The organism is Nocardioides sp., from assembly GCF_964229035.1.
Classification (GTDB): Bacteria; Actinomycetota; Actinomycetes; order Propionibacteriales; family Nocardioidaceae; genus Nocardioides.
On the sequence record NZ_CAXRAZ010000014.1, the window covers coordinates 1 to 46,137 of the forward strand.

A 46,137-nucleotide genomic window follows, 5' to 3' on the forward strand; every position below is an offset into this window, starting at 1 on the left:
CCCCGGGGCCCGGCCCGCGGGGGGGGCGGCCCGGCCCCTGCGGGTCATCACTCGCGATCAGGTGGGTCTCGCTGACCTGTGGAGTCAGGTCACAGAGCGCGAGCGAGGGCGAGACGAGCCTGCTGCGCTGCCCGCTCGGCCTTGCGGCTCAAGCGGCGGGCGCGGGCCAGGTTGCCGGCCACGCGCAGCTGCTGCGCCTCTCCCAGGCGCGCGGCCATCTGCGCGCGCGCCAGGTCCTCGTTCATCAGGTGGGACATCGTTCTCTTCTCTCTGGTCGGTGGGTTCTCAGGTCCCCGGGCGCTCGGCCCGGGGACGCATCACTCTGGAAGGTCGGTCGGATGGATCGGGTCGGGATCGCTGCTAGGCCGCGGCGTCCTTGCGCGGGCGGCCCCGCGGCCGCTTGCGCGGGATCACCACGCCGGCCAGGAACAGCTGCCCGCCCCACACGCCCCACGGCTCACGCCGCTCGAGTGCGCCCTCGAGGCACAGCTGCACCATCGGGCACTCCAGGCACATCGCCTTGGCGGACTCCACGTCGGCCGGCGTCTCCCCGAACCACAGGTCGGGGTCGTTGCGCCGGCACGGCAGCATCTCGTCCAGTGTCGGCTCCAGAACACTGGTCGTCATCTGCTCTCACCTCCTCCTCTCTCACCTGATCGCTCGGTCGTCTTCTCGGTGGGTCCCGCGACGTCCGTGCGCTCAGGTCATGAGAAGCACGAAGGCCGCGGATCCCGGTCTGTGTCGGGTTCCGCGGCCTGGAGGCTGCTGGTCTGAGTTCGTCTCAGACGGGCGGACTCCAGGCGGAGGGACCCGGGAGGGCGGTGGTCTCGGTGGCCGGGATGATCAGGCCGAGACCCCTGCCCTGGGGGCGGGCTGCGAAGGCACCGAAGGCACCGAACGGCTTGGCCGCCACGGCAGCGTCGACACCCGCGTGGGCCACGCGCAGACGGCGGGTCTCGTCGGCGGCGGCACGCACAGCGACGCCCTCGACGGTGACGGTCGAGAGGGCGCAGGCGAGGACGACGGAGGAGCCGTGAGCGGCGGTGGCGGCAGTGGACTGCCAGGCGTTGGACTGGTTCATCGAGAACTCCTGGGTCATGGTCTTCACGGGTGCCACCTCCTTCGTCGTCGTCGGGCGCTGGTCGGGCAGAGCCCGGGCGCGGTGTGTGGGCGTCACGCTAACGGGGTCGAGAAAGAGGACGCAAACCATTTATCGGAGGAATCGAGATTCTTTTCCGGCGGCCCGAGCAGGCGACCGCTCAGTCGCCGTCGAGCTCGGCGAGGAGCGCGAGGACCGATTCGCCGTAGCGCTCGATCTTGCTGGGCCCGACGCCGTTGATCTTCGCGAGGGCCGCGAGGGTGCGCGGGCGGTGCTCGGCGATGAGCTCGAGGGTGGCGTCGGTGAACACGACGTAGGCGGGAAGGGACTTGCCGTCCTCGCCGGCCTGGCGGGCGGTCTCGCGCCGCCAGTCCTTGAGCTGGTCGAAGAGTCGCTCGTCGAAACGCACGGGGTGGTGGGAGCAGCGCCCCCGCTTCTTCTCCGCCGCACTGGAGAGCGGCTGCAGGCACTCGCGGCAGCGCGCCACACGGTTGCCGCGCCCACCCTTCGTGGGCTGGGGCTGCTGCGAGGCGGGCAGCATCGGGAGCAGGAAGCGCGAGGGGGAACGACGCGGTGCCTGGCCGGGGTTGCGCGCCGCCGCCCAGGAGACCTGCAGCTCGCGGCGCGCCCGCGTCATGCCGACGTAGAGCAGCCGCCGCTCCTCCTCGATCGCTTCGGGGCGCCCACCCTGCTCGGCGTAGGAGATCGGCACGGTGCCGTCGTGCACGCCGCAGCAGAACACGGCGTCCCACTCCAGCCCCTTGGCCGCGTGGAAGGTGGCGAGCGTGACGCCGTCGGCGGTGGGCGCGTGCTGCTCGGCCGCACGGCGGTCGAGGTCGGCCACGAAAGCGGTCAGCGACGCCGCGTCGCCCTGGTCGCGGCCGAACTCCTCCGCTTGGTCGGCCAGTGCCTGCCACGACTCCCAGCGATCGCGCACCTGGCCACGGCTGGTGGGCGGCTCGGCGCTCCACCCCATGCCGGCCAGCACCGCTCGGACGACGTCGAGCCACGGCTCGTCGCCGGCCTCGCCGGAGCGCGCGGCGCCGCGCAGGCGCGTGACGGCCTCGCGCACCTCGCGACGCTCGAAGAAGCGTGCGGCGCCGCGAACGAGATAGGGGATGCCGCGGTCGGTGAGGGCGTCCTCGAAGGTCTCGGACTGGGCGTTGATGCGGAACAGCACCGCCATCTCGCCGTAGGCGATGCCGCCGCGGTGCAGCTTGGCGATGCGCGCGGCCACCTCGCTCGCCTCGGCCACCTCGTCGGCCTCGCCCACGTAGCGCACCGTCGGACCGGCGGGACGCTGCGAGCGCAGCTCGACGCCCGCGCTGCCCGAACCGGCGAGCAGCTTGTTGGCCTCGGCCACCACCTGCGGGGTGGAGCGGTAGTTGCGGACGAGCTCGATGGACGTCGTGCCCGGGTAGCGCTGGGGGAAGCGGCGCAGGTAGTCGGCATCGGCGCCGGCGAAGGAGTAGATGGTCTGCGCGGGGTCGCCGACGACGCAGAGCTCGTCGCGGCCGCCGAGCCACAGGTCGAGGAGCGCCGACTGCAGTGGCGAGACGTCTTGGAACTCGTCGACCACGAACCACTTGTACTGGCGACGCACCTGCGCGGCCACGCGCTCGTCGGAGGCGAGCAGACCGGCGGTGAGCAGCAGGACGTCCTCCATGTCCATGCGGCCCTGGTCGCGCTTGACCTGCTCGTAGGCGGCGATGACCCGCGCGATCGTCTCGGGCGTCTGGTCGCCGACCGAGCGGCCCTTGGGCGGCGCCAGGCGCGGGTAGTCGTCGGCGCCGATGTTGGACACCTTGGCCCACTCGATCTCGCTCGCGAGGTCGCGCAGCAGGGCCTGGTCGCCCCGCATGCCGAGGTCGCGGCACGCCTGGGCGACCATCGGGATCTTGGACTCGATGAGGCTCGGCAGCTCGGTGCCGTGCACGTGCGGCCAGAAGTAGCGCAGCTGCCGCAGCGCGGCACTGTGGAAGGTGCGCGCCTGCACGCCCGGGGCTCCGAGGGCGCGCAGCCGCTCGCGCAGCTCACCGGCGGCGCGGGTGGTGAAGGTGACCGCCAGCACCTCGGTGGGCGCGTACACACCGCTGTGGACGCCGTGGGCGATGCGGTGGGTGATCGCCCTCGTCTTGCCGGTGCCGGCGCCGGCGAGGACCCGCACCGGTCCGCGCAGGGCCTCGGCCACCTGGCGCTGCTCGGGGTCGAGGGCGCTCAGGAGGTCCTCGGGCGTCACGGGCGGTGCTCCTCGTCGTCGCGGTTGGGGCGGGCGTCGTCCTCGACCCTAGAGCGTGGGTCCGACACGATCCGCCGCCGTCCCCAGCCCGGTCGCGACGTCCACGACGGGCGTGGCCGATCTCGCGCGGGCGGTTGCCTGAAAGCGCCCACGCGGGCCGCGGCGGGCACGTAACCTGACGCGGCCGTCCTCCCGGCGGCCGCACGCCCAGGAGGTTCCGTGTCCGCTCCCACACCGCCGCTCGCACCGTCGCGTCGCCGGCTGGAGACCTACCCGTCGACCCGGGCCCGGGCGGGCCACTTCGCGCTGATCACACTCGTGTCGACCGCGGTGTTCTACCAGGTCTACGTCCAGGGGGCCGTGTCGCCGGCGATCATCGCCGACTTCTCGATCTCGCTGCGCACGTTCGTGCTCGTCTCGATCGTCGGCAACGCGGTGGGGGCGCTCGCCGCGTGGGCGAGCGGGCTCGCCGACCGGTTCGGCCGGGTCAACCTGGTCCTGGCCGGCGCGGCCAGCGCAGCGGTGCTCACCGGTCTCGTGCTGCCCTCGACGACCTCGCCGACGGCGTACACGGCCGTCTACGCCCTGCTCTCCCTGGTCGGGGGCGTGGCGATCGTCGCGACCTCGGCGCTCGTGCGCGACTTCTCCCCGCAACTCGGCCGGGCCACCGCGATGGGCCTGTGGGCGGTCGGCCCCTCGCTCGGCAACCTGGTGGTCAGCGTGATCACGCGGCGGATGCTGCCGGGCCACCCCGACTGGCAGTACCACTACCACGTGGCCGGGGCGATCGGAGCCGCCGTCTTCGTGCTCGCCTTCGTGTTCCTGCGCGAACTCTCCCCCGCGCTGCGCGAGCAGGTCATGGTGAGCGCGCGCGAGCGGGCGCTGGTCGAGCACCGGGCGCGGCAGCGCGCCGGCGAGACCCCGGCCGGCGCCGGGACGCTGGGCTCGATGTGGCGACCCGTCATCGTGATCCCCGCACTCGGCATCGCCCTGTTCCTGATGTTCTACGTCACGCGGGTGGGCTTCTTCGTCCTCTACTTCGTGGCGAACTTCGGCTACACGCCGGCTGAGGCCAACGGCCTGGCCACCTGGTACTGGGTGGCCAACGTGGCAGCGCTCGTCGGTGCCGGCGTCCTCTCCGACCGCCTCGGCGTGCGCAAGCCGGTGATGCTCGTGGGTTCGCTGGCCTCGGTCGTGGCCCTGGCCGTCTTCGCCCAGCGCGCCACCTCCACCGACACCTCCTACACCACCTTCGTGGTGCTGCTGGTGGCGCTGGCCGTGGCCGGCGGCATGACCTCGAGCACGTGGCTGGCCGCGTTCACCGAGACGGTGGAGCGCATCGACCCGACCGCCACCGCCCGGGGCCTCGCCGTCTACGGCAGCGTGGTGCGCGGGTTCGTGGTGATCACGCTGATCGGTTTCATGAGCACGGTCACCGCGGCCGGCGTCCTGGTGGACCAGGGCGCGAAGGTGGGCGCCCTCAGCACCACCTACGCGAGCGAGCTGAAGACCCTCGCGGTGGTCAAGCCCGCCACCATGCAGCGCCTCAGGGAGGCCCCGGAGAGCCGGGCGGCCCGCCTCGCGGCGATGCGCGAGCTCCGTGCGGCCGGCGTCCCCGGCACGCGCGCGGACCGGCGCGACGCCGTGCTGGCGGCCGCGAAGGTGCCGCCGGCGGACCTGGAGTACCTCGCCCGCAACGGCCCCCCGGTGCAGGACGCCGCGAAGCGCGGGCCCGGCGAGTGGCAGCGCTGGTGGTGGATCTGCCTGATCGGGCAGCTGCTCGTCGTCCCGCTCTCGTGGCGGTTGCACGGTCGCTGGAGCATCAGGGCCGCCCGTGAGGACGCCGCCGCGCACCAGCGCCTCGTGGACGACGAGCTCCGGGCCCTGCTCGCCGCCGACGACCCCGGCGCGGGCCGCGGGACCGACCCCGATCGCGCGCCGGAGGCCACACCGGCCTGAGCCCGGCCCGTCCCCGGGTCCGGCCTCGGAATGGTCGGCCGCGGCCCGACGTTGGACCGACCGAAGAACGATCCCCGCCGCCGCGGCGAGGTGGCACCGACCTGACAGGAGCATCATGTCCACCGCTCAGTTCACGATGTACTCGACCCCCTGGTGCGGCTACTGCCACCGCTTGAAGAGCCAGCTGGACCGCGAAGGCATCGCCTACGAGGTGGTCGACATCGAGCAGCAGCCGGAGGCCGCCGCCATCGTCGAGTCGGCCAACAACGGCAACCAGACCGTTCCGACCCTTGTCTACAGCGACGGCACCGCCCAGACCAACCCGAGCCTGAAGCAGGTCAAGGAGAAGCTCGCCGCCCTGGCCTGACCGGGAGCCGGTCGGGCGCCGGTCAGCCGCGGGGTCAGTCGATCAGCCCCTCCGCACGCAGCCACCGATCGGTGCGCGCCATCCCCTCGGCCAGGTCGACCTGCGGGTCGTAGCCCAGCACGCGGCGGGCCTTGTCGATCGAGTAGGTGCCGGTGCGCAGGAAGTAGCGCACGGCGGTGGGGTTGGCCTCGGTCTCGCCGCCGACCACCCGCGCCGCGCGGTCGGCCGCCGTGGCGAGAGCGAGGGCGACCGGGGTCGGCACGCACAGCGGCCCCCGCTGGCCCAGCATCCGGCTGTAGTGACCAAAGAACTCGCGGTTGGTCACGCCGACTCCCCCGCTGAGTGTGAAGACCTGTCCGGCAGCGGCGGGGTGCGCGGCCGCGAGACGTAGCCCCTCCACGAGGTCGTCGACGAAGACGGGGCTGAAGATCCCGCGTCCACCGGCCGGCAGCACGAACTGTCGCGCCTTCATCATCTGCACCGGCAGCACGGTCCACGGTCGCGAACCCGGTCCGTAGACGTCGCCGGGGCGCACGACGACGACCTCGATCTCGCCTGCCGCGTGCGCCTGCAGGGCGGCCTGCTCGGCGGCGATGCGCGTGTCGACGTAGGGGTTGCCGTCGGGTCGCAGCGGGTGGTCCTCCGTGACGCCGTCCGGGAAGCCGAGGTCGGAGAAGGCGCGCACGGACGACACGTAGACGACCCGTCGCGCTCCCGCCGCGATCGCGGCGTCCAGGACGCGTCGGGTGCCGAGGGTGTTGACCCGCCAGGCCTCCGCGAGGGTCGGCACGTTCGACACCAGCGCCGCCGTGTGGACGACGACCGCCCCCGGTGCGATGGAGGACCGCCAACCCTCCGGCTCGGTGATGTCGCCGGCCACCACCCTCGACGACGGATCGGGGGCGATGTCGACGCCCGCGACCGTCGTCCCGTGGGAGCCGAGGTGCTGGGCCAGCGTGCGGCCGATGAATCCGCGGGCACCGGTGATGAAGACGTCGTCGATGTGCGCCGGGGCGAGCTGCGCCGACGGCGTGTCCGCGGCGCTCACCGCTGCGGGCGGATGGTGCCGTAGGAGATGCCCCCGTGGCGGAAGGTCGGCACGACCGGCCAGAAGCGCTTCCAGTCCACCAGCTCGGTGGAGGGCAGGATCTGCAGCCATCGCGGGTCGCGGGTGCTGCGGTCGGCCAGCGTCTTCTCCTTCACCATCGAGTCGTACTGGTCGAGGGAGTCCTCCAGGGTGTTGGCGTTCGGCACGATCTCGCGGCCGAGCGCCTCGTGGTAGCGGCGCACGCCCGGGATGCGCGAGAGCTCGGGCTGCCAGTTGTCGAGCGCCACGCCGTTCTCCGACGACACCCACACGCCGTCGGGGGTGTTGATCACGAGCGAGTGGTTGCCGTCGGTGTGGCCCGGCGTCCACAGCAGGGCGATGCCTGGGCCGAGCTCGATGTCGGTGTCGAAGGTGACGAACCGGTCAGGGTCGACGCCGTCGAGGCCCTCCTCGACGTACCAGGCCCACTGCATCGGGTGCATCGACTCCAGGGTCGCGAGCTCGCGGCGGTGCACGAGCATGCGGGCGTCGCCGAACAGCGGCGGGCGGGGAGCGCTCTCGCCCTCGATCACCGCCGAGGACCCGAGGATCATCCGGGGGTCCTGCACGTGGAGGTGGTCGAAGGTGCAGAAGTCGACGTCCTCGGGGCGCAGCCCGACGACGTCGAGGACGTCGGAGGGCTCGTTGTAGTAGCGCACCGCGAACCGCTCGAGCAGCCCGCCGCCCGGCACCTTCTCGACCAGGCGCTGCAGGTTGCTGTAGAAGGGCGCGCGCGCCGAGCCGTCCGGCACCGTCGGCTCGAAGACCAGCGTGCGCGGGCGAGCGTCGAAGTCGTCGTACTGCACCACGATCATCCGGTTGACCATCGAGATCAGGGGCAGCGTCGGCACCGCCACGGCGTCGTGGAAGGCGTACTTCACCGGGTAGGGCGCGGCCGCGATGTCGACCGAGCGCACCGCGGTGACCTGTCCCTGCTCCTTGAAGCGCACCTTGTAGGCGGCGGCCGCCTCGCGCACCGCCCGCAACCGCTCGCCGCGCGGCCACACCTCGTGGACGCCGGCGAACTCGGGGATGCTCCGCGCCCCGATGGCGGCCAGCGCAGCATCGGGGTCGGTGGTCGTCGGGGCGGCCGGAGCGGTGTCCTGGGAGGTGGTCGGTTCGGTGGTCTCGGTGGTCATCTCGCGCCTCCGCGTCGTCGCTGTGGTGCCGGGCCGTCCTCCGGCCCTCCCCCGACGGTAGGTGGGATCCGTCGTCCAGGAATTGATCGAGGGCGACAATATGGCCATGGTCACCACGATCCGCGCCGCCAGCCTGGACGGCTTCGTCGACCTGGCCCGCGAGGTCGGCGGGGACCCCCGCGCACTGCTCCGGCGCCACGGGATCGAGCCGGGCGACCTGCGCGACCCCGAGACCCTCCTCTCGCACACCGCCCACGACGCGATGCTCGACGAAGCGGCCGAGGAGTGGTCGTGCCCGGACCTCGGACTGCGCCTGGCCGAACGCCAGGACCTGTCGATCCTCGGTCCGCTGGCCGTGGCCGTGGAGGCCTGCGGCAGCGGCACCGACGCGGTCGCGATCGCGGCGCGTTACCTCTTCGCCCACGCACCCGCCCTCACCGTCGCCGTGGACGACGACCCGCTCGGTCGCCGCGGGGTCGTCGCGCTCACCTACGCCAAGGATCCGCGGCTCTCGCCGTACTCGGCGCAGGGCATCGAGCACGGACTCGGTGTCTTCTTCCGCGTCGCCCGCACCCTCGTCGGGCTCGGACCGTCGCTGCGCTCGGTGCACGTGCCCCATCGCCCGCTGTCACCGCTGAGGCGCTACACCGACTACTTCGGTGCCGACGTGCGCTTCGGTGCGCCCACGGCGGCGTTGTGCGTCCAACGGCACCTGCTCGAGCAATCGCTCGCGGCCGGCGACCCGCAGGTGCGCGAACGCGCGGTGCGCCACCTCGCCGAGCGCTACGGATCGGGCGCGACCGGCGTCCGCGACCGGGTGCGGGTGGCGGTGGCCGCAGCCCTGGCGGCGGGAGCGCCCACCCTCGAGGGGGTCGCCCGACTGCTCGCGCTGCATCCGCGCACGCTGCAGCGTCGCCTCGCGGGCGAGGGCACGACCTACGCGCAGGTGCTGGACGACGTCCGACGCGAGGTCGTCGTCCGGCACCTGCGCGACTCGCGCCTGCCGGTGGGGCAGGTGGCCGCGCTGGCCGGCTTCAGCGAGCAGGCCGCCCTCAACCACGCCGTGCAGCGCTGGTTCGGCACCACTCCGCGGCGCCTGCGCAGCTCGGCGGACCCCGTCACCAGCTTCCGGGGAGAGGCCCTCCGAACCAGAGTTCGATCAGCGAGCGACTGATCGACACGCCCCCGGGCAGCACGAGCTCCCCCGACTCCGCGCCGCGGCGCAGGTCCTCGCGGGTGAACCAGCCGGCGTCCTCCACGTCGTCGTCCTCGAGCACGACCCGCTCGCTGATCGCGCGACCGTGGAAGCCCACCATGAGACTGGCGGGCAGCGGCCAGGGCTGGTTGCCGACGTAGGTGACCTCGCCGACGACGACCCCGGTCTCCTCGGCGACCTCGCGGCGCACGGCGTCCTCCAGAGTCTCGCCGGGCTCGCAGAATCCGGCGAGCGTCGAGTAGCGGCCGGCGGGCCACGACGGGTGGCGCCCGAGCAGGCAGCGCTCCTCGGGCGAGCCGGGCTCACCCGCCGCGATGAGCATGATGACCGCCGGGTCGGAGCGCGGGAACTGGGGCTTGCCGCAGTCGCGACACACGAGCTCATGGCCCGCCGCCCGCGGTTCGAGCGATCCCCCGCACCGGGGGCAGTGGCGATGAGCGGCGTGCCACTCGGCCAGGCCCATCGCGTGGAACACCAGCGGCGCCTCCCGGGCGAGGTCGTCGGTGAAGCTCGGGAGCAGCCCGCGCAGCGGCACCCAGCGGTCGGGCTCGCTGCGGCCCAGCTCGGAGCCCACGATCACCGCCCACCAGGTCACGCCGTCGCGATCGCCGAGCAGCACGCGGACGCCGTCCGGCGCCTGCGCCGTGGGCAGCCACTCGATGCCGCCCTCCACCGGACGGATCCGGGTCCCGGAGACGACCAGCACCCGACTCGTCGGATCGTCCCACCGCTCGGCCAGCCAGGCGTCGTCGGTGCGCAGCAGGCCGCGCCGATCGTGAGGGTCGGCGACCAGCGCCAGGTGCGGAAGCGTCACGGCGCCGAGGCTAGCGGAGCATCCCCTCGATGCCCGGGCGGTCGAGCAGGCCCTCAGGCTCGACGAGACTGCCCGAACGCACGTAGTAGAACGCCGCACGCACCTGCTGCAGCGGCACGCCGGTGAGCTCGGCCCAGGCGAGGCGGTAGATCGAGAGCTGCAGCGGGTCGGCGTTCTGGCGCGCACTCGTCTTCCAGTCGACGACCAGGAACCGCGCCTCCGACCCGGCCGGCTCCTCGTAGACCGCGTCGATGCGTCCGCGCACCACCTGCCCGGCGCCGCCCGGGCGCTGGAGCACCAGCGCGAACGGCGCCTCGACGGCGGCGGGCACCCGCGAGGCGAACGCACCGTTCTCGAAGGAGGCGATGAGCTCCTTGAGCTCGACCTCGTCGGCGACGTCCGACAGTCCGAGATCCGCGCGTCCGTCGAGCTCGTCGGTGTCGAAGAGACCGAGCTGGCCGAAGCGCGACTCGACCCAGGCGTGGAAGCGGGTGCCGAAGCGGGCGGCCGGGGCCGGTGGCCGCGGCATCGGCCGCACCGTCTCGCGGGCGAACGCCTCGGGGTCGTCGCGCAGCCGCGCCAGTGCCGTCGCCGAGAGCGACGCGGGCAGCGGGACGACGATCTCACCCGCCCGATCCGCGTGGAGCTCGTCGAGCAGGCGCTCGATCTCGGCGTCCCACTGCTCGACGCGGGCAGCCTCGACGAGGTCGTACTCGGGCTCGGGCGCAGCGTGGTCGACCGCCCTCACGGCATCCGCCGCGGCGACCCGCCGCTCGGCCTCGGTGCCGGCACCGTCGCGGGGCCAGGGGCTCACGAGGTCGTCGGTGGCAGCAGGGTTCGTCTCGTCGGAGCCCGGCTTGTCGCGCCAGGTGTGCTCGACCCCCCAGTCGAGCAGGAGGTCGCGGACGACCTGCTGGAAGGGCGAGGGGCCGAAGCAGCGAGCCCGCTGACCCCACAGGAAGGACGACACGACCAGCCGGTGCGCGGCTCGGGTGAAGGCCACGTAGCCGAGGCGCAGCTCCTCCTCGGCCTCGTGCGCCTTCGTGTCGGCGCGGTAGGCGTCGAGCGCGGACTTGTCGTGCCCGCGCAGCTGCGGCAGGTCGTCGGCGTCGCCGCGCAGCATCGCCGGCAGGACGGCGGGGCTCGAGGTCCACAGGGAGCGGCCGCGGTTGCTCGGGAAGCGGGTCTCGCCGACCCCGACGCAGAACACGACCGGCCACTCGAGCCCCTTGGAGCGGTGCACGGTGAGCAGCTTCACCGAGTCGGCCTCCGACGGGGTGGCGACCTCGAGACCGTTGCCGGCCTCGTCCTCGGCCGTCAGCCAGGCCACGAGCGCGGCGAGGGTGACCTCGCCGTCGACGGCCGGGAAGTCGGCCACGGCCCGCACGAAGAGGTCGAGGTTGTCGCGTCGCGCCGCGGCCGCCGGACTGGTGGAGGAGGCCAGCTCGACGTCGACGCCGGTGACCTCCACGATGCGGCGCACCAGGTCCAGCAAGGGCTCACCGAGCGCCGCTCGCAGGACCCGGAGCTCCTCGCGCAGCAGCGCGAACCGCTCGAGCGCCTCGGGCGAGTACGGCGCCGACCCGGGATCGGCCAGGGCGTCGTCCAGGCAGGGGATCTCGGCGGGATCGATGCCGTCGGCGATCGCGACGAGCTGCTCGGCGACGCCGGGCGCCTGCTCGGGGGTCGCCCGACCACGTCCGCCGGCGAGCTCCTGCGCCCGATCGCCCAGCAGCTTCAGGTCCCGGGGTCCGATCGCCCAGCGCGGGCCCGCGAGCAGGGTCAGCAGTGCGGCGTTGTCGGTGACGTCGTGCACCAGCCGCAGCGTCGCGACGACGAGCGCGATCTCGGGCAGCCGCACGAGGCCGGCCAGCCCCACGATCTCCACCGGCACGCCGGCGGTGGAGAGGGCGTCGAAGACGAGCTCGGCGTGGGCGTTGTCGCGGCTCAGCACGGCCATGTCGCGCCACGCCGCACCCCGGTCGTGGGTGGCCCGCACCTCGGCGGTGAGCCAGGTCAGCTCGTCGGCCTGGGTCTCGAACACCTCCACGCCCACCTCGCCGGGATCGGACCGGCCGGGGACCAGGCCGGCCACCTTGCCGGCGTACTTCTCCTGCAGCGGCGCTGCGAGGCGGTTGGCCACGGTGAGGATGCGCTCGTCGGAGCGTCGGTTGATGGTGAGGGGCAGCACCGGCACCGCCCCCTCCCGCGACGCGAAGACCTCGGGGAAGTTGAGGATGTTCGACACCGACGCACCGCGCCACCCGTAGATCGCCTGGTTCGGGTCGCCCACCGCCATCACCGGGTGCCCGTCGCCGAAGAGCCGCGAGAGCATGATCGCCTGCGCGACCGAGGTGTCCTGGTACTCGTCGAGCAGGACCACCTTGAATCGCGCTCGCTCGGCGGCGCCGACATCGGGCTGCTCGGTGACCAGCCGTGCGCCGAGGGCGATCTGGTCGCTGAAGTCCATCAGGCCGAGGTCGGACTTCAGGCGCCGGTAGGCGCGCACGAGCCCGAGCAGTTCGGCACGACGGTCGATCGCGTCGATCGCCTTCTCGATGGCCTCGCGGTAGGTCTTGCGGTTCTTCTCGGCGATCTCGGCCTGCAGGGCCCGCTCGAAGTGGTCGCGCTCGCCCGCGTCGACGGCGAGCACGTCGTCGGGCCCGCAGAGGTGCTCGCTCATCTGGGAGTCCATCGAGAGCAGCGCCTGGATGACGGTGGCCGGGTGATCGGAGAGCTTGGCGATCGGACCGGTGTAGCGCTCCACCGCCCGGGCGCCGAGCTGGTAGCGGGCGGCGTCGGTGATGACGCGGGTGTCGGGCTCGTGACCGATCCGCAGCCCGTGATCGGTGAGCAGGCCCGCCGCGTAGGCGTTGTAGGTGGCGACCGTGGGCTCGAGGGGCTCGTCGTCGGGGTCCGTGCCGCCGGGGCCGTCGGCGGTGGCTGCTCGAGGATCGAGCGCCCCGGCCCGGGTGAGGGCCTCGCGCACCCGTGAGCGCAACTCGGCCGCAGCCTTGCTGGTGAAGGTGAGACCCAGGATCTCCTCGGGGCGGACCTGCCCGGTGAGCACCAGGTAGACGACCCGCGCGGCCATCAGCGTGGTCTTGCCGGAGCCGGCTCCGGCGATCACCACCGCGGGAGCGAGCGGCGCCGTGATGGCCGCCCACTGCTCCTCGCTCGGCGGGAACTCCGCCGCCATCGCCCGCTGGAGGTCCTGCGGGGTGCGCAGCTCGCGCCCCACCACCGTCGACGTGCCGTCCGTGGTCACGACTCCACCACCGATCCGGGGCTGCGCACCGGGCACAGCGTGATGAACGAGCAGCTGCGGCAGTGATCGCCGCCCATCGCGGGGAAGTCCTCCTCGCGCAGCATCCGGGCGGTGGCGGCGATGCGCTCGCGCAGGGCCACGCGCTCCGGGGTGATCTCGGTGTGCTGGTCCTGCGGCTGGACCGTCGCGCTCGCGGACCCGTCCTCCAGTCCGAGCTGCACGAGCTCCGCACCGGCCGGCCGCAGGCCCACGAGGTCGTCGTCAGGGCGGTCGAGCGCACCTGCCTCGACCGCGAACTGGTAGAGGGCGAGCTGGGTGTGCCCCTTGACCGCCGGCCCGCTGGGCTTGGAGCGCCCCGTCTTGAGGTCGACGATCACGACCTGGCCCGCGCCGTCGAGCTCGACGCGGTCGGCGTAGCCGGTGAGACGCACCGGTGTGCCGTCGTCCATGGGGACGACGGCCGAGAACCGGGCCTCGGTGGCCAGCAACCGGCGTGGGTTCTGCCCGTGCCAGTGCAGGAAGCGCTCGAGGGCGTTGCGCACGCGCTCGTGCTCGCGCTGCTTCGACCACGGTGTGCGGAAGTCGAGGCGATCCCACACCGCGTCGACCTCGGCCATGAGCAGGTCGACCGACGGCTCGAGGCTGCCGTCGGCCACGCGTTCGGCCAGGGCGTGGACGATCTGGCCGACGTTGGCCGACTGATGGCTCTGCGTGACGCCGCCCGCCTCGCGCTCCAGGAACCACGCGGCGGGGCAGGTCGCGATCGCGTCGAGGGTGCTCGCCGACACCGCGACGGGCAGGTCGGCCTCGCGCACCGGCTGCTCGGAGCGGCTACGCGCCCGCGTGCCCCACCAGGTGGCGGGATCGGCCGCGGGCACGGCCGGGCGCTGCCCGACGGTCTCGGCGGCCAGCCGCGCCAGCCGGCGGGCGGCCGCCTCACGGAGCGCGGGCGACTCGTCGGGATCGGCCAGCGTGCGACGCAGCTCGGCGACGAGGCCGCTCATCGAGAGCGGGCGGCGCGGGCGGCCCACGTGGTGGGCGATCTGGTCGAGGGTCGGCACGAGATCGGCCAGGAAGCGGCTCGGCTGCTCGCCGTCGTCGTCGGGCGAGCGCACGGCGGTGACGACGAGGCGCTCGCGGGCCCGGGTGCAGGCGACGTAGAAGAGGCGTCGTTCCTCGGCGAGCAGCTCGCGGGTGGAGACCGCGGGCAGCAGCACGCCGGGACCGATGCGGTCGGCACCCAGCAGCGTGCTGCGGCGCCGCAGGTCGGGCCAGCCGCCGTCCTGCACGTGGGCGATCACGACCAGCCGCCACTCGAGGCCCTTGCTGCGGTGCGCGGTGAGCAGGCGCACGGCGGCTCCCCGGGCACCGCGATCGGCGAGGGTGTCGCCGGGGATCTCCTGCTGGACCAGGCTCTCCAGGAACGCGACGACACCGAGGTGCTCACGCTTCTCACCGGCACGCGCCGCGACGTCGAACAACGCGCACACGGCATCGAGGTCGCGGTGAGCGCGACGGGCCGCGGCGCCGCCGGCGTCGACGCTGCGGCGCAGGCGCTGCGGCCAGGAGGTGCCCGACCAGAGCGTCCAGAGCAGGGACTCGGCATCGGCATCGGCGAGGAGCTCGGCCCGGGCGCGCGCCAGCAGCGCGGACAGCGCCCGTGCACGCTCGACCTCCGTGGCGGAGGAGCCGGGGAGACCGTCGAGGAAGCCGGGCTCCACCACCGCGCGTCGCACAAGCGCCGCGGACGGCAGCGGGGTGTCGTGCTCGGCCTGGGCCCGATCCTTCTCGCGAGCCCGCAGCCGGCGCGCCAAGCGACGCACGTCGCCGGCGTCGAGCCCGCCGAGCGGACCGGTGAGCAGGGCGACCGCCCGCCCCGCGTCGACGTGGGCGACATCGTCGGGGTCGCTCACCTCCAGGTGGACGACGGCCCGCAGCGCCTCGAGGAGCGGGAGGACGGCGGGGTCGCGCACGAGCGGCACCTCGTCGGCGGCCACCTCCACCGGCACGCCGGCGGCCCCCAGAGCACGGCGCAGCGCCGGGATGCTGGCCCGGCCCGAGCGCACGAGCACGGCCATGTCGTCCCAGCCCACCCCCTGCTCGAGGTGGGCGCGACGCAGCAGGTCGGCCAGGTGCTCGGCCTCGGCGCGGTCGGTGTCGAAGGTGTGCACCTCCACCCGGCCGTCGCCGTGAGGTCCGGGCGCGGCGACCGGGCGCAGGAAGGCCTCGCGAGCGCCGGGCTCGATCGAGCCGGGCAGGCCGATGCGCCCCGCCACACGCTGCGCGGCGGTGAGCACCCGCAGCCCGAACCGGCGGGTGGTGCGCAGTGCCACCACGTCGGCCGGCGAGCCGTCGGCTCGGGGGAACGCGGTGGGGAACTCGAGGATGCCGCGCACGTCGGCGCCGCGGAAGCCGTAGATGGACTGGTGCGGGTCGCCGACCACGACGAGGTCGCGACCGTCGCCGGCGAGGGCGCGCAGCAGGGCCACCTGGCCGGGATCGGTGTCCTGGTACTCGTCGACGAACACGTGCCTCAGCTCGGAGCGCAACTCCTCGCGATGGGCCTGCGCCTCGATCGCGGCGCGGCGGATGAGGTCGGAGTAGTCGGTGGCCCCGAGGTTGTCGAGGGAGGTGAGGTACTGCTCGAGGAAGAGGCCCGCGGCGACGAACTCCTCGACCCCCTCGGCGCGGCCCAGGGCCACGAGGTCGTGACCGTCGAGACCCTTCTCGCGGGCGCGCCCCAGCACGGCGTGCACCTCCTTCGCGAAACCCCGGGTGCCGAGCGCGCGGCCGAAGCGCTCGGGCCACCGCACCGACTCGGGATGGTCGGTGAGCAGCTCGCGCAGGACGACGTCCTGCTCCGGCGCCGACAGCAGGCGCAGCGGGCCGTCGTAGAGGTCGGCGGGCGCGTAGCGGCGCACCAGGGCGTAGGCGAAGGAGTGGAAGGTGGCGCTGAGCGGCGCCGAGGTGGTGCGCCCCAGTCGGGCGCTCACCCGGTCGCGCAGCTGGTCGGCGGCCTTGCGCGAGAAGGTGAGCGTCAGGATCTGGTCGGGGCGCGCTCCGCGCTGCTCGACCCGCTCGACGATGGCCTCGACCAGCGTGGTGGTCTTGCCCGTGCCGGGACCGGCGAGCACCAGGAGCGGACCGCCCGGGTGGTCGACGACACGGCGCTGGTCGTCGTCGAGCGCGGGCACGGCGGCAGCGGCTGGAGCCGGCGCGAAGCGGTAGGCGGGGCCGCGCGCGCCACCGGCCGGGCCCGCACCCGGGCCGGGCGCCGCAGCGCCGTTCCTGCCATCGTCCGATCCGAAGCCGTCCACGGACGAAGCCAATCACGCACCCCCGACACAAGTCCGCGCCACCGGGGCCCCTCGCCCGCGCTGCTCGTCCATCCGGCCCGCCACGACCCTCGTCCGAGGCCGTCGGCGCGGGCCGCTAGCGTCGCCGCGTGCCCGTCGACCTCATCCGCGCGCAGGCGGCGAGCGCCGCGTGGACCTACACGCCCGAGGGGGCGCGCGAGGTCAGCACGCCCGAGTACCGGCTCGTCGGCCATCCCTCCTGGTCGGGCGGAGGCGTCGAGCTGCAGTGGCTGGGGCCGCTGCGACGCACGGTGCGGCAGGTCGTCGACGAAGTGCGGGAGATCGCGCTCGGCATGGGCGTGGAGCACCTCACCTGGTGCGTGCGTCCCGGTCACCCGGACGAGTTCGAGCGCGAGGTACTGCTGCGCGGCGGCACGCTCGTCGACGAGGCGCAGGTGCTCGCCGCGTCCGTGGACGACGCCCTCCCCCGCCTCGACGCGCCCCACGACGTCGTGGTCACCACGGTCGAGGACCTCGCCGACCTCCGGGCAGCCACCGACGTCGCCGCCGCCGCGTTCGGCACCGCGCCGCTCGACGACGACGACCTGCGCGAGCAGCTGCGCGCCGACACCGAGATGCCCGAGGCCGCCTGGTTCCTCGCACGCCTCCTGCCCGAGGGCCGACCGGTCGGCGCGGCCGGTGCCACGCTCGATGCCGGCGTCGTGCGACTGTGGGGCGGCAGCGTGCACCCCGAGGTGCGGGGCCGGGGCGTCTACCGCGCGCTCCTGGCCGCCCGGTTGCACCGCGCGCGCCTCGAGGACGCCGACCTCGCCCTCGCCAAGGGCCATCTCGCGCCGAGCGCGCCGATCCTGCGCCGCTGCGGGTTCGTCGACGTCGGCGTGGAGCGCGAGTACCTGCTCCCGCTGCGCTGACGCGCGGTGGCTCCTCCGCCTGCGCGCTCCGGCGGCTCGCCGGAGCAGCAGGCTCAGGCGAGCTCGAAGTCGGCGAAGTCGAAGCCGGGGCTCACCAGGCAGCTCACCAGGGCGTCGTCCTCGGCGGGCAGCGTGCGCTGCCACACGTGGGCCGGCACGAGGGCCTGCGGGAGGTCCTCACCCACCACGAGCACCTCCCCCGCCTCCGGCACCCTGCCGTCGCCGCCGAGCTGCAGGTGCACCTCGCCGCGGTGGGCGAGCCACAGCTCGCTGGAACGGACCCGGTGCCACGCGGAGTGCTCCCCCGCCGGCAGCAGGAAGTAGATGAGGGTGGACGCCGGTCGCACCCTCCCGTCGGGCAGCGTCACCTGCTCGGGCGCGGCCCACGTCTGGCGGTACCAGCCGCCCTCGGGATGGGGCTGCAGGTCCAGGACGTCGGCGAGCGCGGGGCGATCGTTGTCGGGCACGGGCAGCAGTGTGCCCGGCGAAGGCCCTGGGTAGGGCTACTCACGCACGTTGAGCCGTCTCGCCCTGCTGTCGCCCTCGAGGATGCGAGGCAATGGGGACATGCGCTACGCCGACCCGTCCCTGTGCCCCGACTGCCGAGCGTCCCTGGGCGCCGGCGTCGCCCGTTGCGCCGCCTGCGGCCTCGTCGTCCGGCACCCGTTGGCCGTCGAGCTCTTCGGCACCCTGCAGCGGGCCGACCACCAGCTCGAGCGCCTCCGGCGCCTGGCTCCCACCGCGCCGACGACGTCGGCCGCATCTCCCCAGCCCGCCCCCGGCGTCACCCCGCCGACCCTCGACCCGCGGGCGGTCGGCACCCGGGCCGCCTCGACCGCCCTGCCCCCGTTCCCCGGGCCGCGCGCCGCACCGCTCCCCTCCCCGGGGCCGGCCCCCGCCACTCGAACCACCAGCACCGGCGGCACCGGCCTGCGCGACCTCATGACGGTGCCGCGCCTGCTCCTCGGCCTGGGCGCCCTCTGCCTCCTCGTCGCCGCCGTGGTCTTCCTGGGCGTGTCCTGGTCACTCCTCGGCGTCGCGGGCCGCACCGGCGTCCTCGCCGCCCTCACCGCCGTCGCCGCGACGGCGACCGCCTGGGCCGCTCGCCGCGGTCTGCGCCTGGCCGCCGAGGCCTTCAGCGCGATCACCCTCGGCCTGCTCGCCCTCGACCTCGCGGGAGCCGGGGCGTCCGGCTGGCTCGGCACCGCGGACGACGGTGCACGAGCCGCGATCGCGGGCAGTGTCGTGCTGGCCGCGGCCACCGCCTGGACCCTCGTCGCCGCCCGCCGGCGCGTCCCGCTGCTCGCTCCCCAGGTGGCCGCCGCGCCGGCGCTGCTGGTCGCCTACCTCGGCGCGACGCAGATCGGCTCGGGGCACGGGTACTGGCCGGCCCACGCCACGGTGGGCGCGGCCGTGATCATCGCGCTGCTCGACCGGGCCGTCCGTCGACAGGCGCCGAGCCTCCTCGTCAGCGCCACCGCGGCGGTCGCCGGACTCGCCTGGACCGTCGCCACGATCGCGGGCATGGTGCAGGTCGTCCGCCTGCCCGACGTCGCGTCGCTGCTGTCGCTCACGCCCGGGGGCTGGCTGCTGCTCTCGGCCGCCTGGCTCCTGGCCCCCGGCCTGGTCCTGCGTGCGCCCGCCTACCTTCGTGCCGGGGCCGCTGCAGCCGGCTCTCTGCTCTCCCTGGTCGCCCTGCTCCCCGTGCTGGACGAGGGCGCCCAGCCGCTCGGCTGGACGGTGCTCGCCCTCACCGCCGCGTGGACGACGGCCGCCGCCACGACCCGGGGCGGCGCACGCCGCGTCGCGCTGGTGCCGGCCACCGCCGGCGCCCTGGTGCTCACCGGATCCGCGATCCTCAGCGCGGTCACCGTGCTCGGGCGCTGGACCGCGCTGCTCGACAGCGGCGGCGGCCTGCAGCGCACGCTCGCGGTGCGACTGCCGGTCGACGGCACCTTCGGCTCACCGCTCACCGACCCGCTCACCCTGCTGCCGAGCGCGGTGCTCGTCGGCGTCGTCGGCCTCCTGCACGCGGGGCTCGAGGGCCGCCGTCCCCAGCGGGCCGCAGCCCTGCGGGGTGCCGCCCTGGTCGTCGTCCTCGCGGTCGCGCTGACGCTCGGCTGCTACGCGGTGCCCCTCGCACTGCCGGTGGGCCTGGTGACACTGACGGCGCTCGCGTGCGCCGCTGCCACGCTCCGCGGATCGACGGCGACCGCTCCGGCCGCCCGGGCCGCCCTGGCCGCACTCGGTCTCGCCGTCCTCGCGGCCCTCGCCGCCTGGCCGAGCGCTCCCCTCGCCGCCCTCGCAGCCTCGGCGGGAGCTGCGGTCGCCGTGACGATCGCCGCCGCGCCGGGCGCTCGCCGGGTGCAGGAGCGCGCAACGGCGACCGTGGTCGCCGGCCTCCTCTCCGCGCCGCTGCTGGCGGCCGGCACCGCGGCGGCGCTGGTGGCCGGTGGAGCGGTCGACGCGTGGCTCGCCGTTCCGGTGCTGCTCGCGGTGTCGCTGCTCGCCCTCGCGATGCCGCGTGTCGAGGTCGAGGCGAGCGCTGCCGTGAGCGCCGCCGCGGTGCTCCCGCTGTCGCTCGCGGCAGCCACGGACGGCGCCGCGCTCACCGCGCTCTGGCTGGCCGTCGCCGGCGGAGCCCTGTGCGCCTCCTCGCTGCTGCACCACAGCCGTCGCACCCTGCTCGCCCCCGGCTGCGTGCTGCTGCTGGTGGCCGCGTGGGTGCGGCTGATCGACCTCCAGGTGCACGCCCCCGAGGCCTACACCCTCCCGATCGCGGCCGCACTGCTCGGACTCGGCCTGCGCCGCATGCGCACCACCGACATCGACTCGGTGCCGGCGCTGCTGCCCGGCCTGCTCCTCGCCACCGTGCCGACGCTGCTGTGGGTCTTCGCCGAGCCGCTGGCGCTGCGCGCAGCGGTGCTCGGTCTCGGCTGCGTCGCCCTGCTGGTGGCCGGTTCGACGCTGCGCTGGACCGCGCCCCTGGCGGTCGGGGGCACCGTGCTCGCGCTGCTCGCCCTGCGCGCCCTCGGTCCGTACGCCGGCAGCGTGCCGACGTGGGCCTGGCTCGCCGCCGCGGGCGCCGTGCTCACAGTGGTCGGAACCACCTGGGAGCAGCGGCTCGTCAACCTCCGGGAGGCCCGCGGAGTGCTGGAGCGCCTGCGCTGACGCACCGTCCGCCGGACACCTGCCGCCGAGTGCAGCGCCACCTGCTAGACATGCGGGCATGGCTACCACTGCACTCGGCGGCACTCCCGTCTCCACCGTCGGCGAGCTCCCCGCGGTCGGCGCCACGGCGCCCGACTTCGAGCTCCTCGGCTCCGACTTCAGCAACGTCACGCGACCCGACGGCTCCCGCGCGGTCCTCAACATCTTCCCGAGCGTCGACACCGGCATCTGCGCCGAGAGCGTGCGCAAGTTCAACGCCCTCGCCGGAAGCCTCGAGAACACCGTCGTCATCAACGTCTCGCACGACCTGCCGTTCGCCCAGGCCCGCTTCTGCGGCGCCGAGGGCATCGAGAACGTCACCTCGGCCTCGGCGTTCCGCTCGACCTTCGGCCAGGACTACGGCGTCACGCTCGTCGACGGCAAGTTCGAGGGCCTGCTGGCCCGCGCGGTCGTCGTCCTCGACGCCGACGGCAGCGTGCTGCACGTGCAGCTCGTTCCCGAGATCGGCCAGGAGCCCGACTACGACGCCGCGGTCGCCGCTCTCAGCTGACCCACGCTGCTCCGGCGGTCACCGCCGCCCACCGACCCCCGCGCCCCTCGGGCGCGGGGGTCGTCGCATCAGCGGCCGTGACGGCGCGTCAGTCGTCCGCGGCGGGATCCCAGAACGCGGCACGCAGGTCGGGGCGCCCGTCGGTGCGCCGCGGCGTGCCCTCGCGCCGGTAGGCGGACGCCGCCCGCTCACCGTGGCTGGGCGGCAGCGTGCCGTCGGCGCGCACGACGCGCCACCAGGGCACCGGGCCGCCGTGCTGGGCCAGCACCGAACCCACGCGCCGCGGACCGCCGCCGACGACGGCCGCGACGGCCCCGTAGGTGGTCACCCGCCCGGGCGGCACCGACTCCACGACCCTCAGCACGTGCTCGACGAGACGTTCGCGGCGCGCCCGGGCGTCGTCGTCAGGATCGGTCGGTGGTTCGCCGGCTCGCACACCGGCATCGTGCCGCACCGCACGCCACGACGGCACCCGGAGACGCCGAGAGCCCCGTCCGGTGCGGACGAGGCTCTCGGGTGCTCCCTCGGTGCGGTGTGACGTCAGGGGCTCCCGGTGACGGAACGCACGGTCCGTCACCGGGGCCAACGAGTCCCGCTGCCGGCGGGTTACGCGGGACGACGCCCGCGCCCGACCGGTCGAGCGATCAGTACGACGGCTGGCTGGGGTCGATCTGGTTGACCCAGGCCACCACGCCGCCGCCCACGTGCACGGCGTCGTCGTAGCCCGCGCCCTTGACGATGGCCAGGCACTCCGCCGAGCGCACACCGCTCTTGCAGTGCAGGATGACCTGCTTGCCGGAGTCGACCCCCGGCAGCTGGGCCAGGGCGTTGCCGTTGAGGAACTCGCCCTTGGGGATCAGCACGGCGCCGGGGATGTGGTTGATCTCGGCCTCGGCGGGCTCGCGGACGTCGACGAGGACGAAGTCGCGGCTGCCCTCCTCGCGCTCCTTGAGCAGGTGCTCGAGCTGGCCCACCGAGATGGTGGCGTCGGCCGCCGCGTCGGCGGCCTCCTCGGAGATGGCACCGCAGAAGGTGTCGTAGTCGATGAGCCCGGTCACCGTCGGGTTGTCGCCGCACAGGGCGCAGTTGGGGTCCTTGCGGACCTTGAGCTTGCGCCACTCCAGCTCGAGGGCGTCGTAGATGACGAGCTTGCCGATGGCGGGCTCGCCGGCACCGACGAGCAGCTTGATGGCCTCGTTGACCTGGATCGAGCCGATCGAGGCGCACAGCACACCGAGGACGCCGCCCTCGGCGCACGAGGGCACCATGCCCGGCGGCGGGGGCTCGGGGTAGAGGCAGCGGTAGCACGGCGCGCCCTCGACGAGCGTGGGTGCGAACACCGAGGCCTGGCCGTCGAAGCGGTAGATCGAGCCCCACACGTACGGGATGCCGAGGAAGTACGCGGCGTCGTTGACCATGTAGCGGGTGGCGAAGTTGTCGGTGCCGTCGACGATGAGGTCGTAGCCCTTGAAGATCTCGAGCACGTTGTCGTTGTCGAGGCGCTCGTTGTGCACGATCACGTTGACGAGCGGGTTGATCTCGGCGATGGAGTCCTTGGCCGAGTCCGCCTTCGGCCGTCCGACGTCGCTCTGGCCGTGGATGACCTGGCGCTGCAGGTTGGACTCGTCGACCTCGTCGAACTCCGCGATGCCGAGGGTGCCCACACCCGCGGCGGCGAGGTAGAGCAGGGCGGGGCTGCCGAGGCCGCCCGCACCGATGACGAGCACCTTGGCGTTCTTGAGGCGCTTCTGCCCGTCCATGGCGACGTCCGGGATGATGAGGTGGCGGCTGTAGCGGCGGACCTCGTCGATGGTCAGCTCGGCTGCCGGCTCGACGAGCGGCGGAATGCTCACGTCGGATCTGCTCCCTCGGAAGATGTGGAGCCCGGCGGGTGGACCGGGCGGTGCGGTTGCGGTGGGACGGTCGCGGTGCCGATGGGCGTCGGAGGCGTCCCGCCGCCTAGCGCAACGTGGCCTCGGCCCGCGGTGTTCCCGCGCCCCCATCGTGGACGCCGAGCGCCACCCGCCTGCGCGACGTCCCGTCATCCGGACCGCCCGGTCCGAGCGTGCCACCACGCCGCACCCGAGGGCTACCAGCGAGTAGGGTGCTGCCGTGGTGACCGAGCAGTTCGATCTCGACGAGTCGCGCCGACGCGGCGTCCGTCTCCCCCGGCGCGAGCGGCGCGCCCAGCTGCTGGCGGCCGCTCTGGAGGTCTTCGTCGCCCAGGGTTACCACGCCGCGGCGATGGACGACATCGCCGAGCGTGCGGGCGTCTCCAAGCCGGTGCTCTACCAGCACTTCCCCGGCAAGCTCGAGCTCTACCTGGCGATCCTCGACAGCGCCTGCGACGCGATCATCGCCAACTGCCGCAGCGCGCTGGAGTCCACCGACGACAACAAGCAGCGTGTGGCGGCGGCGATCGACGCCTTCTACAACTACGTCGGTCACGACGCCGGCGCCTTCCGGCTGGTGTTCGAGAGCGACCTCACCAACGAGCCGGCCGTGCGCGGGCACGTCGAGCGGGTCACCACCGAGTGCGCCGACATGATCGCCGCGGTCATCCGCGACGACACCGGCCTGCCCACCGCGGCGGCCCGGCTCCTCGCCGTCTCGCTGGTCGGCATGGCCCAGGTCAGCGCTCGCTTCTGGCTCACCGACACCGACGGCGACATGGCCGGCCTCAGCCGCGACCAGGCCACCGCCCTGGTCGCCGGCCTGGCGTGGCGCGGCATCCGCGGCTACCCGAAGACCGACGAGCAGCACGCCGCCGAGCAGCAGGACCCCCGCTGACCCTGCGGCCCGCGGTCGGCCTCCCGCACGGTGCGCACCGTGCGCACCGGGCGCCGCACGCGGTTGACACCGCACCACTAGGCTGAGGAGCAGGTCGGCCGCCCAGGCCGGCGTGCAGCGAGACGAGGGAGCAGAACATGTCCGTCGAGGTCAAGATCGGTGTGCAGAACACCGCGCGCGAGCTGGTGATCGAGACCGAGGAGACCAACGAGTCGGTCGCCGCGCAGATCAAGGACGCGCTCGGCGCCGCCGACGGCGTGCTGACCCTCACCGACACCAAGGGCAAGGTCACGATCGTCCCGATCGCCAAGCTCGCCTACGTCGAGATCGGCCGCAGCACCGCGGGGCAGGTCGGCTTCCGCTCCTGACACCCGTGCTGTGCCGGCGGGGGGCCCCGCCGGCGCACCGGCATCGGCGACTTCGTCCGGCCGGTGTCGGCGCGACGGCCTAGACTGGTGGCTGTGAGCAGGCAGCGGATCTACGAGTACGCCCGGCTGTGGGTGCCGATGTACGACGCTGCCACGCTCGCCGTCACCCGCCCGCTCTACCTCGTAGAGGCCGCCGACGGCTTCGAGGGTTTCGTGGCGGAGAAGAACACGACCCTCATGGGCGTCCTCGACGAGCTCGGGCGCCAGGGGTGGCGGATCGACACCAACCCGGCCCGGGCCACGGTGCACAGCCCCGAGCTGCAGATGCTGATCGACGCCACGCTCGACGAGGCCGATCACGCGATCGCCCCCGAGGAGCTCGCCGACCTCGTCGGCACGTCGGGTGATCCGGCCGGCGCGATCACCGAGTTCGACGTCTACGGCATGCGTCGACGCCGCGCCGGCTGATCGGTCTCGCGCCGAGCCGTCCCTCCGGCTCAGGCGGGCGGGGCGAGGAGGTCGCCCTGCTCCTCGATGCGTGCGAGCACCGCCGCAGGCGCGAGCTGCTCGAGCGCCAGCGGATCCTCGGCGCCGTCGGCGACCTCGTCCCAGCTCAGCGGCGTGGCCACCTGCGGCCGGGAGGTGCCGCGCAGCGAGTAGGGGCTCACGGTCGTCTTCGATCCGGCGTTCTGCGACCAGTCGAGGAACACCTTGCCGCGTCGGCGCGCCTTGGTCATCGTCGCGGTGACGGCGTCGGGGTGGGCGCGCTGGAGCGTCTCGGCCACCTCGCGGGCGAGCTCGCTCGTCGCCTCCGCGTCCCACGGCTCGTCGAGGTTCACGTAGAGGTGCAGCCCCTTGCTGCCGCTCGTGACCGGCTGCGCCGCGAGGCCGCGCTCGGCCAGCTCGTCGCGCACGAGCAGGGCGACGGCGCAGCACTCGTGCAGCCCGGCCGGTTCACCGGGATCGAGGTCGATGACGACCCGGTCGGCACCGACGGGGCGGCCCTCGTCGTCCACGCGCCACTGGTGGACGTGGAGCTCGAGCGCCGCCAGGTTCGCGGCCCACATCAGGGTGGGCAGGTCGTCGATGAGCGGGAAGCGGAGGGTGTCGCCGTGGCGGCTCGGGCCGCGGCTGCCGGTGGTGGGCACCTCCGCGGTGCGCACCCACGACGGCGTGCCGGCGGGGGCGTTCTTCTCGAAGAAGCTCTCGCGGCCCACCCCGTGCGGCCAGCGCACCCGGGTGACCGGGCGACCGCGCAGGTGCGGCAGGAGCACCGGGGCGATCCGGGCGTAGTAGTCGAGCACCTCGCCCTTGGTGGTGCCGGTGGCCGGGTAGAGCACCTTGTCGAGGTTGGTCAGGCGCAGGGTGCGCCCCTCGACCTCGACGTCGATCCCGTCGGCCATCTCACCGATCCCCGGTGGCGAGGTCGGCGGGCGTCACGTCGGAGCGCACGCCCTGGAAGGACGGCTGGCGCAGGCGGCGGTAGCCGCGGCCGTGGGTGTCGACGTCGACGACGACGACCGGCTCGACCCAGGTGGTGCCGGTGGCGTCCTCGCGGGGCACGTCGTCGGCGAACGGGCTCTCGGCGCGGACGATCGGGGCGAGCAGATCGGCCAGCACCCGCGAGCGCTCGCCGCTGATGCCGCTGCCCACCCGGCCCCGGTAGGCGAGTCCGCCGTCGGTGACCTCGCCGACCAGCAGCGAGGCGAGCCGGTCGCGCGTGCCGACCTGCGGCCGCCAACCACCCACGACGTAGGTGCCGCGGTGGCGATGGGCCAGCTTGAGCCAGTGCGGACTCCGCTCGCCCGGACGGTAGACCGAGTCGCGCCGCTTGCTCACCACTCCCTCCAGCCCCTGGAGGCGGGTGGCCTCGAGCAGCATCGCGCCGTCGTCGTAGACCACCGGGACCTGCCAGCCGGTTGCGGCGAGGTCGAGGCTCTCGAGGATGCTGCGGCGCTGCTCGAGCGGCTCGCGGCACAGGTCGCGACCGCGCAGGCGCAGCACGTCGAAGACCATCAAGGTGGCGGGCACCTGCGCGGCGAGGCGGGCCACAAGCGCGGGACGACGCACGTGCATGCGATCGGCGAGCACCCGGAAGTCGGGCAGGCCGCGGTCGTTGAGGGCGATGATCTCGCCGTCGAGCACCGTCTCGCCAGCGGTCCCCCACCCGCTCGGCGCGGCGGTGAGCTCGGGCCAGGCGGCGGTGATCACGTTGCCGTTGCGGCTGGTGAGGCGCACGTCGTCCGCGGTGAGCGTGACGAGGGTGCGCAGACCGTCCCACTTCACCTCGTGCTGCCACTGCTCCCCCGACGGCACGCTGCGCGTCGGGCTGGCGAGCATGGGCAGGAGGGCGGGCACGGGGCCATCATGCCGCCCCGGACGCCGCCCGCGGCTCACCCACCGGGGTGAGGCCCGGCGTCGCGGAGGGGTCCGCCGCCGCGCCGTTGCGCGTAGGCTCCGCCCCATGCGTGCGATCTGGAAGGGCGCGGTCTCCTTCGGCCTCGTCAACGTGCCGGTCAAGCTCTATAGCGCGACCGAGAGCCACGACGTGTCGTTCCGCCAGGTCCACGTGACCGACGGCGGGCGGATCAAGTACCAGCGCGTGTGCTCCCTCGACGGCGAGGAGGTGCCCTACGCCGACATCGCCAAGGGCTACGAGACCGAGGACGGCGAGATGGTGGTCCTCACCGACGAGGACATGGCGAACCTGCCCACCACCTCCTCGCGCGAGATCGCGGTGGAGAAGTTCGTGCCCGCCGACCAGATCGACCCCCTGCTGCTCGAGAAGGCCTACTACCTCGAGCCCGAGGGTGCCGGGGCCAAGCCGTACGCCCTGCTGCGCCAGGCTCTCAAGTCCTCGCAGCGCGTCGCCGTCGTGACGGTCGCGCTGCGCCAGCGCACCACCACCGCGGTGCTGCGGGTGCGCGAGACGCCGGCCGGCGAGGTGATCGTGCTCCAGACGATGATGTGGCCCGACGAGATCCGCACCCCGGACTTCTCCGTCGAGGTGGGCGAGGTCAAGGACGCCGAGGTGAAGATGGCCGAGATGCTCATCGAGACCCTGGCCGGCGACTTCGACGCCGAGGAGTTCAGTGACGACTACGCCGAGGCCGTCGAGGCGGTCGTGAAGGCCAAGATCGAGGGCGGCGAGGTGCAGCGCACCGAGACCTCGACCAGGACCGGCGGCGAGGTCGTCGACCTGCTGGCCGCGCTGCAGCGCTCGGTGGAGGCCGCCCGCACCGCCCGGGGCGAGGACGTCGGCGAGCCGGCGTCGTCCTCGAGCGGCGCGACGAAGAAGACGGCTGCCGCGAAGAAGCCCCCCGCGAAGAAGGCGGCGGCCAAGAAGACCGCAGCGAAGAAGACCACCGCCAAGAAGGCGGCCGCGAAGAAGACCCCAGCGAAGAAGGCTCCGGCGAAGAAGGCTCCGGCGCGCAAGGCCGGCTGAGCCTCAGGCGGCCGGCGCCTTCTGCTCGGCGCGGGCGATCAACGGCTTGATCGCATCGATGCTGCGCACACGCCCGCTGGTGACGCTGGTGTCCTTGTCGGCGAAGAGCGAGGTGGGCACACCGATCAGGCGCCCGCCGTCGTCGATGGCCATGCCGCCGGAGTTGCCGGGCGCGATGCGGGCGTCGGTGTCGAGCTCGGAGCGGGGCCCGAGGTCGGGGTCGTTGAGCACGGTGGAGACCACGCCGGTGGTGACCGTGATCGACTCCCCCGAGCCCGCCACCGCCGGGAACCCGAGCACGGTGACGTCGTCACCGGCCCGCAGCGCGGACGACGAGCCGATCGGCACCGTGGGCAGGTCGAGATCGCCGTCGAGGCGTCGTCCGTCGGCGCGGGCGTAGATCTTGATCACCGCGACGTCGAGGCGGCCGTCGGAGGCGACGACCCGCGCGCGGTAGGCCGGGGCGGCGTTGGTGTCGGTGAGGCCGTCGGTGAGAGAGACGAGCAGGTAGTCGGGATCGGCGAGGTCCTCGTCGCCGTACGCGTCGCCGAGACCGGAGGACTCGGGTGCGGCCACATGAGCGTTGGTCAGGATCAACCCGTCGCTGCGGATGATCGATCCTGATCCGTGGTAGGTGGTGGTCTGCGCCGGATCGCTGAGCAGCGTCGTCTCGGCGCTGATCTTGACCGTGGCGGCCTTGGCGGTGTCGAGCGCCTCCCGCGAGAGCCCGCGGGTCGGGCCGGGCTCGGCGTCGAAGCGGTCGATCCGATCCTGCTCGCCCCCGACGGCCAGGGCCACCGCGAGCAGCCCGCCGACCACCGCCAGCGCGGTGGCGACCCCACCGGCCCACAGCAGGCGGCGCTTGAGTCGGCCCCGGGCGAGACGCTGCTCCTCCTCCTGGGCCGAGAGCACCGGCACCAGCGTCACCACCGGGCCCGCCACCGGGTGCCCGAGGCGCAGCTCCGTGCGGGCGTCGAAGCGCAGTCGATCCACGCGGCGTCCGCCGGCGAAGGTCCCCTCGTCGCTGACGTTCGCATAGACCCAGGCTCCGGGCACCGCCTCGAGGCGCCCGTGCTGGCGGGAGGCCGCCGGATCGCTCACCACGACGTCGCTGTCGGCGAGTCGTCCGAGGGTCACGGTGGCGGGATGGTGGATGCGGTGCTCGCGACCGTCGACCACCACGAGCAGGTCGGGACCCGATCGTGCGGAGGCGCCTGCCGCCGCAACGGCCAGGGGCGATAGCGACAGCACCTGGGTCTCCTCGGCCGCCGGCTCCGGGTCGGGCGCGGCGGGCGCGGCGGGCTGGGCGGGCGGCACCAGCGTGAAGGCGGCTCCCGGTCCGACGGGGCCGCAGGTGACCTCCAGCGGCCGGTCGACGAGCACCTGCTCGATGCGTCGCCCGTCGACGAAGGTGCCGAACTGGCTGCCGAGGTCGACGAGGACCCAGCCCTGCGGCGTGACGCGCAGCTCGGCGTGCCGACGTGAGGCCGACGCCGAGGTGAGCACCACCTCGGCCTCCGCAGCCCGCCCCACCCGGTGGACGACGCGCGCGGGGTCGAGTCGCAGCAGGCGACCCTCGAGCTGCACCACGAGCTCGCCCGGCGCCGCAGCCGCGCGCTCCCTCGCCCCGGGGGCGCCGCCGGAGCCCGCGGGCGGGGGCGGTGGGTTCACGGGGTCCTCACAGGCCCGGGGGCGGAGCGTCGTCGGCGCAAGGATAGGCGACCGGGCGTCACCGACCTCCCCACCGCGCGCACGGTGGGCTGGCGGCGCCTAGGCCAACAGGCCCCGGACGACGCGCAACCCGACCGACACCTTGGCGAGGTCCGCCGGCTCGTCGGCGCACACCGCGGCCAGCGCCGTCGCCGCGCGCTCGACCTCGCCGCGCGAGGACTCCTCCCACGCCTCGACCCAGGCGGCGGCGCGCTCGGCGTCGTCCTCGGGGCCGGGTTCGGCGGGTTCGGCACCGGCGGCGGCGAGCACGGCGGCGGTGAGCCCGGCGTGCACAGCACCGAGGTCGTCGCGCACCGCGGCACGCGCCATCGTCTGCCACTGGTCGGCGCGCGGCAGGTCGACGATGCGCTGCTGCAGGGCCACCAGGCCGAGGCGCTCGCCCACGGCGAAGTGCACGCGCGCCACCTCGGCGGGCTCCAGGCCGTTGTCGACGGCGATCTCGACCACGTTGAGCAGGGCGTAGGCGACGTCGAAGGAGGCGACGCGGGCAGCGAGGTCGTCGGGCACGCCCTGCCGGGCGAGAAGGTCGCGGCGAGCGTCGTAGGCGGCCCGCTCGGCACCGGTGACGAGATCGGGCAGCATCGGCAAGGCGGCCTGCACGGGCGCTGCGAAGAGGTCGACCGTGGCCTGGCTGTCGATGGGTGCGCGCCGGTTGGTGATGAGCCACCGCGAGGCCCGCTCGACCAGGGTGCGCATCTCGACGCGCATGCGGGTCTGCACAGCCGCGTCGAGCACGTTGTCGTAGGTCTCGAGCTCCTTGCGCAGCGCCAGGGAGCCGAAGATCTCGCGCGCCACGAAATTGGCGCGGGTCAGGTCGGCGGCACTGGCCCCGGTCTCGCCGGCGAGCCGCGGCCAGTAGGTCATGCCGGCGCCGTTGACCAGGTCGTTGACCACCTGGGTCACGATGATCTCGCGCCGCAGCGGATGCTGGCCGATCTGGTGCCGGAAACCCTCCTGCACCGCGGAGGGGAAGTACGACTCGAGGTCGAGGGTGAGGTAGGGGTCCTCGGGCAGGTCGGACTCGATCAGCTCGTCGGCCAGGACGATCTTGGTGAAGGCCATCAGCACCGAGAGCTCCGGCTGGGTGAGCGCCCCTCCGGCATCCAGGCGTCGGCGCACCTCCTTCGAGCTCGGCAGTGCCTCGAGCTCGCGGTCGAGGCGACCGATGGACTCCAGGTGCCGCATCCACTGCTCGTGCACGTGGAGCAGCGACGGCGCGTTCTTCGCGGCGTTGGCCAGCGCGATGTTCTGGTCGTAGTTGTCGCGCAGCACGAGGTGGGCGACCTCGTCGGTCATCGAGGCCAGGAGCTCGTTGCGCTGCTTGCCCGTGAGGTCGCCGTCGGCGACCACCCGGTCGAGCAGGATCTTGAGGTTGACCTCGTGGTCGGAGGTGTCGACGCCGGCGGAGTTGTCGATGAAGTCGGTGTTCATCCGACCGCCGGCCTGGGCGTACTCCACCCGACCGGCCTGGGTGAAGCCCAGGTTGCCGCCCTCACCCACGCAGCGCGCTCGCAGCTGGGCCCCGTCGACGCGGATCGCGTCGTTGGCCTTGTCGCCGGCGTCGGCGTTGGTATCCCCCGCCGCCTTGACGTAGGTGCCGATCCCGCCGTTCCAGAGCAGATCGACGGGAGCGAGCAGGATCGCCCGCATGAGCTCGGCGGGCGTGAGGTACTCGGTGCCCTCGGGCAGGTCGAGTGCAGTGCGTACCTGGGGGCTGATCGGCACCGCCTTGGCGCTGCGCGGGTAGACGCCGCCGCCCTCGGAGATCAGCGAGGCGTCGTAGTCGGCCCAGCTCGAGCGCGGCAGGTCGAAGAGCCGCCGCCGCTCGGCGAAGGACGACGAGGCGTCGGGCTCGGGGTCGAGGAAGATGTGGCGGTGGTCGAAGGCAGCGACCAGGCGGATGTGCTCGGAGCACAGCATGCCGTTGCCGAAGACGTCACCCGACATGTCGCCGATCCCGACGACGGTGATGTCCTCGCTCTGACAGTCGACACCCATCTCCCGGAAGTGACGGCGCACCGAGACCCACGCCCCCTTGGCGGTGATGCCCATCGCCTTGTGGTCGTAGCCGACCGACCCACCGCTGGCGAAGGCGTCCCCCAGCCAGAACCCGTAGTCGGCCGAGACTCCGTTGGCGATGTCGGAGAAGGTGGCGGTGCCCTTGTCGGCGGCGACCACGAGGTAGGTGTCGTCACCGTCGTGGCGCACCACGCGCGGGGGCGGCACGACCTCGCCGCCGACGAGGTTGTCGGTGACGTCGAGCAGGCCGCGGATGAAGGTGCGGTAGCAGGCCACGCCCTCGCCCAGCCAGGCCTCGCGGTCGGAGGGGTCGGGCAGCTGCTTGGCGTAGAACCCGCCCTTCGCGCCCACCGGCACGATCACGGTGTTCTTCACCATCTGCGCCTTCACCAGGCCGAGCACCTCGGTGCGGAAGTCGTCGCGACGGTCCGACCAGCGCAGGCCGCCGCGCGCCACCGCACCGAAGCGCAGGTGCACACCCTCCACGTGCGGGGAGTAGACGAAGATCTCGAAGCGCGGCCGGGGCTCGGGCAGGTCGGGGATCGCCGACGGCTCGAGCTTGAGCGACAGGTAGGGCTTGGGGGCCGCCGGGCGGTCGGCGAGCGGCTGCTCGAGCTGGAAGTGGTTCGTGCGCAGCGTGGCGGTGATGTGGGTGAGGTAGCTGCGCAGGATGCGGTCGTGGTCGAGGCTCACGACCTCCTCGAGGGCGGCGCGGATGCGCGCCACCAGCTCCTCCTCGCGCCGGCTGCGCTCGTCGCCGGCGAGGTCGGGGTCGGGGTCGAAGCGGGTCTCGAACAGCTCGACCAGGAGCCGCGCGGAGGCGACGTTGTCGACGAGGGCCTGCTCGATGGAGTCGGTGGAGAACGGGCTGTTGCCCTGGCGCATGTAGCGGGCGTAGGCGCGCAGCAGGGTGACCTGGCGCCAGGTGAGGCGCGCGTGCAGCACGAGCCGGTTGAACCCGTCGACCTCCGCCGCGCCGAACCACATCGCGCGCAGGGCGTCGGCGAACAGGGTGCGGGCGTCGTCCGGGAGGGGGCCGGAGTAGCGCAGCCCGAAGTCGTAGATGTGGGTACGACGCTCGAGGCCGGCGAGGGCGTAGGGCCGCTCGTCGACGACCTCCACCCCCATCGAGGCGAGCATCGGGAGCACGGAGGTGAGCGAGAGCGGCTCGCCGACGCGGTAGAGCTTGAGCCGCGCCTCCCCCTCGGGGGCGTCGACATCGGCGTAGAGCGACTCGTCGAGGCCCTGGCCGCCGTCGAGGTCGAGGGCCTCGATGCGCCCGATGTCGATCGCGCCGGCCCGCGGGGTGAAGTCCTCCTTGTAGGCCTCGGGCAGTGCGTCGAGGTAGCGCCGAGCCAGCGAGGCCCCTCGCTCCTCCCCGAACTCCGCGATGATCGCCTGACGGAAGTCGTCCTGCCAGGAGCGCGACGCGTCCACCAGCCGCCGCTCGAGGTCGGCGGTGTCGATGTCGTCGGGCAGCAGCTCACCGTGGGGCAGGTGGATCACCAGGTGCACCCGCGCGGTGGCCGACTCGTTGATGCTCACGCTGAACTCGACGTCGCCGGCAGGGACGCGTCCCTCGCCGATCTGGTCGGCGAGAATCTGCACGAAACGCTGGCGCACCGCGGTGTTGTAGCGGTCGCGCGGCAGGTACACGAGCACGGAGAGGTAGCGACCGTAGGTGTCGCGGCGGATGAACAGCTTCACCGCGCGCCGCTGACGCGCCTGCATGGCGGACTCCGCGATCACGGTGAGCTCGTCGAGCGGGGTGTGCAGCAGCTCGTCGCGCGGATAGGTCTCCAGCGTGGCCAGCAGAGCCGCACCGTCGTGGCTGCGGACGTCGTAGCCGCAGGCCGCGACGACGTCGGCGACCTTGTCGCGCAGCAGCGGCACAGTGAGCACCGACTCGGTGTAGGCGCGGCTCGAGAGGAGCCCCAGGAAGCGCCGCTCGCCGGTGACCCGGCCGTCGGGGCCGAAGGTCTTGACCCCCACGTAGTCGAGGTAGGTCGGGCGGTGCACGGTGGAGCGGGAGTTGGCCTTGGTGAGCACCAGCACGTGGGGCTCACGAGCCCGTGCCCGCACGGCCGCGGGGAGGCGGCTGATCGGACCGCCGGTGGGCGCGGCGCGCAGGATGCCGAGCCCGCTGCCCTCGACCGCGCGCAGCACGTCCTCGGGCTCACCGTCGTCACCGGGCTGCTCGACGAGCTCGTACTCGCGGTAGCCCAGGAAGGTGAAGTGGTCCTCGGCCAGCCAGCCGAGCAGACCCGCGGCACGGCGCACCTCCTCGGCGTCCACGGGGGGCGGTGAGGTCTGCAGGGCAGCGACGATCTCGGACACCTGCTGCTGCATGGCCGGCCAGTCGTCGACGGCCGCGCGGACGTCGTCCAGCACCCGCCGCACGCCCTGCGCCACATGGTCGGGGAGGTCGTCGTCCTCGCCGCTGAGGCGGGGCACCTCGACGTGCATCCACGACTCGCGGAGCCAGCCGTCCTCAGGGCGTGGACCGGTGGTGGGGGCGATCTCGAGCAGGGTGCCGGCCTCGTCACGGCGCACGTCGAAGGTCGGGTGGACGACGAGGCGCACGTCGCGCTGCTGACGTGCCAGCTCCATCGTCACCGAGTCGACCAGGAACGGCATGTCGTCGACGACGACCTCGACCACCGTGTGCCCGCCCGCGGACCAGTTGTGCTCGCCGACTGTCGGCGTGAGCACGCGCAGGCTCGTCGTGCCCGGCTGGCGCACCGCGGCGAGGCGGTGGTGGGAGGCGAAGGCGCCGTAGACGTCGGCCTCGCTGCGGGCGGCCAGCTCGTCGCTCGGCACGTGGCGGTAGTAGGCGGCGAGCAGCCCGACGAGCTGCTCGCGCGGCGGCGAGCCGGGCCCGCGGGCCTCCTTCGCGGCCGACGCCGCCCGCTCGAGGAGGAGGTCGCGCTCGGCGGCCTGACGGGGACGGGGGGACGCGGACGCAGGCGTCGTCGCTGGCACACCACGACACTAGAACCCCTGCGATGGGGGTCACAACGCCGGGGCGTGCGCGGCGCGTCGCGCCCCTCCGGGCCGGGTACCGTTCGCCCCGGGTTGCGACGCGCGACCCCGACGAACACGACCCCACCCCCGCTCCCCGTGAGCCCCGGAGGAAAGGCCCTTCCCATGAGCAAGCGACTGCAGCAGAAGCTGGTGTACGAGGCGCCGCTGGCCGACGTGGCGGCGATGCTCGCCGACACCGCCTTCCGCGAGGAGGTCTGCCGCAACCAGCGCGCCACCTCCTACGACGTGAGCATCGAGGGCGACGCGACGGCGCGCACGGTGCGCATCCAGATGGACCAGCCCACCGACAAGGTGCCGTCGTTCGCCAAGAAGATCGTGGGCGAGTCGACCACCATCGTGCAGACCGAGACGTGGACCTCGACCGAGCGCGGCGACATCCACGTCTCCATACCCGGCAAGCCCGGCGAGATGCGCGGCACCGCCACGCTGGTGGAGAAAGACGGTGTGACCACCGAGACCGTCGACCTCGAGATCACCGTGAAGATCCCGCTGATCGCCGGCAAGATCGAGGAGCTGCTCGCCAAGCTGCTCGGCAGCGCCCTGCGCGCCGAGGAGCGCACCGGCAAGGCGTGGCTGGCCCGCTGAGCCGCTCGATCCCACGCGAAGCCGTCACTCCCCCCGGGGGGGCGGCGGCCTCGTCGTCCTCGGGGATCAGCGCGAGTCCACCGATGCCTCCTGCGATGCGGCGGCGCCCCGGGCTGCGTCGTCCTCGGCCCGCAGCGCGCGCTGACGCAGCGTGACGACCACGCCGAGCACCAGGAACGGCCCGAAGGCCAGAGCGGCGGCGAGCGCCTGCTCGGCGGGGTGCAGCGCCCCGAGGTGCCAGAGCGTGTGGGCGGTGAGCGGACTCATCGCGGCCGTCGGGCCCGTGGCGTGGCGCGGGAGGAGCCCTTGGCGCCGCGTCGTCCACGCGGTGCCCGCGGGCGCGTGGACGACGAGAGCTCGAGCAGCTCGTCGAGCGCCTCGCGCACGCAGACGCCGAGCAGCTCGACGTCCGGGACCTGGTCGCGGTCGGCGGTGATGCCGTAGTAGACGCCGCCGTCGTAGGAGGTGACGCCGATGGCGATCGGGTGCGCGGTGGTGAGTGGTGGCACCGGGTAGCTGGCGACCATGCGGGCTCCGGCGGCGTAGAGCGGGGCCTGGGGGCCGGGAACGTTGGTGACCGAGAGCTGGTAGCCGCGGCGCATCTCGTCGGCGGCCACCCGCGAGCCGATGGCGTGGAAGGTCGTGGGCGCGAAGCCGGCGATGCCGGCGAGGCGGTTGGCGGCGACGCTGCGGCCGGTGTCCTTGTGGGCCTGGAACGAGTACGACACCTGGTGCAGGCGCACGATCGGGCTCGGCTCGCTGATCGGCAGGTCGACGAAGTGAGCGGCGATCTGGCTGCCCAGCGAGGTCGCCTCGAGCTCCTCGTCGATCACCGACACCGGCACCACGGCCCGCACCTGGCGCAGACCGCCCATCGACTCGGTGCGCGTCATCAGCCAGGCGCGGAGCGCGCCCGTGATGGTGGCCAGCACGACGTCGTTGATCGTGCCGCCGTGCGCCTCGCGGACGGTGCGGTAGTCCTGCAGCCGGGTGTCGACGGTGACCACGCGGCGCTGCTGCGACAGCGGGCCGCCCAGCGGCCCCTTCGAGCTCGGACGACGGCCCGTCGCGGCCGCCGCGATCGTGCGGGCTCGCGCGGTGCGGCGATCGGCGAGACGGGTGAGGGCACGCGAGCCCGTGCTCACGGTCTCGGCCAGCGTCGCGCGGTCGAGGAGGTTGTCGCGCACCGCACCGGCGAGCAGGCTCGCCGGACTCGGCACCCGGCGCGGGCGCCAGTCGTCGGGCTCGAGATCGCGCGGCTCGGGCTGGAGGTCGAGCAGCAGCTGCCCGAGGTCGACGGTGTGCACGCCGTCCACGAGCGCCTGGTGGGTCGTGGAGAGCACCGCGACCCGGCCGCCCTCGAGCCCCTCGACCACGTAGATCTCCCACAGCGGGCGGGTGCGGTCGAGCGGACGCGACACGATGCGCGACACGAGCTCGCGCAACTGCTCGGGCGTGCCGGGGCGCGGCAGCGCCGAGCGGCGCACGTGGAAGGCGAGGTCGAAGTTCTCGTCGTCGACCCACAGCGGGCTCGCGAGGTGGCCGGGCACCGCCTGGAGCCGCTGGCGGTAGCGCGGCACGAAGGCGATCCGATCACGGATCAGCTCGACGAAGCGCGCGTAGTCGAGCGAACCCTCGCCGGCGCCCGCCTCGAAGATCTCGATGGTGGCGTTGTGCCGCGGCGTCTCGGGGCTCTCCACCTCCAGGAAAGCCAGGTCGCGCGGACGCACCCGATCCACCACTGCTCCTCCGCCCTGCGCCAGCACCGCTGCGCTACGAGGGACTCCCGTCGTGCCGAGCGGGGCCGACCTGATCGCCCCTGGAGTCCGCGTGAGATTCTGGCATGGATCGCCGACCGTTCCCGACGGGTCCGCCTGCCGCGTGAACCGACGCGACGTGCCCCCTCCCCGGACGACGAAGGATGATCCCCCGTGCCCCGCACCCCGCGCGCTCTCGGCGCCGCCCTCCTCAGCGCGGCCCTGCTCACCAGCCTCACCGCCTGCGGCGAGGACGACGGCTCGGCCGGCACCGCGACGAGCGGTTCGTCGTCGGAGGCCTCCTCGACCGCGTCGTCCGGCGCCGCGAGCTCGAGCGCACCTGCCGACGACGCCAAGGTCATCGACATCGCGATCAAGGACGGCGACGTCTCCCCCAGCGGCGACCGCATCGAGGTGAAGCGGGGCCAGACGGTCGAGCTCAAGGTCACCGCCGACAGCGAGGGCGAGATCCACGTGCACTCCGACCCCGAGCAGGAGCTCGCCTACAAGGAGGGTGAGCAGACCTTCTCCCTCGCGATCGAACGGCCCGGCGTCGTGGCCGTCGAGGACCACGCGCTCGACAAGGTCATCGTCCAGCTCGAGGTCCGGTGACCTCTCCGCTCGCCACCGCCCACGCGGTCGCCGCCTCGGCGATCGGATCGACCGTCGGCTCCGACACCGTCCAGGCGCACGGGATCGGCGGCCAGGCCGACCTCCCCATCCCGCTCACGCTCGCCATCTCGGGCGCCGTCGCAGCGCTGGTGGTCTCGTTCACGGTGCTCGTGGTGGCGTGGCGTCGTCCGCGCTACGAGCTCGCCGGCGGCGGCACCGTCCGAGCAACCGTCGGCGTCGGTAGCGGTTCGGCGCTCGACCCCGGCCTCGACCCCGGCCTCGACGCACCCGCGGTCGACGCCGAGCACGAGGACGCCGTGCTGCGCCGCCGCGCGGGGCGGCCGGCGCCCGCCGTCCTCGACCGGGTGGTGGGCTCCCACGGATTCCACCTCGCCGCTCGGGCGCTCGGGCTCGCGCTGGCGGTGTTCACCGCCGTGTGCGCGATCTTCGGCAGCGACGACCTCAACAACCCGTTCTTCGGCATCTTCTACGTGTGGCTCTGGGTGGGCCTCATCTTCGCCTCCGCGCTGCTCGGGCCGGTGTGGCGCGCGATCAGCCCGGTGCGCACCATCAATGCGGTGATCGCCCGGTTGGCCGACAGCGATCCCGATCGGGGGCTCCTGACCTACCCCGAGCGCCTCGGCCACTGGCCGGCGGCGCTGGGCCTGTTCGCCTTCGTCTGGCTCGAGCTGGCCTACGCCTATCCCACCGACCTGGGTCCGGTGCGCCTGTGGTGCGCGGTCTACTTCGCGGTGATGCTCGTGGGGGGCGCGCTCTTCGGCAACCGCTTCTACGAGCTCGGCGACCCCTTCGAGGTCTACTCGGGTCTCATCGCGAAACTCTCCCCCTGGGCGCGGGTCGATGGTCGTCTCGTGCTCCGCAGCCCGCTGGCCAACCTCGCCACGATCGTGCCGCGACCCGGCCTGGTGGCCGTCGTGGCGGTGCTGTTCGGCAGCACCGCCTTCGACTCCTTCCGCGAGTCGAGCTTCTGGGTGAAGACCTACCAGGACGCCAGCGTCAGCAAGGTGCTGCTCGACAACCTCGCGCTCGTCGGTTTCTGCCTGACCGCGGGCGTGCTGCTGGCGGTCGGCAGCGCACTGACCCGCGGCGGCGGGTCGGTCGCGCGCCGCGAGCTGCCCGGCCGCTACGCCCACTCGATCGTGCCGATCATCCTCGGCTACATCCTCGCCCACTACCTCACGCTGTGGGTCGACGTCGGCACCCAGACGCTGGCGCGGGTCAGCGATCCGCTCAGCACGGGGGCGAACCTCTTCGGCACCGCGGGCCTCACCCCGTCGTACTGGTTCAGCTACCACCCCACCCTGCTGGCCACGATCAAGGTGCTGGCCGTCGTGATCGGGCACGTGGTGGCCGCCGTGGCCGCCCACGACCGCGCACTTGCGCTGCTGCCCCGGCGTGAGCAGATCGTGGGTCAGCTGCCGATGCTCTTCATCATGGTCGCCTTCACCGGCGGCGGGCTCTACCTGCTGTTCAACGCCTGAGCCCGCGCGCCCGGCGCCACGGCCAGCAGGTCGACGAGTCCACCGAGAGCGCGCAGCAGCGCCGAGTCACCGGTCTCGGCGAGCAGGCGCCCCGCGACGGCAGCCCGGTCGACCGCCGCCTGGTCGTCGGGCAGGAAGTGGACGGCGGCGAGCCCGTGACGCCCGGCGAATCCCTCGAGCATCGCCACGACGTCGCGCTCGCGCCAGCCGAGGGTGGGCCGCATCCGGTTGACGACGACGAGCGGCGACGACGCGATCTCGCGCACCTCGTCGAGCGCACGCACGAGCCGGGCCAGACCGACGGGATCGGCGGAGCCGACGACCACCACGTCGTCCGCGAGCTCGAGCGCCTCGCGGGTGAGGTCGTTGCGGCCGGGGCGACCGAGGTCGACGGCGAGGTCCTGCTCGATGGTGAAGCCGGTGTCGAGCACCACCTGGGCGTCGCGGCGGGCCAGGCCCACGAGGTCGCTCAGCACCCCTGGACGCACCTCGCTCCACCGGTCGGCCCTCGGTAGTCCCGTCAGCACGCGCAGCCGCTCGGAGAGGCGCCGCTGGGTGCCGGTGAAGCGGTCGGCCAGGTCGGGCGACCCGATCAGGCGGGCCGCGGCCAGCAGCCCCGAGACCTCGTCGAGGATGCCGAGCTGCTGAGCCACCGCGCCGCCCCAGGGATCGGCGTCCACGAGCAGGGTGGGCAGACCGCGCTGCGCGAGCTCGCCTGCGAGGGCGGTGGTCACGGTGGTGCGTCCCGGAGCGCCGGCCGGGCCCCACACGGCCACCACGCGCCCCTCGCCGTGCATCGTGGCTGTCGCGACCTCAGGGGGCGGTGGCGGTGGCGGCGCGGTGGGGGCCCCGCCCGTCGGGCTCTCCCCTGCGGTCATTGGCGGTGGCCCCGGCGGCCGGGGCGGCAGCGACCTCGCGGGCGTACGGGACGGACCGTCCGGAGTCTCGGGGACGCGGGAGGCCAGCGCCACTCCCCCCGTGGACGACGCCGGGCCGGCCCCGCCGTCATCCACGGAGCCGGCGAGCACCCCGGGCAGCAGCCCCGGCAGGGCGTCGACCCGGTCGACGTCGACGGTCAGGGCGAGACCGGTGCGCCCACCGACGAACGAGCGGGCGGTCTCGGGACCGGTGACGCCGACAGCGCGCACCTCGTAGCGGGCCAGCTCGTCGAGCACGCGCGCGTCGAGACCGGGCAGGTCGGTGCCCATGACGGCGACCTCTGCCTGCCCGGTGCTGGCCACGGCGAGCAGGTCGTCGACGTCGACGCACCGCTTGAGGACGACGACGCCGGGGTCGGCCTGCAGGGCGGCGAGCGCCGGACCCTCCCAGGCAGCGCCGGAGGAGGCGAGGAGGACGATGATCACGGCGTCGACCTCAGGAGCGCTGGAGCACGCGGAGCACGGGATCCTGCAGGTCGCCCAGCAGACGCTCGAACGCCGCCGCGCGCTGCTCGTCGACGGCCACCACGATCTGGCGGGCGCCGCTCACCACGAGGGCGTCCTCGTCGGCGGGCGCCGCCACCACCGTGACCTCGGCGAGCGCCGGAGCAGCCCCGCGGCCCGCACCGGCGGCGTCGGCGCCGCCCTCGCCCGCACCGGTGGCGTCGCTCAGCCAGACATCGATCACGGAGCCGGCACGCACCCCGGGCGGCACCCGGTTGGGATCGACCTCGAGCGGCACCCTGAGCTGCGCCACCGCGTCGGCCTCGCCGACCGCCGAGCGCGCCAGCAGCTCGCCCGCCCCGACGGGCCGCGCGAAGACCAGGCCCTCGGGCACCGGTTGCGAGGCCGGGTAGTAGCGCTCGGCGGTGGCGTCGTCGGTGAACCGCAGCCGGCGCACCTCCAGGTCGTCGCGGACGACGGGTGCCCCCGCTCCGCGTTCGGCGGCCACCACCCACACCGCGGTGGTGTCGTCGACCGCGGCGAGCGCGCGGGCACCGAGCACCACCGATCCTGCGACGAGGAGCAGGCCGAACCACAGTCGCGGGTCACGCCAGCCGGGCCGCGCCGTGCGCACGGCAGCCGGTGCCGACGTGCCCGCAGGGATCCCGAGATCTCTGGACACGCCGCCATCATGCCCAGTGGGGGCGCGCTCGTCACCTGCCTCCTCCACAGGGTCGCGAGGCGGCGGTGTCGACCGTCGCCGGCGGATGCGACGATGGGCGCATGGCTGCCGGTCCGCGCTTCCTCACCCTCGCCGACGTCGCCGAGGTGCTCAACACCTCGAGCGCGCAGGTCTACGCGATGGTGCGGCGCGGCGAGCTGCCCGCGATCAAGATCGGCGGCCGCGGGCAGTGGCGGGTCGAGGCGAGCCGGCTCGAGGAGTACATCGCCGAGCAGTACCGCCACGCCGAGCGCTACGTGGCCGAGCACCCGTTCGCCGAGTCCGAGGCCGGTGTCGACGCCGGTCTCGAGTAGCCCGCGCCGTCCGCCGACTGGTTGCCGAAGGCGCTCAGCCCGTCTCGCCGTCCAGGGTGACCTTGACCTTGCGCTCGTTCGACCCGCGGTCGAGGGTGAAGGTGACCGTCTGGCCGGGCTGGAAGGTCCGGATCGCGACGATCAGCGAGGTGCCGTCGGTGACGCGCGTGCCGTTGATCTCGGTGATGAGGTCGCCGCGCTTGAGGCCGCTCTCCTCCGCGGGGCTGTCGGCGATGATCTCGCTGATCTCGGCACCGCGCCCGTCGGGAACGCCGCCGGTGTTCACCTTCGCGCCGATCACGGGGTACTGCGCCTTGCCCGTGCGCAGGATCTGGTCGGCGGTGATGCGCACCTGCTCGACCGGGATCGCGAAGCCCACGCCGATGTTGCCGGCCTCGGCACCCGTGGTGCCGCCGCCGCCCGCCGTGGCGATCGCGGAGTTCACGCCCACGACCTCGCCCTGCATGTTGGTGAGCGGGCCGCCGGAGTTGCCCGGGTTGATGGCGGCGTCGGTCTGCACGGCGTTGATGAACGACGACTCGTCGGCGCGTGAGCCGGTGGTGACCGGGCGCTGCAGGTAGCTCACGATGCCGGAGGTCACCGTGTCGGGCAGGCCGAGCGGCGAGCCGACCGCCACGACGGGCTCGCCCACGCGAAGACGCGCGGAGTAGCCGAGCTTGGCAGGCTTGAGCCGGTCGCCGTTCTTCACCACCAGCACGGCGAGGTCGTACACCGGGCTGCGCCCCACGACCTCGGCCTCGTAGCGGTTGCGGTCGTGGTCGATGACGACGATCGGCCCCTCGTCCTTGGCCGCCTGCGCCACGACGTGGTTGTTGGTGATGATGTGCCCGTCGCCGTCGAGCACCCAACCGGAACCGGTGGCCCCGGCGTCCTGGCCGTCGTACTCGGCGAGGATCTGCACGGTGCTCGGGAGCACGGCTTGCGCCACCTCCGCCACCGAGCCGGGCGCCTTCAGCGGCGGGAGGTCGGTGAGGTCGACGTCGGCGAGACCTCCGCCGGCCAGGCCCGGCGGGTCGTCGCTGCCGCCGAAGCCGTTCTGCAGGGCGCTGCCCAGGAAGCCGCCCGCGAGCCCGACCACGAGCGCGAGCGCGGCGACCGGCAGCCACGTGGCTCGACGAGCGCGGTGCGAGCTGGTGGGCGCCGGCGGGATCGGCTCGAAGGACCCCGGGAACAGGGTGAGAGGCGGCTCTGCTCCTCCGGGGCCGACGGGCGCGACGGGAGCGGCCGGGGGTGCGGGATGGCTCGACCCCGGATACGGGGGCGGGCTCGAGGGCGGCCCCGACGGCGCGGGCGAGCCGGGCGCCGCGGGGGCGCCGAACAGCGGCGGCGCAGCGGGCGGAGCCGGACGCGAGGCGGCCGGGTCGGGGGCGGCGGACGGCGGCACCAGAGGCCCGGACGGCGGAGCCCACCGGTCGTCGCCCGCACCGCCGTTCGTGGAGGGCGGGGTCACCGGCGGCACCGGACGGTTCGCCGCGGACTCGTCGGGCTCGGGTGACACCTCACGCTCGTCGCTCACTCCCCCATCATGTACGACGCCACCAGCCGCTCAGCGACGGGCGGCGCGCACCGGCGTGCGGAGAAGGGTGATGAGGTCCTGCGCGGGTTGCACGGCGGCACTGCTGCTGGTGGGTCCCCCCACCGACGTGGCGCCGCCGGGACCGGGGCGTCCGGGAGGTGGCGGCGTCGGCGAGGAGGGCACACCGGTGCTGATCTGGGTGACCGGAGGGCGCGGCGTCACCGGAGCACCGCCCGGCGCCACGCCGAGCGCGACCACGCCGAGGACGGCGGCACCGAGCGCACCCCCGCCGGCGAGCAGCGCCCCACTCGGACGGCGTTCGCCACGCCGCGGCGCCACGGCCGACGGCGCGAGAGCGGCGTCCCAGGGCGAACCGGCGCCGGACGGCGGCAGGTTGAGCAGCGAGCCCTTGAGCGCCGACGACGCCGACGGCGCGTCGTCCTCGCTGTGGGCGCCGAGGCCGGCGAGCCGACTCTTAATCCACCCCTCGCGTTCGACGAGGTCGCGGCACGGGTGACAGGAGTACACGTGGGCCCAGGCCTCGTCGCTCTCGCGCTTGGCGAGACGCCCGTCGAGCAGGGCCGTGACGCGCGGGCCGCTGAGGTGCCCGATCATGCTGTGCCCCCGGCGGGCACGGGCGCCCCTGCGTAGCGACTGCGACCGTCGGTGGGAGCGCGGTGCGCGAGGGCGGCGCGCAGCAGCGAGCGACCACGGTGGATGCGCGAGCGCACCGTGCCGAGCTTGACGTCGAGGATCTGAGCGATCTCCTCGTAGGTGAGGCCCTCGATGTCGCAGAGCACGACGGGAGCGCGGAAGTCGGGCGGCAGCGCTGCGAGCGCGGACTCGACGTCGGCCTCGAAGGTGCGCTCCGCGTACGCGGTCTCAGGGGCCGGCGACGGACTGGTCAGCTTCGCTGCGCGTTCCTCCGACAGCGCGTCGAAGCGGATGCGCTGGCGGCGACGGGCCTGGTCGAGGAAGAGGTTCGTGGTGATGCGGTGCAGCCAGCCCTCGAAGGTGCCCGGCTCGTAGGTGTGCAGCGAGCGGAAGACGCGCACGAAGACCTCCTGCGTGAGGTCCTCGGCGTCGTGACGGTTGCCGGTCAGGCGCAGCGCGAGGCGGAAGACCCGGTCGGTGTGCTGCTCGACGATCTCCTGCCAGCTCGGCACGAGGGAGGCGGACGCGTCGGCCCCCGCCGTCTCGGTCGGGGTGGGATCGACGGGCTCCTTCATCACGGCCTTCTTCCGCTGGGTCCACGCCAAGGTCCTTGGCTCCTCTCCTACGGTAGGGACGGCTCCTGAGGGTTGCCTGTGAAGCGGATCAACGAACGATGGGGACCCGGTGTTCCCACGGTCCGATCTCGTCGCGTCGCGCGTCCTCCGCGCCCGCGTGGCCCTAGGGTTGGCCCGTGGCCGCCTCCTCAGCACCGACTCCGCCGTCTGCGACCAGCTGGAGCTTCAGCGACACCTACCTCGCCGAGGACGACGTGCTGCTCGCCGCGCGATCGCGCGCCGACGAGGTCGGCGTCGTGTCCGTCGGCCCCGGCGCCGGTGCCGCCCTGCGTCTGGTCGCCGCCCTCATCGAGGCGCGCGCGGTGGTGGAGATCGGAACCGGCACGGGGGTCTCCGGGGTCTGGCTGCTGCGGGGCATGCGTCCTGACGGCGTGCTCACCACCGTCGACGTCGAGGCCGAGCACCAGCGCCTCGCACGCGAGTCCTACAAGGAGGCGGGGGTGGCGCCCCAGCGGGTGCGCACCATCGCCGGTGCCGCGCTCGACGTGCTGCCGCGCCTGACCGACGGCCACTACGACCTCGTCTTCGCCGACGGCGACAAGCGCGAGTACAGCGCCTACCTCGCCGAGGCCCTGCGCCTGCTGCGTCCCGGCGGCGTGGTGGTCTTCGACAACGCGCTGTGGCACGACCGGGTGGCCGACCCCGCCCAGCGCGACGAGGAGACCGTCGCCATCCGCGACCTGGTGCAGCACGTGGCCGAGGCCGACGGTCTCGTGCCGGCGCTGCTGCCCGTGGGCGACGGCCTGCTGGTCGCCAAGAAGGAGTGGGCGGGCGACACCGCCTGAGCACCCGGGCGGTGACTCCGCGGGCGCTGATCCCGCGAAGCCACGGGCAGGCGGTTCAGTCGACGATGCCGGCCAGCGGCTCGGGCGAGCCCAGCCAGCCGAGCAGCAGGCGCGGGCCGAAGCCGGTAGGCCCCGCCGTCCACTCGTAGGAGTCCTTCTCGGAATCGCCGACCGACGCGATGTCGAGGTGGGCCCACGGCACGTCGCCGACGAAGTGCTGCAGGAACAGCGCCGCGGTGATGGCGCCGGGGCCGCCGGGATCGTTGCGCGCGTCGGCCACCTTGGAGGCCAGGGTCTCCTCGTACGCCGCGTGCAGCGGGAAGCGCCACAGCGGCTCACCGGACTGCTCCCCCGAGCGCAGCAGAGCCTCGGCGAGCGTGTCGTCGCTGGCGAAGAGTCCTCCGACCTGCTGGCCGAGCGCGACCTTCACCGCGCCCGTGAGGGTTGCGACGTCGACGATCGCGGCGGGCCGGATCTGCTCGACCGCGTAGGCGAGGGCGTCGGCGAGCACCAGCCGGCCCTCCGCATCGGTGTTGCCGACCTCGGTGGTGCGACCGCCGTAGTGGCGCAGCACGTCGCCGGGGCGCAGCGCACGGCCCGACACGGCGTTCTCGGCCGCTGCGACGAGACCGACCACCCGCACGGGGCAGTCGACGTCGGCGAGTGCGGCCATCGTCGCGAGGACGACGCCCCCGCCGGTCATGTCGCGCTTCATCGAGGCCATCGAGGGTCCCGGCTTGAGCGAGAGACCACCGGAGTCGAAGGTGATGCCCTTGCCGACCACCACGACGGTGGGCAGCTTGCGGGCCGCACGGGCGGAGATCCCGCGCGGGGTGTAGTCGAGGCGGATGAGTCGCGGAGGCGTGGCCGAGGCCTGCCCGACGCCGACGATGCCGCCGAAGCCCTCGGCCGCCAGACGCTGCTCGTCCCAGACCGTGAGCTCGAGACCGGCCTGCTCGGCGATCTCGGCGGCCTGGACGGCCAGCCAGGCGGGGTTCTTGAGGTTGGAGGGCACGGTGGCCAGGAAGCGCGAGCGCCACCCGGCGCCGCCGATCGCGACCGACCGCTCCAGCAGCCCGCGATCGGGCGGGGGGGGCCGCCCGGCCCCCCCGCCCCGG

The 46,137-nt window shown here is 73.8% G+C and carries 39 protein-coding genes; 15 read left to right on the forward strand and 24 right to left on the reverse strand.

Annotated features, from left to right (window positions below):
- Positions 1-89: 89 nt before the first annotated feature.
- The 4 genes from ACERUN_RS05005 to ACERUN_RS05020 form a co-directional block, all read right to left on the reverse strand.
- Positions 90-257 (reverse strand): hypothetical protein, encoded by a 168-nt coding sequence (locus tag ACERUN_RS05005; protein WP_370288684.1) that lies wholly within the window; start codon positions 255-257, stop codon positions 90-92.
- Between the two features lie 103 nt (positions 258-360).
- Positions 361-627, reverse strand: a complete 267-nt coding sequence (locus ACERUN_RS05010) for a WhiB family transcriptional regulator (RefSeq protein WP_370288685.1) — start codon at positions 625-627, stop codon at positions 361-363.
- Between the two features lie 154 nt (positions 628-781).
- Entirely contained in the window at positions 782-1,108 is a 327-nt protein-coding gene (locus ACERUN_RS05015) for a hypothetical protein (protein WP_370288686.1), read from the reverse strand.
- Between the two features lie 151 nt (positions 1,109-1,259).
- Complete coding sequence (locus ACERUN_RS05020) at positions 1,260-3,338, reverse strand: UvrD-helicase domain-containing protein (RefSeq protein WP_370288688.1); 2,079 nt, start codon at positions 3,336-3,338, stop codon at positions 1,260-1,262.
- Between the two features lie 219 nt (positions 3,339-3,557).
- Between ACERUN_RS05020 and ACERUN_RS05025 the strand changes: the two genes are divergently transcribed.
- Positions 3,558-5,297, forward strand: coding sequence for an MFS transporter (locus ACERUN_RS05025; RefSeq protein WP_370288689.1), 1,740 nt, complete (start codon positions 3,558-3,560; stop codon positions 5,295-5,297).
- Positions 5,298-5,412: 115 nt separating this feature from the next.
- Entirely contained in the window at positions 5,413-5,664 is a 252-nt protein-coding gene (locus ACERUN_RS05030; RefSeq protein WP_370288690.1) for a mycoredoxin, read from the forward strand.
- A gap of 34 nt (positions 5,665-5,698) precedes the next feature.
- On the opposite strand, the gene ACERUN_RS05035 is transcribed toward ACERUN_RS05030, so the two are convergent.
- Both ACERUN_RS05035 and ACERUN_RS05040 read right to left on the reverse strand, forming a co-directional pair.
- Positions 5,699-6,712 carry an NAD-dependent epimerase/dehydratase family protein gene (locus tag ACERUN_RS05035; protein WP_370288691.1) on the reverse strand — a complete coding sequence of 338 codons (1,014 nt, stop codon included), beginning with the start codon at positions 6,710-6,712 and terminating at the stop codon, positions 5,699-5,701.
- Positions 6,709-7,890, reverse strand: a complete 1,182-nt coding sequence (locus tag ACERUN_RS05040) for a hypothetical protein (protein WP_370288692.1) — start codon at positions 7,888-7,890, stop codon at positions 6,709-6,711. Before ACERUN_RS05040 ends, ACERUN_RS05035 begins: the two co-directional genes overlap by 4 nt.
- A gap of 106 nt (positions 7,891-7,996) precedes the next feature.
- On the opposite strand from ACERUN_RS05040, the gene ACERUN_RS05045 reads away from it, so the two are divergent.
- A complete protein-coding gene (locus tag ACERUN_RS05045; RefSeq protein WP_370288693.1) occupies positions 7,997-9,064 on the forward strand; it encodes an AraC family transcriptional regulator in 1,068 nt (355 codons plus the stop codon).
- Here ACERUN_RS05045 and nudC read toward each other — a convergent pair.
- The 3 genes from nudC to ACERUN_RS05060 are packed head-to-tail and all read right to left on the reverse strand — an operon-like array spanning position 9,009 to position 16,505.
- The gene (gene nudC / locus ACERUN_RS05050; RefSeq protein ID WP_370288694.1) at positions 9,009-9,920 is read right to left on the reverse strand and encodes an NAD(+) diphosphatase; all 912 of its coding nucleotides are present in this window, start codon (positions 9,918-9,920) and stop codon (positions 9,009-9,011) included. The genes ACERUN_RS05045 and nudC overlap by 56 nt on opposite strands.
- 10 nt (positions 9,921-9,930) lie before the next feature.
- Positions 9,931-13,188, reverse strand: coding sequence for an ATP-dependent DNA helicase (locus ACERUN_RS05055; RefSeq protein ID WP_370288695.1), 3,258 nt, complete (start codon positions 13,186-13,188; stop codon positions 9,931-9,933).
- Positions 13,185-16,505, reverse strand: coding sequence for an ATP-dependent helicase (locus ACERUN_RS05060; protein WP_370288696.1), 3,321 nt, complete (start codon positions 16,503-16,505; stop codon positions 13,185-13,187). The genes ACERUN_RS05055 and ACERUN_RS05060 overlap by 4 nt, the downstream gene beginning before the upstream one ends.
- Before the next feature lie 128 nt (positions 16,506-16,633).
- Here ACERUN_RS05060 and ACERUN_RS05065 point away from each other — a divergent pair, with 128 nt between their 5' ends.
- On the forward strand, positions 16,634-17,416 hold the full coding sequence (locus ACERUN_RS05065; protein WP_370288697.1) for a GNAT family N-acetyltransferase: 783 nt from the start codon (positions 16,634-16,636) through the stop codon (positions 17,414-17,416).
- Between the two features lie 53 nt (positions 17,417-17,469).
- Here the strand turns inward: ACERUN_RS05065 and ACERUN_RS05070 are convergent, their stop codons facing one another.
- On the reverse strand, positions 17,470-17,883 hold the full coding sequence (locus tag ACERUN_RS05070; RefSeq protein ID WP_370288698.1) for a cupin domain-containing protein: 414 nt from the start codon (positions 17,881-17,883) through the stop codon (positions 17,470-17,472).
- A gap of 100 nt (positions 17,884-17,983) precedes the next feature.
- Between ACERUN_RS05070 and ACERUN_RS05075 the strand changes: the two genes are divergently transcribed.
- Both ACERUN_RS05075 and tpx read left to right on the forward strand, forming a co-directional pair.
- Positions 17,984-20,587 (forward strand): SCO7613 C-terminal domain-containing membrane protein, encoded by a 2,604-nt coding sequence (locus tag ACERUN_RS05075; protein WP_370288699.1) that lies wholly within the window; start codon positions 17,984-17,986, stop codon positions 20,585-20,587.
- A 58-nt stretch (positions 20,588-20,645) separates the two neighbouring features.
- Complete coding sequence (gene tpx / locus ACERUN_RS05080) at positions 20,646-21,137, forward strand: thiol peroxidase (protein WP_370288700.1); 492 nt, start codon at positions 20,646-20,648, stop codon at positions 21,135-21,137.
- Between the two features lie 88 nt (positions 21,138-21,225).
- On the opposite strand, the gene ACERUN_RS05085 is transcribed toward tpx, so the two are convergent.
- Positions 21,226-21,573 (reverse strand): MGMT family protein, encoded by a 348-nt coding sequence (locus ACERUN_RS05085; RefSeq protein WP_370288701.1) that lies wholly within the window; start codon positions 21,571-21,573, stop codon positions 21,226-21,228.
- A 208-nt stretch (positions 21,574-21,781) separates the two neighbouring features.
- On the reverse strand, positions 21,782-22,990 hold the full coding sequence (gene moeZ, locus ACERUN_RS05090) for an adenylyltransferase/sulfurtransferase MoeZ (protein ID WP_370288702.1): 1,209 nt from the start codon (positions 22,988-22,990) through the stop codon (positions 21,782-21,784).
- A 259-nt stretch (positions 22,991-23,249) separates the two neighbouring features.
- Between moeZ and ACERUN_RS05095 the strand changes: the two genes are divergently transcribed.
- The 3 genes from ACERUN_RS05095 (at position 23,250) to ACERUN_RS05105 (ending at position 24,763) form a co-directional block, all read left to right on the forward strand.
- On the forward strand, positions 23,250-23,927 hold the full coding sequence (locus ACERUN_RS05095; protein WP_370288703.1) for a TetR/AcrR family transcriptional regulator: 678 nt from the start codon (positions 23,250-23,252) through the stop codon (positions 23,925-23,927).
- A gap of 137 nt (positions 23,928-24,064) precedes the next feature.
- The gene (locus ACERUN_RS05100) at positions 24,065-24,295 is read left to right on the forward strand and encodes a DUF3107 domain-containing protein (RefSeq protein ID WP_370288704.1); all 231 of its coding nucleotides are present in this window, start codon (positions 24,065-24,067) and stop codon (positions 24,293-24,295) included.
- Between the two features lie 93 nt (positions 24,296-24,388).
- Entirely contained in the window at positions 24,389-24,763 is a 375-nt protein-coding gene (locus ACERUN_RS05105; protein ID WP_370288705.1) for a hypothetical protein, read from the forward strand.
- A 29-nt stretch (positions 24,764-24,792) separates the two neighbouring features.
- On the opposite strand, the gene ligD (ACERUN_RS05110) is transcribed toward ACERUN_RS05105, so the two are convergent.
- The gene (ligD, locus tag ACERUN_RS05110) at positions 24,793-25,698 is read right to left on the reverse strand and encodes a non-homologous end-joining DNA ligase (protein ID WP_370288706.1); all 906 of its coding nucleotides are present in this window, start codon (positions 25,696-25,698) and stop codon (positions 24,793-24,795) included.
- Between the two features lies 1 nt (position 25,699).
- Positions 25,700-26,653 carry a non-homologous end-joining DNA ligase gene (ligD, locus tag ACERUN_RS05115; protein WP_370288707.1) on the reverse strand — a complete coding sequence of 318 codons (954 nt, stop codon included), beginning with the start codon at positions 26,651-26,653 and terminating at the stop codon, positions 25,700-25,702.
- 106 nt (positions 26,654-26,759) lie between these two features.
- On the opposite strand from ligD (ACERUN_RS05115), the gene ACERUN_RS05120 reads away from it, so the two are divergent.
- The gene (locus tag ACERUN_RS05120) at positions 26,760-27,740 is read left to right on the forward strand and encodes a Ku protein (protein ID WP_370288709.1); all 981 of its coding nucleotides are present in this window, start codon (positions 26,760-26,762) and stop codon (positions 27,738-27,740) included.
- Positions 27,741-27,743: 3 nt separating this feature from the next.
- On the opposite strand, the gene ACERUN_RS05125 is transcribed toward ACERUN_RS05120, so the two are convergent.
- Entirely contained in the window at positions 27,744-29,411 is a 1,668-nt protein-coding gene (locus tag ACERUN_RS05125; RefSeq protein WP_370288710.1) for an FHA domain-containing protein, read from the reverse strand.
- Between the two features lie 99 nt (positions 29,412-29,510).
- Positions 29,511-34,472, reverse strand: coding sequence for an NAD-glutamate dehydrogenase (locus ACERUN_RS05130; protein ID WP_370288711.1), 4,962 nt, complete (start codon positions 34,470-34,472; stop codon positions 29,511-29,513).
- 165 nt (positions 34,473-34,637) lie between these two features.
- Here ACERUN_RS05130 and ACERUN_RS05135 point away from each other — a divergent pair, with 165 nt between their 5' ends.
- Entirely contained in the window at positions 34,638-35,120 is a 483-nt protein-coding gene (locus ACERUN_RS05135) for a DUF2505 domain-containing protein (RefSeq protein ID WP_370288712.1), read from the forward strand.
- Between the two features lie 66 nt (positions 35,121-35,186).
- Here ACERUN_RS05135 and ACERUN_RS05140 read toward each other — a convergent pair whose 3' ends face one another.
- Together ACERUN_RS05140 and ACERUN_RS05145 are read right to left on the reverse strand one after the other, a co-directional pair.
- On the reverse strand, positions 35,187-35,387 hold the full coding sequence (locus tag ACERUN_RS05140; protein WP_370288714.1) for a hypothetical protein: 201 nt from the start codon (positions 35,385-35,387) through the stop codon (positions 35,187-35,189).
- Positions 35,384-36,859, reverse strand: coding sequence for a wax ester/triacylglycerol synthase family O-acyltransferase (locus tag ACERUN_RS05145; RefSeq protein ID WP_370288715.1), 1,476 nt, complete (start codon positions 36,857-36,859; stop codon positions 35,384-35,386). The genes ACERUN_RS05140 and ACERUN_RS05145 overlap by 4 nt, the downstream gene beginning before the upstream one ends.
- A gap of 192 nt (positions 36,860-37,051) precedes the next feature.
- On the opposite strand from ACERUN_RS05145, the gene ACERUN_RS05150 reads away from it, so the two are divergent.
- Positions 37,052-37,489, forward strand: coding sequence for a hypothetical protein (locus ACERUN_RS05150; protein ID WP_370288716.1), 438 nt, complete (start codon positions 37,052-37,054; stop codon positions 37,487-37,489).
- Positions 37,486-38,991, forward strand: a complete 1,506-nt coding sequence (locus tag ACERUN_RS05155; protein ID WP_370288717.1) for a hypothetical protein — start codon at positions 37,486-37,488, stop codon at positions 38,989-38,991. Before ACERUN_RS05150 ends, ACERUN_RS05155 begins: the two co-directional genes overlap by 4 nt.
- Here the strand turns inward: ACERUN_RS05155 and ACERUN_RS05160 are convergent.
- Positions 38,970-40,355 (reverse strand): CpaE family protein, encoded by a 1,386-nt coding sequence (locus tag ACERUN_RS05160; protein ID WP_370288718.1) that lies wholly within the window; start codon positions 40,353-40,355, stop codon positions 38,970-38,972. The two genes, ACERUN_RS05155 and ACERUN_RS05160, sit on opposite strands and share 22 nt — an antisense overlap.
- Before the next feature lie 10 nt (positions 40,356-40,365).
- The gene (locus ACERUN_RS05165) at positions 40,366-41,055 is read right to left on the reverse strand and encodes a hypothetical protein (RefSeq protein ID WP_370288719.1); all 690 of its coding nucleotides are present in this window, start codon (positions 41,053-41,055) and stop codon (positions 40,366-40,368) included.
- A gap of 101 nt (positions 41,056-41,156) precedes the next feature.
- Between ACERUN_RS05165 and ACERUN_RS05170 the strand changes: the two genes are divergently transcribed.
- The gene (locus ACERUN_RS05170; RefSeq protein WP_370288720.1) at positions 41,157-41,408 is read left to right on the forward strand and encodes a helix-turn-helix domain-containing protein; all 252 of its coding nucleotides are present in this window, start codon (positions 41,157-41,159) and stop codon (positions 41,406-41,408) included.
- 34 nt (positions 41,409-41,442) lie between these two features.
- Here the strand turns inward: ACERUN_RS05170 and ACERUN_RS05175 are convergent, their stop codons facing one another.
- From ACERUN_RS05175 to sigE, 3 genes are read right to left on the reverse strand one after another with little or no spacing between them, the layout of a single operon-like run.
- Positions 41,443-42,945, reverse strand: coding sequence for a S1C family serine protease (locus ACERUN_RS05175; protein WP_370288721.1), 1,503 nt, complete (start codon positions 42,943-42,945; stop codon positions 41,443-41,445).
- Positions 42,946-42,975: 30 nt separating this feature from the next.
- A complete protein-coding gene (locus ACERUN_RS05180; RefSeq protein ID WP_370288722.1) occupies positions 42,976-43,560 on the reverse strand; it encodes a hypothetical protein in 585 nt (194 codons plus the stop codon).
- The gene (sigE, locus tag ACERUN_RS05185; protein WP_370288723.1) at positions 43,557-44,174 is read right to left on the reverse strand and encodes an RNA polymerase sigma factor SigE; all 618 of its coding nucleotides are present in this window, start codon (positions 44,172-44,174) and stop codon (positions 43,557-43,559) included. The genes ACERUN_RS05180 and sigE overlap by 4 nt, the downstream gene beginning before the upstream one ends.
- 176 nt (positions 44,175-44,350) lie before the next feature.
- Here sigE and ACERUN_RS05190 point away from each other — a divergent pair, with 176 nt between their 5' ends.
- Positions 44,351-45,019, forward strand: a complete 669-nt coding sequence (locus tag ACERUN_RS05190) for an O-methyltransferase (protein WP_370288724.1) — start codon at positions 44,351-44,353, stop codon at positions 45,017-45,019.
- A 55-nt stretch (positions 45,020-45,074) separates the two neighbouring features.
- Here the strand turns inward: ACERUN_RS05190 and ACERUN_RS05195 are convergent.
- Positions 45,075-46,137, reverse strand: a 1,063-nt coding sequence (locus tag ACERUN_RS05195) for a M17 family metallopeptidase (RefSeq protein ID WP_370288725.1), incomplete at its 5' end; no start/stop codon positions are given.

Bases quoted from the DNA above. Each gene is read 5' to 3' on its own strand.
- ACERUN_RS05005 (WP_370288684.1), bottom strand. From the start codon at position 257: ATGTCCCACCTGATGAACGAGGACCTGGCGCGCGCGCAGATGGCCGCG.
- ACERUN_RS05010 (WP_370288685.1), bottom strand. From the start codon at position 627: ATGACGACCAGTGTTCTGGAGCCGACACTGGACGAGATGCTGCCGTGC.
- ACERUN_RS05030 (WP_370288690.1), top strand. From the start codon at position 5,413: ATGTCCACCGCTCAGTTCACGATGTACTCGACCCCCTGGTGCGGCTAC.
- ACERUN_RS05040 (WP_370288692.1), bottom strand. From the start codon at position 7,890: ATGACCACCGAGACCACCGAACCGACCACCTCCCAGGACACCGCTCCG.
- ACERUN_RS05045 (WP_370288693.1), top strand. From the start codon at position 7,997: ATGGTCACCACGATCCGCGCCGCCAGCCTGGACGGCTTCGTCGACCTG.
- ACERUN_RS05075 (WP_370288699.1), top strand. From the start codon at position 17,984: ATGCGCTACGCCGACCCGTCCCTGTGCCCCGACTGCCGAGCGTCCCTG.
- tpx (WP_370288700.1), top strand. From the start codon at position 20,646: ATGGCTACCACTGCACTCGGCGGCACTCCCGTCTCCACCGTCGGCGAG.
- ACERUN_RS05100 (WP_370288704.1), top strand. From the start codon at position 24,065: ATGTCCGTCGAGGTCAAGATCGGTGTGCAGAACACCGCGCGCGAGCTG.
- ligD (WP_370288706.1), bottom strand. From the start codon at position 25,698: ATGGCCGACGGGATCGACGTCGAGGTCGAGGGGCGCACCCTGCGCCTG.
- ACERUN_RS05120 (WP_370288709.1), top strand. From the start codon at position 26,760: ATGCGTGCGATCTGGAAGGGCGCGGTCTCCTTCGGCCTCGTCAACGTG.
- ACERUN_RS05135 (WP_370288712.1), top strand. From the start codon at position 34,638: ATGAGCAAGCGACTGCAGCAGAAGCTGGTGTACGAGGCGCCGCTGGCC.
- ACERUN_RS05140 (WP_370288714.1), bottom strand. From the start codon at position 35,387: ATGAGTCCGCTCACCGCCCACACGCTCTGGCACCTCGGGGCGCTGCAC.
- ACERUN_RS05170 (WP_370288720.1), top strand. From the start codon at position 41,157: ATGGCTGCCGGTCCGCGCTTCCTCACCCTCGCCGACGTCGCCGAGGTG.
- ACERUN_RS05180 (WP_370288722.1), bottom strand. From the start codon at position 43,560: ATGATCGGGCACCTCAGCGGCCCGCGCGTCACGGCCCTGCTCGACGGG.
- sigE (WP_370288723.1), bottom strand. From the start codon at position 44,174: ATGAAGGAGCCCGTCGATCCCACCCCGACCGAGACGGCGGGGGCCGAC.